General features: G+C 61.7%; 52 protein-coding genes and 1 pseudogene (2 of these 53 only partly in view). 31 read left to right on the top strand and 22 right to left on the bottom strand.

What is annotated here, in order from left to right; genetic code table 11:
- Both N2597_RS27670 and N2597_RS27665 read right to left on the bottom strand, forming a co-directional pair.
- Window positions 1–461, bottom strand: partial view of a dimethylsulfoniopropionate lyase gene (locus tag N2597_RS27670; protein WP_096770160.1) — the 5' portion only. 145 nt of this gene lie to the left of the window's left edge; the window shows 461 of its 606 coding nt (coding positions 1–461); the start codon lies at window positions 459–461; its stop codon lies off the left edge, out of view.
- Between the two features lie 57 nt (window positions 462–518).
- Window positions 519–2,555, bottom strand: a complete 2,037-nt coding sequence (locus N2597_RS27665) for an NADH:flavin oxidoreductase (RefSeq protein ID WP_183602378.1) — start codon at window positions 2,553–2,555, stop codon at window positions 519–521.
- Between the two features lie 146 nt (window positions 2,556–2,701).
- Here N2597_RS27665 and N2597_RS27660 point away from each other — a divergent pair, with 146 nt between their 5' ends.
- From N2597_RS27660 to N2597_RS27630, 7 genes and pseudogenes are all read left to right on the top strand, one after another.
- Window positions 2,702–3,331, top strand: coding sequence for a TetR/AcrR family transcriptional regulator (locus N2597_RS27660; protein ID WP_077989028.1), 630 nt, complete (start codon window positions 2,702–2,704; stop codon window positions 3,329–3,331).
- A 13-nt stretch (window positions 3,332–3,344) separates the two neighbouring features.
- Window positions 3,345–4,139 carry a pyrroline-5-carboxylate reductase family protein gene (locus N2597_RS27655; protein WP_040112303.1) on the top strand — a complete coding sequence of 265 codons (795 nt, stop codon included), beginning with the start codon at window positions 3,345–3,347 and terminating at the stop codon, window positions 4,137–4,139.
- Window positions 4,140–4,207: 68 nt separating this feature from the next.
- Window positions 4,208–5,209 carry an ABC transporter substrate-binding protein gene (locus N2597_RS27650; protein WP_040112304.1) on the top strand — a complete coding sequence of 334 codons (1,002 nt, stop codon included), beginning with the start codon at window positions 4,208–4,210 and terminating at the stop codon, window positions 5,207–5,209.
- Between the two features lie 93 nt (window positions 5,210–5,302).
- Window positions 5,303–6,190 (top strand): ABC transporter permease, encoded by an 888-nt coding sequence (locus N2597_RS27645; RefSeq protein ID WP_077989027.1) that lies wholly within the window; start codon window positions 5,303–5,305, stop codon window positions 6,188–6,190.
- Complete coding sequence (locus N2597_RS27640) at window positions 6,183–7,262, top strand: quaternary amine ABC transporter ATP-binding protein (protein ID WP_077989026.1); 1,080 nt, start codon at window positions 6,183–6,185, stop codon at window positions 7,260–7,262. Before N2597_RS27645 ends, N2597_RS27640 begins: the two co-directional genes overlap by 8 nt.
- A gap of 92 nt (window positions 7,263–7,354) precedes the next feature.
- Window positions 7,355–7,729, top strand: a pseudogene (locus N2597_RS27635) (oxidoreductase); the annotation flags it as partial.
- Window positions 7,730–8,563: 834 nt separating this feature from the next.
- Complete coding sequence (locus N2597_RS27630; RefSeq protein ID WP_077989025.1) at window positions 8,564–9,562, top strand: AraC family transcriptional regulator; 999 nt, start codon at window positions 8,564–8,566, stop codon at window positions 9,560–9,562.
- A 55-nt stretch (window positions 9,563–9,617) separates the two neighbouring features.
- Here the strand turns inward: N2597_RS27630 and N2597_RS27625 are convergent, their stop codons facing one another.
- The 3 genes from N2597_RS27625 to N2597_RS27615 all read right to left on the bottom strand — a co-directional run bounded on the left by N2597_RS27625 (window position 9,618) and on the right by N2597_RS27615 (window position 14,210).
- Window positions 9,618–9,893: a hypothetical protein gene (locus tag N2597_RS27625; protein WP_077989024.1), complete on the bottom strand. Its 276-nt coding sequence runs from the start codon at window positions 9,891–9,893 to the stop codon at window positions 9,618–9,620.
- Window positions 9,890–12,184 (bottom strand): FdhF/YdeP family oxidoreductase, encoded by a 2,295-nt coding sequence (locus N2597_RS27620; RefSeq protein ID WP_183602376.1) that lies wholly within the window; start codon window positions 12,182–12,184, stop codon window positions 9,890–9,892. The genes N2597_RS27625 and N2597_RS27620 overlap by 4 nt, the downstream gene beginning before the upstream one ends.
- 112 nt (window positions 12,185–12,296) lie before the next feature.
- Window positions 12,297–14,210: a diguanylate cyclase gene (locus N2597_RS27615; protein WP_183602374.1), complete on the bottom strand. Its 1,914-nt coding sequence runs from the start codon at window positions 14,208–14,210 to the stop codon at window positions 12,297–12,299.
- 424 nt (window positions 14,211–14,634) lie between these two features.
- Here N2597_RS27615 and N2597_RS27610 point away from each other — a divergent pair, with 424 nt between their 5' ends.
- Window positions 14,635–15,678 (top strand): aldo/keto reductase, encoded by a 1,044-nt coding sequence (locus N2597_RS27610; RefSeq protein WP_096764175.1) that lies wholly within the window; start codon window positions 14,635–14,637, stop codon window positions 15,676–15,678.
- 146 nt (window positions 15,679–15,824) lie between these two features.
- On the opposite strand, the gene N2597_RS27605 is transcribed toward N2597_RS27610, so the two are convergent.
- The 3 genes from N2597_RS27605 to N2597_RS27595 all read right to left on the bottom strand — a co-directional run bounded on the left by N2597_RS27605 (window position 15,825) and on the right by N2597_RS27595 (window position 18,231).
- Entirely contained in the window at window positions 15,825–16,505 is a 681-nt protein-coding gene (locus N2597_RS27605) for a chemotaxis protein (RefSeq protein ID WP_225881448.1), read from the bottom strand.
- Between the two features lie 213 nt (window positions 16,506–16,718).
- A complete protein-coding gene (locus N2597_RS27600) occupies window positions 16,719–17,630 on the bottom strand; it encodes a PA3715 family protein (RefSeq protein WP_341356268.1) in 912 nt (303 codons plus the stop codon).
- A 145-nt stretch (window positions 17,631–17,775) separates the two neighbouring features.
- The gene (locus N2597_RS27595) at window positions 17,776–18,231 is read right to left on the bottom strand and encodes an SMI1/KNR4 family protein (RefSeq protein ID WP_341356267.1); all 456 of its coding nucleotides are present in this window, start codon (window positions 18,229–18,231) and stop codon (window positions 17,776–17,778) included.
- A gap of 169 nt (window positions 18,232–18,400) precedes the next feature.
- Between N2597_RS27595 and N2597_RS27590 the strand changes: the two genes are divergently transcribed.
- A complete protein-coding gene (locus N2597_RS27590) occupies window positions 18,401–18,616 on the top strand; it encodes a hypothetical protein (protein ID WP_183602371.1) in 216 nt (71 codons plus the stop codon).
- Between the two features lie 83 nt (window positions 18,617–18,699).
- On the opposite strand, the gene N2597_RS27585 is transcribed toward N2597_RS27590, so the two are convergent.
- The 12 genes from N2597_RS27585 to tssH all read right to left on the bottom strand — a co-directional run bounded on the left by N2597_RS27585 (window position 18,700) and on the right by tssH (window position 30,005).
- On the bottom strand, window positions 18,700–18,921 hold the full coding sequence (locus N2597_RS27585) for a hypothetical protein (RefSeq protein WP_183602369.1): 222 nt from the start codon (window positions 18,919–18,921) through the stop codon (window positions 18,700–18,702).
- The gene (locus N2597_RS27580; protein WP_341356266.1) at window positions 18,902–19,633 is read right to left on the bottom strand and encodes a pentapeptide repeat-containing protein; all 732 of its coding nucleotides are present in this window, start codon (window positions 19,631–19,633) and stop codon (window positions 18,902–18,904) included. Before N2597_RS27580 ends, N2597_RS27585 begins: the two co-directional genes overlap by 20 nt.
- Window positions 19,626–19,928 (bottom strand): PAAR domain-containing contractile injection system baseplate protein, encoded by a 303-nt coding sequence (locus tag N2597_RS27575; protein WP_183602365.1) that lies wholly within the window; start codon window positions 19,926–19,928, stop codon window positions 19,626–19,628. Before N2597_RS27575 ends, N2597_RS27580 begins: the two co-directional genes overlap by 8 nt.
- Before the next feature lie 118 nt (window positions 19,929–20,046).
- A complete protein-coding gene (locus tag N2597_RS27570) occupies window positions 20,047–20,721 on the bottom strand; it encodes a GAD-like domain-containing protein (RefSeq protein ID WP_183602363.1) in 675 nt (224 codons plus the stop codon).
- 42 nt (window positions 20,722–20,763) lie between these two features.
- Window positions 20,764–21,462: a polymorphic toxin type 15 domain-containing protein gene (locus tag N2597_RS27565; protein ID WP_225881447.1), complete on the bottom strand. Its 699-nt coding sequence runs from the start codon at window positions 21,460–21,462 to the stop codon at window positions 20,764–20,766.
- A 137-nt stretch (window positions 21,463–21,599) separates the two neighbouring features.
- Window positions 21,600–22,559 (bottom strand): DUF4123 domain-containing protein, encoded by a 960-nt coding sequence (locus tag N2597_RS27560; RefSeq protein WP_225881446.1) that lies wholly within the window; start codon window positions 22,557–22,559, stop codon window positions 21,600–21,602.
- A gap of 2 nt (window positions 22,560–22,561) precedes the next feature.
- Entirely contained in the window at window positions 22,562–25,033 is a 2,472-nt protein-coding gene (tssI, locus tag N2597_RS27555) for a type VI secretion system tip protein TssI/VgrG (RefSeq protein WP_183602357.1), read from the bottom strand.
- Window positions 25,034–25,049: 16 nt separating this feature from the next.
- Window positions 25,050–25,553: a T6SS effector amidase Tae4 family protein gene (locus N2597_RS27550; RefSeq protein WP_210282099.1), complete on the bottom strand. Its 504-nt coding sequence runs from the start codon at window positions 25,551–25,553 to the stop codon at window positions 25,050–25,052.
- Between the two features lie 13 nt (window positions 25,554–25,566).
- Window positions 25,567–25,920 carry a Rap1a/Tai family immunity protein gene (locus tag N2597_RS27545; RefSeq protein ID WP_210282098.1) on the bottom strand — a complete coding sequence of 118 codons (354 nt, stop codon included), beginning with the start codon at window positions 25,918–25,920 and terminating at the stop codon, window positions 25,567–25,569.
- Window positions 25,921–26,058: 138 nt separating this feature from the next.
- A complete protein-coding gene (locus N2597_RS27540; RefSeq protein ID WP_077989012.1) occupies window positions 26,059–26,652 on the bottom strand; it encodes a hypothetical protein in 594 nt (197 codons plus the stop codon).
- Window positions 26,653–26,730: 78 nt separating this feature from the next.
- Window positions 26,731–27,207: an Hcp family type VI secretion system effector gene (locus tag N2597_RS27535; protein ID WP_009990920.1), complete on the bottom strand. Its 477-nt coding sequence runs from the start codon at window positions 27,205–27,207 to the stop codon at window positions 26,731–26,733.
- Between the two features lie 41 nt (window positions 27,208–27,248).
- Complete coding sequence (tssH, locus tag N2597_RS27530; RefSeq protein ID WP_183602355.1) at window positions 27,249–30,005, bottom strand: type VI secretion system ATPase TssH; 2,757 nt, start codon at window positions 30,003–30,005, stop codon at window positions 27,249–27,251.
- Between the two features lie 231 nt (window positions 30,006–30,236).
- Between tssH and tssA the strand changes: the two genes are divergently transcribed.
- The 14 genes from tssA (at window position 30,237) to N2597_RS27460 (ending at window position 48,905) form a co-directional block, all read left to right on the top strand.
- The gene (tssA, locus tag N2597_RS27525) at window positions 30,237–31,301 is read left to right on the top strand and encodes a type VI secretion system protein TssA (RefSeq protein ID WP_341356276.1); all 1,065 of its coding nucleotides are present in this window, start codon (window positions 30,237–30,239) and stop codon (window positions 31,299–31,301) included.
- A gap of 82 nt (window positions 31,302–31,383) precedes the next feature.
- On the top strand, window positions 31,384–31,908 hold the full coding sequence (gene tssB, locus N2597_RS27520) for a type VI secretion system contractile sheath small subunit (RefSeq protein WP_009991955.1): 525 nt from the start codon (window positions 31,384–31,386) through the stop codon (window positions 31,906–31,908).
- Window positions 31,909–32,036: 128 nt separating this feature from the next.
- On the top strand, window positions 32,037–33,518 hold the full coding sequence (tssC, locus tag N2597_RS27515) for a type VI secretion system contractile sheath large subunit (RefSeq protein WP_077989009.1): 1,482 nt from the start codon (window positions 32,037–32,039) through the stop codon (window positions 33,516–33,518).
- 70 nt (window positions 33,519–33,588) lie between these two features.
- Window positions 33,589–34,977, top strand: a complete 1,389-nt coding sequence (tssC, locus tag N2597_RS27510; protein ID WP_183602351.1) for a type VI secretion system contractile sheath large subunit — start codon at window positions 33,589–33,591, stop codon at window positions 34,975–34,977.
- Entirely contained in the window at window positions 34,974–35,804 is an 831-nt protein-coding gene (locus tag N2597_RS27505) for a type VI secretion system accessory protein TagJ (RefSeq protein ID WP_183602348.1), read from the top strand. The genes tssC (N2597_RS27510) and N2597_RS27505 overlap by 4 nt, the downstream gene beginning before the upstream one ends.
- Entirely contained in the window at window positions 35,797–36,306 is a 510-nt protein-coding gene (tssE, locus tag N2597_RS27500; RefSeq protein WP_077989006.1) for a type VI secretion system baseplate subunit TssE, read from the top strand. Before N2597_RS27505 ends, tssE begins: the two co-directional genes overlap by 8 nt.
- Window positions 36,299–38,080, top strand: a complete 1,782-nt coding sequence (tssF, locus tag N2597_RS27495; protein ID WP_183602346.1) for a type VI secretion system baseplate subunit TssF — start codon at window positions 36,299–36,301, stop codon at window positions 38,078–38,080. The genes tssE and tssF overlap by 8 nt, the downstream gene beginning before the upstream one ends.
- A 20-nt stretch (window positions 38,081–38,100) precedes the next feature.
- On the top strand, window positions 38,101–39,102 hold the full coding sequence (tssG, locus tag N2597_RS27490) for a type VI secretion system baseplate subunit TssG (RefSeq protein WP_183602344.1): 1,002 nt from the start codon (window positions 38,101–38,103) through the stop codon (window positions 39,100–39,102).
- 10 nt (window positions 39,103–39,112) lie between these two features.
- Window positions 39,113–40,282, top strand: coding sequence for a type VI secretion system-associated FHA domain protein (locus N2597_RS27485; RefSeq protein WP_096764158.1), 1,170 nt, complete (start codon window positions 39,113–39,115; stop codon window positions 40,280–40,282).
- Window positions 40,272–41,612, top strand: coding sequence for a type VI secretion system baseplate subunit TssK (tssK, locus tag N2597_RS27480; protein WP_077989002.1), 1,341 nt, complete (start codon window positions 40,272–40,274; stop codon window positions 41,610–41,612). Before N2597_RS27485 ends, tssK begins: the two co-directional genes overlap by 11 nt.
- Window positions 41,609–43,141, top strand: a complete 1,533-nt coding sequence (tssL, locus tag N2597_RS27475) for a type VI secretion system protein TssL, long form (protein WP_183602342.1) — start codon at window positions 41,609–41,611, stop codon at window positions 43,139–43,141. The genes tssK and tssL overlap by 4 nt, the downstream gene beginning before the upstream one ends.
- Window positions 43,141–46,617 (top strand): type VI secretion system membrane subunit TssM, encoded by a 3,477-nt coding sequence (gene tssM / locus N2597_RS27470; protein WP_183602386.1) that lies wholly within the window; start codon window positions 43,141–43,143, stop codon window positions 46,615–46,617. Before tssL ends, tssM begins: the two co-directional genes overlap by 1 nt.
- Before the next feature lie 10 nt (window positions 46,618–46,627).
- The gene (tagF, locus tag N2597_RS27465; protein ID WP_096770191.1) at window positions 46,628–47,995 is read left to right on the top strand and encodes a type VI secretion system-associated protein TagF; all 1,368 of its coding nucleotides are present in this window, start codon (window positions 46,628–46,630) and stop codon (window positions 47,993–47,995) included.
- Complete coding sequence (locus N2597_RS27460) at window positions 47,985–48,905, top strand: serine/threonine-protein kinase (protein ID WP_183602340.1); 921 nt, start codon at window positions 47,985–47,987, stop codon at window positions 48,903–48,905. Before tagF ends, N2597_RS27460 begins: the two co-directional genes overlap by 11 nt.
- Here N2597_RS27460 and N2597_RS27455 read toward each other — a convergent pair.
- Window positions 48,902–50,041: a polysaccharide biosynthesis/export family protein gene (locus tag N2597_RS27455; RefSeq protein ID WP_183602338.1), complete on the bottom strand. Its 1,140-nt coding sequence runs from the start codon at window positions 50,039–50,041 to the stop codon at window positions 48,902–48,904. The genes N2597_RS27460 and N2597_RS27455 overlap by 4 nt on opposite strands.
- Window positions 50,042–50,247: 206 nt before the next feature.
- Here N2597_RS27455 and N2597_RS27450 point away from each other — a divergent pair, with 206 nt between their 5' ends.
- From N2597_RS27450 to N2597_RS27435, 4 genes are all read left to right on the top strand, one after another.
- Window positions 50,248–50,595, top strand: coding sequence for a DUF488 domain-containing protein (locus tag N2597_RS27450; protein ID WP_183602336.1), 348 nt, complete (start codon window positions 50,248–50,250; stop codon window positions 50,593–50,595).
- A gap of 147 nt (window positions 50,596–50,742) precedes the next feature.
- The gene (locus N2597_RS27445; protein WP_183602334.1) at window positions 50,743–51,264 is read left to right on the top strand and encodes a DUF4142 domain-containing protein; all 522 of its coding nucleotides are present in this window, start codon (window positions 50,743–50,745) and stop codon (window positions 51,262–51,264) included.
- A gap of 7 nt (window positions 51,265–51,271) precedes the next feature.
- A complete protein-coding gene (locus N2597_RS27440) occupies window positions 51,272–51,592 on the top strand; it encodes a cupredoxin domain-containing protein (RefSeq protein WP_183602332.1) in 321 nt (106 codons plus the stop codon).
- 43 nt (window positions 51,593–51,635) lie between these two features.
- Entirely contained in the window at window positions 51,636–52,358 is a 723-nt protein-coding gene (locus N2597_RS27435; protein ID WP_183602330.1) for an RNA polymerase sigma factor, read from the top strand.
- A 43-nt stretch (window positions 52,359–52,401) separates the two neighbouring features.
- On the opposite strand, the gene N2597_RS27430 is transcribed toward N2597_RS27435, so the two are convergent.
- The gene (locus N2597_RS27430) at window positions 52,402–53,322 is read right to left on the bottom strand and encodes an ABC transporter substrate-binding protein (protein ID WP_341356265.1); all 921 of its coding nucleotides are present in this window, start codon (window positions 53,320–53,322) and stop codon (window positions 52,402–52,404) included.
- Window positions 53,323–53,416: 94 nt separating this feature from the next.
- Here N2597_RS27430 and N2597_RS27425 point away from each other — a divergent pair, with 94 nt between their 5' ends.
- The 4 genes from N2597_RS27425 to N2597_RS27410 form a co-directional block, all read left to right on the top strand.
- On the top strand, window positions 53,417–54,424 hold the full coding sequence (locus N2597_RS27425) for a FecCD family ABC transporter permease (protein WP_341356264.1): 1,008 nt from the start codon (window positions 53,417–53,419) through the stop codon (window positions 54,422–54,424).
- Complete coding sequence (locus tag N2597_RS27420) at window positions 54,421–55,452, top strand: FecCD family ABC transporter permease (RefSeq protein WP_183602324.1); 1,032 nt, start codon at window positions 54,421–54,423, stop codon at window positions 55,450–55,452. The genes N2597_RS27425 and N2597_RS27420 overlap by 4 nt, the downstream gene beginning before the upstream one ends.
- Window positions 55,445–56,248, top strand: coding sequence for an ABC transporter ATP-binding protein (locus tag N2597_RS27415; protein ID WP_183602322.1), 804 nt, complete (start codon window positions 55,445–55,447; stop codon window positions 56,246–56,248). Before N2597_RS27420 ends, N2597_RS27415 begins: the two co-directional genes overlap by 8 nt.
- 603 nt (window positions 56,249–56,851) lie before the next feature.
- Window positions 56,852–57,428, top strand: partial view of a TadE/TadG family type IV pilus assembly protein gene (locus tag N2597_RS27410; RefSeq protein WP_183602320.1) — the beginning only. 788 nt of this gene lie beyond the right edge of the window; 577 of the gene's 1,365 nt are visible here — the first part of the coding sequence; it begins with the start codon at window positions 56,852–56,854; its stop codon lies beyond the right edge, outside the window.

Raw genomic sequence — 57,428 nt, 5'->3', positions numbered from 1 at the left:
CCCTCGGAAAGCACGAGATAGACCTCCTCCGGCGCATGATCATGATCCGGATAGCGCACGTGCGGCGCCATCAACGTGACCCCGAGCCACAGATCGCTCCGCTCCTCCAATCCACCGGGGCCGATGATCATCGCATTGGCATGCCCATCGGCAAAATTGTCGCTGGCCGAGTGGTCATACTTGGTGCGCCGACGCCATTCAAGCATTGGCTCGATGCCTTTGAAAGCCTCGACCAAGCGCCCCAGCGAAGGATCATAAGAGGTATCGATCGCGAGCGCCACATCAAGGTGAGCGCAGACCGGCAACCGGCTCCCGTCCCCCGCCCGCGCGGCCCCCGGCTGCTCCAGCCTTGCGAGAAACTGCCGGATCGAGCGCCGGGCCTCCGGGGCTGTCGCAAACACCTGGAAAGCCTGAGACGCCGCGTCCAGGAAAAGCTGCAGGCTCTCCTCACGTATACTCATGCCATCCCCTCCCTGAACAGACGATTTTAGCCGGCCAGCCAGTGGCCTCTCCTGCAATCATATATCTTTCGCGATGCGCAGGCCGTCATAGACGGCGGCATGCGTGTTGCGCGCAGCGACAGCGTCGCCGATCCGGAACAGCTGGAATTTGCCCTCGGGATTGCGAACGACCGACTGCGGTTCGCCGGCCAGAAGCTGGTCGTGCGACATCTCGCCCAGGTTGCTCGAATTGGGCTTCAGCTCGAAATAGAGCTCATCGAGCGGAATGGTCCCATGATTGACGATGATCTGGTCGTAGCTGCTCTGCTTGGCAATCCCGCCATAATCGCTGCCGACATGGGCGACAAGCTGATTGCCGCTCTTCTCCACCGCCTCCAGGCGATAGGTGACGGTGAAGGTCACGTCATGCTTCTGAAGGGAGCGCATATAGGGCACGAGGTTCATCGCCATGACCTCGGGCGCGAAGGAGCGGTCGGGCGTCATGATCTCGACCTTGGCGCCTGCCCTGGCGAGAAATTCCGCCGCCTGGAGGGCAGCGTGATCGCCGGCATCGTCGAAAATCAGGACGTTGGTGCCAGGCTTCACGTCGCCGGAGATGATGTCCCATGAGGAGATCACCAGCTCGTTGCCCTTCGAAAGAACTTCGGTGTGCGGCAGGCCGCCGGTCGCGACAATGACAACATCGGGGTTTTCGGCTTCGATCGTGTCGGCTTCCGCCCAGGTGTTGAAGTGGAAGGTCACGTCGTATTTCTCGCACTGGCTCATGCGCCAGTCGATGATGCTGATCATCTCCCTGCGGCGTTCGCTCTGGGCGGTGAGGCGGATCTGACCGCCGGGATCGTTCGCCGCTTCGAAGACGACAACCTTGTGGCCGCGCTCCCCGGCCACCCGTGCCGCTTCGAGACCGGCCGGACCGGCGCCGACGATAACGACCTTCTTCTTCACATCGGCCTTATCAAGGATATGCGGCATGGTCAGTTCGCGGCCGGTGGCGGCATTGTGGATGCAGTAGGCGGCGCCGCCCTGGTAAATGCGGTCGAGACAGTAATTGGCGCCGACGCAGGGCCGGATTTCCTCTTCCCGCTTTTCGATGATCTTGCGAACGATGTGCGGGTCGGTCATGTGGGCGCGGGTCATGCCGACCATGTCGACCTTGCCGGACGCGATGGCATGGCGGGCGGTGGCCACATCCGGGATTTTCGCCGCATGAAAGGTTGGGAAATCGGTCGCGGCGCGAATTTCGCCGGCGAAATCGAGATGCGGGGAATTCGCCATGCCCTGGATCGGGATCACATCTGTCAGACCGGCATCGGTATCGATGTGTCCACGGATCACATTCAGGTAATCGATGAGGCCGCTCTCCTTCAATCGCTTGGAGATTTCGAGGCCTTCGGCTTTGCCCGTGCCGCCGGGAAGACATTCGTCGGCCGTATAGCGCAGGCCGAGAATGAAATCGTCGCCCACCCTTTTCCGGATTGCCTTGAACACGTCGAAACAGAAGCGCAGGCGATTGTCGAGCGAACCGCCATAGGGGCCGTCGAGCTCATTGGTGAGCGGAGACACGAACTGGTCTATCAGGTGGCCGTAGGCCTCAAGCTCGACACCGTCCATGCCGCCCGCCTTCATGCGCTCGGCCGCGTCGGCGAAATCCTTGATGATGCGCTCGATATCCCAGTCTTCCAGCTTCTTCGGGAAAGCGCGATGGGAAGCCTCGCGATGATGCGACGGCGCCACAACCGGCAGCCAGTCGCCCTTGTCCCAGCGCGTGCGCCGGCCGAGATGGGTGAGCTGGATCATGATTGCCGCTCCCTCTTCGTGCACGGCATCGGTCATTTCCCTGATCCAGGGAACGATCTCGTCCTTATATGCAAGCAGGTTGTTGAAGACCGGCGGGCTGTCCTTGGAGACGGCCGCCGAACCCGCCGTCATCGTCAGGGCGACGCCGCCCTTTGCCCGCTCCACCGTATAGGCGCGATACTTTTCCTTCGGCATACCATCTTCCGGATAGGCCGGCTCGTGCGAGGTCACGATGATACGGTTGCGCAGCTTCAGATGCTTGAGCTGGTAAGGCTGAAGGAGAGGATCATTCGACATGGGCCGTGGTTCCGGATTAAAAACGACATGGGAACGCTATGCGCAATGTACATATGTGTCAACGCAGAAAACATCGTGGTCGTTATTTTCGACACATATGTACATTTTTCTTGTGCGCCACCTCGTAATTTGATAGGAGATAATTCATGGATCAGGCTTTGAATGACACTGGCTGGCGCGGATCGCAGGAGGGATGGCTGGAAGCAGCCTATCATTCCCTGCTCGAGTCTGGCGTTGACTCGGTAAAAATTCTGCCCTTGGCGAAGAAGCTCAATCTATCGCGGACGAGCTTCTACTGGTTCTTCAAGGATCGGGAGGAACTGTTGAGCGCGTTGGTGGCGCGGTGGCGCGACAAAAACACCGGCAACATCATCAAGCAGTCGGAGGCTTACGCGGAATCGCTGGCCGAGGCGATGCTCAACGTCTTCGATTGCTGGCTCAACACCGATCTCTTCGACGCGAAATTCGAGTTTGCCATCCGCAGCTGGGCGCTGCAGTCGGACGAGCTTTTGGCCGAAGTCCAGCAGGCCGATCAGATCCGGCTGGAGGCGCTGAAGCGCATGTTTATGCGGTTCGGCGTACCAGAAACGACATCAGATGTCAGAGCGCGAACAACATACCTCGTGCAGATCGGGTACATCTCCATGCAGTCGATGGAGGATATCGCCGTCCGCATGAAACGGATTCCGGAGTATATTGCGATCTACACGGGTGAAGTGCCGCAGCAGAGGGAGCTTGATCGCTTCTTCTCTCGGCACGGCTATAGGCCCAGTTAGAGGAAGGCTGGAGATGAGCGTTTCCTTGAGGATCGGCATAATCGGTGGCGGCGGCTGGCTTGGCGGAGCAATCGCCGGCTCGATCATTGACGCCGGCCTGGTCGATTCTCGAAACCTTTGCCTCTCCTATCGCGGCGAGCAGCCGCGCCGTTTCCCGAACTCCTCCTGGACTTCTGACAATCAGGCGCTTGCCGACCGCTCCGACGTGATCATTCTCTCCGTTCGCCCCGATGACTGGCATCGCCTGGCGCTCGATGCCGGCGGCAAGCTCGTCATCTCGGTCATGGCGGGTATCCGACTGGATGCCCTTTCAGAACGCCATAACACCGGTCGCGTCGTCCGCGCGCTGCCGAACGCTGCCGCCGAAGTGGGCAGATCCTATACGCCCTGGATTGGCGCGAGCGGTGTCACGGCAGATGACCGGGCCATTGTCGGCGCGATTTTCGAGGCTTGCGGATCACAGGACGAAGTCGCAAGCGAAAGCGACATCGACTACCTCACGGGCCTTTCAGGATCCGGTCCGGCATTTCCGGCACTGCTCGCTGCCGCCATGATGAGCGACGCCGTTGCCCATGGCCTTTCGCCCGAGATTGCCCGGCGCGCCGTCAATACCGTGCTGGTCGGCGCCGGCCACCTCGCGGAACGTCGCGACGAATCTCCTGACGATATCGTTGCGGCCTTTCTCGACTATCGCGGCACAACGGCGGCAGCCATCGAAGCAATGCGCGCCGCCGGGTTCGACGCCGCGGTGGCAGACGGACTATCGGCAGCTTTCAAGAAATCGGTGAGTATGGGAGACGCTTCCTGACGACCGTTGAGGGCGGGTACTGCGGCACCCCGCCTTGCTAGATCCGCCGCTAAATAGAGGGAACGAGAATGAAGAAACTACTCGCATCGACATGTTTGACGTTCGGCCTGCTCGGCGGCGCGTCTTTTGCCAGCGCTGCCGAATGCGGCAGCGTCACCATCGCCAGCATGAACTGGCAGAGCGCCGAAGTTCTCTCCAACCTGGACAAGTTCATCCTGAACGAAGGTTATGGCTGCAGCGCCGACATCACCGTCGGCGACACCGTCCCGACAATCACCTCCATGGCCGAAAAGGGTCAGCCTGATATTGCTCCGGAAGCCTGGATCGACCTGCTGCCGGATGTCGTCAAGAAGGGTACGGAAGAAGGCCGCATCGTGCAGGTCGGCTCGCCGCTGCCGGACGGCGGCGTACAGGGCTGGTGGATTCCGAAATATCTCGCCGACGCCCATCCCGACATCAAGACGATCGGCGACGTGCTGAAGCATCCGGAACTCTTCCCTGATCCGGAGGATCCGAAGAAGGGCGCCATCGTCAACGGCCCGCAGGGCTGGGGCGGCACAGTCGTCACCTCGCAGCTCTATAAGGCGTTCGGCGCGGAGAAGGCGGGCTTCACCCTCGTCGACACCGGCTCTGCCGCCGGCCTCGACGGTTCGATCGCCAAGGCCTACGAACGCAAGGAAGGCTGGGTCGGTTACTACTGGGCGCCGACCGCGCTGCTCGGCAAGTATCAGATGGTCAAGCTCGAAGCCGGCGTTCCGGAGGATTCAGCCGAATGGAAGCGCTGCATCACCGTCGCCGACTGCCCCGATCCGAAGCCGGCGGCCTGGCCGGTCGATCATGTCGTCACGCTGGTTGCCAAGCCCTTCTCGGAAAAGGTCGGGCCTGAAGTCATGGATTACCTGGCGAAGCGCTCCTGGAGCAACGACACGGTCAACAAACTGATGTCGTGGATGACCGATAACCAGGCGACCGGCGAAGACGGCGCCAAGCACTTCCTGAAAGAAAACAAGGACATCTGGACCAAATGGGTCTCGCCGGAGGCAGCCGCGAAGATCGAAGCTGCTCTCTAAAACAAAATAGCGGTGCGCGAAAAGCGCACCGCTTCTCACGCGCCGACAAAATCAAAAAGACTGCCACGGCTGTTTGACGAAAGGGGAACCGAGATGGAATGGTTTTACAAATTCCCGCACATGAACGATGACGCGCTTCGCAATCTGAAGAAGGCGATCGATGACGGCTTTCGCGGATTTACCCGCAGCTATGGCGACGGCATCGAAAGCCTGTTCGTGCCGCTGCAGCATTTCCTGATCGCCGCCGAGCGTTTCATGACGCAGACGCCGTGGCCGATCATCACCGCGATCATCCTGGCCATCGCCTGGTTTGCCAGCCGCAGCCTGAAGGTCGTCGCCGGCTGTCTGGTGACGCTGCTGCTGATCGGCTATTTCGACATGTGGGACGACACGATGCGGACGGTCTCGATGATCTTCGTCTGCACCGTTCTTTCCATCGCCATCGGCATCCCGATGGGCATCCTGATGGCCCGCTCCGACCGGCTGCAGCGCATCGTCAACCCGATCCTCGACGTCATGCAGACCATGCCGAGCTTCGTCTACCTCATCCCCGTCGTCATGCTGCTCGGCATCGGCAAGGTTCCTGGGCTGATCGCCGTCGTCATCTACGCCATCCCGCCGATGATCCGCCTTACCGATCTCGGCATCCGGCTCGTCGACAAGGACGTGCTCGAGGCCGCCGACGCCTTCGGCACCTCGCGGTCGCAGAAGCTGTTCAAGGTGCAGCTGCCGCTGGCGCTGCCGACCATCATGGCCGGCATCAACCAGACGATCATGATGGCGCTCGCCATGGTGGTCATCGCCTCGATGATCGGCGTCCAGGGCCTCGGCCAGCCGGTGCTGAAAGCGATCGCCAACCAGTACTTCACGCTGGGCATTTTCAACGGCCTTGCCATCGTCGGCATCGCCATCATCTTCGACCGGGTCAGCCAGGCATATGGCAAAAGGCTCCAGAAGCATCGGGAGACCGTCCATGGCTGAGCATCATTTCGGCGGCATCAAGATCCGCCACCTCTACAAGATCTTCGGCCCCAACCCCGCCGCCCATGTCGAGGCGGTGCAGAAAGGCCTGACGAAGAGCGAGCTCAACCAGAAGCACGGACACGTGCTCGGCCTTCGGGATATCAATATCGAGATCCCCTCCGGCTGCATCCAGGTCGTCATGGGCCTTTCGGGATCCGGCAAATCGACGCTGATCCGCCACATCAACCGGCTGATCGACCCGACCTCCGGCGAAGTGCTGGTCGACGGCGTCGACGTCGTGAAGATGAACGAGATCGAATTGCGCACGTTCCGCCGGCAGCAGACGGCAATGGTGTTCCAGAAGTTTGCGCTGCTGCCGCACCGCAACGTCCTCGACAACACCATCTTCGGCCTCGAAGTGCAGGGCATGGAGCGGGCGAAGGCCATCGACATCGCCATGCGCTGGCTGGAGCGGGTCGGCCTCAAAGGCTTCGAGCAGCGCTATCCCAACCAGCTCTCCGGCGGCATGCAGCAGCGTGTCGGCTTGGCGCGGGCACTGGCCAACGATGCGCCGGTGCTTCTGATGGACGAGGCCTATTCGGCGCTCGACCCGTTGATCCGCACCGACATGCAGTCGGTGCTTCTCGACATCCAGAAGGAAATCAAGAAGACCATCGTCTTCATCACCCACGATCTTGACGAGGCGCTGCGCCTCGGCGACCAGATCGCCATCCTGCGCGACGGCGAAGTCATCCAGCAGGGCACCAGCCAGGACATCGTGCTGCGCCCGGCCGACGAATACATCGCCAACTTCGTCAAGGAAGTGAACCGGGGACGGGTCGTCCATGTCGAAGCCGTCATGACGCCGCTGCACGCCGGTGCGGCACCCGTCGGCTTGGCGATCGCGGCCGGAACGACGGTCGAAGAGGCCGTCCGGATGCTGGCCTCGACGTCGGCCGACGATGCAAGGGTGGTGTCGCCATCGGGAGAAACCCTGGGGCTCGTCACCTTCCGCCAGCTCGCCGGCGCGATGGTGAACTCGCAGGAGGTGGCCGCCCGGCGCGACAACACTCTTTCGGTTGCACTCTGAAGCTGCGCGCGGCGACTCTCGGCTCGGTCGGCGACACCGATATTCGGTGCGCCGCCATGCGATGCAACCGGAAAGCCGGCTGTCTCTGAGGGATCCCAACGTCGAAACTTTTTCCGCGTCTGTTTTCGCCGGTCAGCCTAGCTAGGCGGACACAGCTTGCGCAACCGGATCGTCTTCGGGGCGCATAAGGCAAACATGGCCAGGGACGGCGTGCCTGGTGACCAGCACGTCGCCTATTAAGCCGAACGCGCCATCGGCGGCGCCGGGATGATCGTGGTCGAGCCGATGCCGGTTCATCGCGCCGCCGCGCACATACGCGGAAACTTTCGTCCCGGCGACGACGGCGCCGTTCCTCATTTCAAATGGCAACGACCGCAAGCAAGCAAAATGGTGCTGCCGCGATCCAGCAGCTCTACCATGTCGGCGCGCATGGAGATTCCGACAATTCGTACCGCGCCAGGCACCCTCTGCCTTTCTTCGAGGGCCGGCGAGTCGTTTTGGAGCTTTGAGGCCTAGCGGCGAAGACGGGAGAGCGTGAAGCGCCAGCCTGTACATTTTGCGCAGGAGCAGTCCAGACTGCGTCGCGAAAAGCCGAACGATCGACAATATCGACGCGCGACAATTGCTCCATGGCTGCGGAACACTAAAGTAATCGAGACCGGGGCCATGATGGTCTACGGTCTGAAGCCAAACCCCTCTATCGATCACCCCAAATGATGGGAGGGGCTCATTCATACGCACTCCATCCCGTGCGTATGCCAACTGCCTGTCAGCCTGCCGAAGGCTATCTCGAGCGGTCCACTTTAGAACCTTCGGCAGGCGACGTTTGCATTGCGCGTCGAAGCTCGCGGTCTGTGCAAGCTGGCTAATCGTTTAATCATCGGAATGTCCCTAAAAGCAACAGCGCCAAGGCTTGCCAAGTGCTGCCGGTTCTGTCAGTTCCTGCCAACCGGCCAGGAAAGTCCGACGGATGGGCATTGTCGATAAAGCCTTCAAAAACTTGCCTTTTCCAGCACCTGCCAGGTTCGGCGTCGACTCGAATTCGCTTGGCCGAACACCTATTAACGTCCGCATCAGGTTGAAGCTTGGCTGCTTCGCCATCATCTGCTGTGCTGAGCCTTCATTTTCGCTAATATGCGCTCAGGTCTCGCACTTCCTTCCATCCATCAGGTCCTGACGAAAGTGCGAAGGAGAAAGGCGATGTTAGCAAACGCGGTGAGAAAGAGGGACGTACATCATCTCGATCTCCATGCGACCGACGCCTCGCGCCGTGTTCGGTCAGAAGAAATGACGGGAACAGCATGACGGAAGACAGCGCAAAGCCATTCTCCTTCCGATTCCATGGTTCGTCCTTCGACAACATGGTGGAAACCCTGGGGGGTGCATTTGGCGCGTTCGATGCCGAGCCCGTCGGCCGCGCCAAGGACTTCCATTGGGGATTGGATTTTTCGGTGGCGAACAGCGCGGTCCTGCTGACCGGCTATCATGAGGCGGAGTTCCAGTTCAACATCGAGCCGACCGTCAGCACGGCCGAATATCTGTCGCTGGTCGTCCCCCGTCGCGGCGGCATGGGGGTGACCTATGGAGCGCGCAAGGCCGAAGCCGGGCAAGGAAAATTGCTTCTCTACAACAATTTCGAACCCGATAGCGTTCTCATGCATGGGCAAGGGAACGTCATCGACGAACTGCTGATCAACTGGCCCGTTATCCTCCAGACAATCGGCCAGACTTTCGAAATGCCGTTCAGTGGATCGCTCGACCTGCTGCCGGAACTGGACCTGTCGACACCGGTCGGCCGGACGATCGGCAATCTCACCGAAACGATCATATCAGGGATGCGCGACGACGGCCCCTTGCTGCAGTCGCCGATCGCCATGGCGCACATGACTCAGGCGCTGTCCGATCTGGTCGTGCGCATGGTGCCGCACCGGCTGTCGCATTTTCTCGAAAAGGGGCCGGCGCTGATCGCTCCGAGGCATGTGCGCAGGGCGATCGAGTTCATGCAGGCCAATATCGATCAACCGATCACCATGCCGAAGGTGGCCGAAGCGGCCGGCGTCTCGAGCAGGGCGCTCGAAACCGGTTTTCGCGCCTTCAAGGGTACATCTCCCGCCGCCTATCTGCTGATGCTTCGTCTGCGCGCGGCGCGGCAGGACCTGCTCGATCCCGAAAGCAAGGAGACGATGAAGGCCATCTGCCTCAAATGGGGCTTCTTCCATTTCGGCCGCTTTTCCGCGGTCTACCGGACGACCTATGGGGAATACCCCTCAGACACGAGGAAGCGCGTCAGCCACCGATAAGCCGGCCTGCATCGCAGTCATCGCAAAATCACTGCACAAGTTTGGCCGACATGCGTCAGGGATTGGCCAATCTGTAGAACACTCTCATCGTTCTCGGATCCCGCTTGACGATCTCAAGCGTGTCATCTCGCTCGGCAAGCGCGTTGAGTTCCCGCAGCACAAGCGCATGCGCGATCCCCAGCTTGCGTGCAAAGGAGCGGCTGTCAGTTGCTATGTTGAGCTCCGCGGCGACGAGCAGACCGGCCTGGATCGAGGTCAGCCCCGCATTCCTGGCTTGCGCCGCAGCGACAAGGACAAGAAATCGGCCGGCGTCGGATGCCTCTTCGCTCACGCGGCATGTCGCCGGCGGAAGGAAACCATGATTGATTTCGAGGTCGGCGTGTCGCTTTCATCGCCGGCGCTGCCAAGCGGCACGAGCACGTTCAACTCGGGATAATAACCGGCGATGCTGCCTCGCGGAATGTCATAGGGGACAAGGCGGAAATTCCGCGCGACGCGCTCGATGCCGTCATCGTGCTCGCCGACTACATCGATGCGGTCGCCGGCCTCGGCATTCATCGCCCTCAGATCTTCAGGATTTATGAAGATGACCTGCCGCTCTCCGTAGACGCCACGGTATCGGTCGTCGAGGCCGTAGACGGTGGTATTGTACTGATCGTGCGAGCGGAACGTCTGGAGGGCGAAGCGTCCCTCGCCTTTTCGCGCGCGCTGATGCACCGTCTGCTCGGGAAGCGCCTGGCAGGAAAATGACGGTTTGCCAGTGGGCGTCTGCCACTGCCGATGGGCGGCGGCATTGCGCAGATGGAAGCCGCGCGGCTTGCGCAGGCGCCTATTGTAGTCCTCGAAGCCGGGAATGGTCGCCTCGATATGATCGCGGATGCGATCGTAATCCTCGGCAAGTTCCGCCCAGTCGACCACGGAAGGGCCGACCGTCGCTTGCGCAATGCCGGCAATGATGGCGACTTCCGAGAGAAGATGCGGTGAGGCCGGACGATTGATGCCGGCGGAACCATGCACCATGCTCATCGAATCCTCGACGCTCACGAGCTGGGAATTGCCGGCCGCGTTGAGGTCCATCTCGGTCCGTCCGAGGCACGGCAGGATAAAGGCCGTCTCGCCGGGCATCAGATGCGAATGGTTCGGCTTGGTCGCGATATGCACCGTCAGTTTCAGCCGCCGAAGCGCTTTCTCGACGAGGGTGCTGTCGGGTGTGGCGCGGGCGAAGTTGCCGCCAAGCCCGATGAAGGCCTCAGCCGAGCCGTCGAGCATCGCCCCGATCGCGGAAAGCACGTTGTGGCCGTGCAGGCGCGGGACCGTGAAACGGAAATGCTTCTCCAGCGCATCGAGGAAATCGTCCGAAGGCTGTTCGTTGATGCCGACAGTTCGGTCGCCCTGCACGTTGGAATGGCCGCGCACCGGGCAAAGGCCGGCGCCGGACCGGCCGATATTGCCGCGCAGAAACATGAAGTTGGCAATCTCTCGGATCGTCGCCACTGAATGCAGATGCTGCGTCACGCCCATCGCCCAGGTGCAGATGACCCGTTCGGCAGCAATATAGACATCGGCCGCCCGTTCGATCTCCTCTCGGCTCAACCCCGATTGATCTTCGATGTCGGCCCAGCTCGTCGCCTCCACTGCCCCCCGGTATTCGGCAAAACCCGCGCAATGTTCGACAAGAAAGGCATGATCGAGAACCGGCGGCAGACCGGCGGCGACGGCCGCGTCTTCCGCAGCCAGCACGGCCTTTGCCATTCCGCGCACCGCAGCCATATCACCGCCGAGTTGCGGCTGGAGATAATGGCTGGCGATATCGGTCGAACCGCCCCGCAGCATTTCGATCTTGTCCTGCGGATCGGAGAAGCGCTCCAGGCCGCGCTCGCGGATCGGATTGAAGACGACGATGCGCGCGCCGCGAAGCGCTGCCCGGCGCAGGTCGCCGAGCATTCTCGGATGGTTCGTGCCGGGGTTCTGTCCGATCACGAAAATCGCGTCGGCCTCCTCGAAATCCTCCAGCAGAACGGTGCCTTTGCCGACGCCGACCGCCTGGCGCATGGCGATGCCGCTGGCCTCGTGGCACATGTTGGAGCAATCGGGAAAATTATTGGTGCCGTAGATGCGCACGAACAGCTGATAGAGGAAGGCGGCCTCGTTGCTGGCCCGGCCGGACGTATAGAATTCCGCACGATCGGGATTATCGAGGCCCTTGAGGATGCTGCCGATCTCGGTAAAGGCATCCTCCCACGCCACCGGCAGGTAGCGGTCGCTTATTGCATCATAGCGCATGGGATGGGTAAGGCGGCCGTTGAGCTCAAGTTCGTAATCCGACAGCCGGCGAAGCTCGGATACCGTATTTTCCGCGAAGAAAGCCGGCGTTGCCCGCTTCTCCGTCGCTTCCCAGGCGACGGCCTTGACCCCGTTCTCGCAGAACTCGAACGAGGATCCGTGTTCCGGGTCGCCCCAGGCGCAGCCCGGGCAATCGAACCCATCCGGCTGGTTCGCTTTCAGCATCGTTCGCGCCCCAGCGATCGGCATCCCGCTTTGAAGCAACTGCTTCCCGCAGCTCTTCAAAGCGCCCCAGCCGCCGGCTGCCGCCGATTTCTTCCCAATGAATTTTGTGTCCATGCGCCCCTGTATTGCCGAAGCCGGACAAACATCAAGGCCTTACAAGCGATGGTTTGATAGAAAAATCCTATCGAGCGCGCGCAGCTCTCCGGGAGGTAAACAGGATTGCGGTCTAACCGGTTTCCTTGAGCGCATGCCCGTTCTCGCGCGAATGCGCCAGGATGCGGTTGCGGCCTTGCGTCTTGGCCTCGTAGAGTGCGGTATCGGCCTCGGCGAGTAGACGGTTGGGGCTGGCGCGCAACGTTGCTCCTGTCGCGCAGGATATGCCGATACTGGCGGTTACACATCCGAATTCGCTGCCGGAATGAAGGATATTCTCCTTGGCCAGTCGGCGGGCGAATTGCTCGGCGACGATCATTGCCCCCTTGGCGCTGGTGTCGGGAAGGAACACCACAAATTCCTCCCCACCATAGCGCGCGACGATGTCCGCCGGCCGGCTGACGGATTGGCGCAGGCACTTGCTGACGACGCGCAGGCATTGGTCGCCGGCCGGATGCCCATAGGTATCGTTATAGGCCTTGAAGCGGTCGATATCGACCATCAGCAGGCTGAAGGGCGTGTTCTTCCTGGCGCTGCCGGCGGTCTCACGCGCGAAGATTTCATCGAAGGCGCGGCGATTGACGATACCGGTCAGCCCGTCGGTCTCGGCCAGATTCCTCAATTGCTCCGCCGACAGCCTGAGCGCGATTTCCGCCTGCTTCGTCGCCGTGATGTCCGAGACGACAGCCATCGCCGTGCCATCTTCGGCAAGTCTCGTGCGAATGCTGCGCCAGTCGCCGTTGTGTAGCTGAACCTCTTCGTCCTTGTTGCTGTGCAACGTCGCGCTGGTCAGCTTGATCCACTCTTCCGGATCACCCTCGACCACGCCCGGCCGCTCGCCGGTTTCAACGACACGGCGCAGGATGTCGCTGATATGGGCGCCGACCACCCGGGCATCGCCGGACAGCGGAAAGGCGCTGCGGTACTGATCGTTGCAAAAGATAAGAAAACCCTTGCTGTCGTACATGGCGATACCATCGGACATGCCGGCCATTGCATGCGACAAGAGGTTCTTGCTTTCACGCAATTCACGCTCCAAGGCCGTGCGCTCGGTCACATCTCGTGTCACGCCGGCCAGGCCGATCACTCGGCCCTGCCTGTCCCGGAGCGGCACCTTGGAGGCAAGCAGGAATCTGCCTTCAATATATTCGGTGGAATCGATCAGCGGCACGCCGGTGTCTATGACCTGCTGCTCGAGATAATAGAGTTTCTCGGCGAGCGGCCGCGACATCAGATTGAAATCCGACAATCCGATCATCTCCGCCGTCGTCCTGAACCGGAAAAGCCGGGTCATGTTTTCATTGACGGTGATGAAGCGGCTGTTTCGATCCTTCACATAGAGATAGTCGGGCGACTGCGAAAATGCCGTCACCAATATGCTGCGTTCGAGCTCCCAGTGCTGTGTCTTCAGCAGAACGGAACCGCCCAGAACGGTTGCTAGGCAATTCAACGCGGTCAGGGGAAAACCGACGCCGGCGAGCACATGAGCGGTCACGAGAGTGGGAAGCAGAGCCATGGATAGAACCAGTGCAACGCCAAGGGCGAGGCTCAGCAGCGCAACGTCCATGAGCACCGGAGATCTCTTGCGGGTCCAGAAATGGCCGGCCACACCAATGCCGGCAGCCACGGCCATCGTGACGATCCCGTCGAGCATCGCCGTGCCGCCGACGGCAAATCGAAAGGCCATCGCCAGCGATGCGGCAAAAGCCGCCGCTATCGGCCCGCCGAACATGCCGGCCAATGCCAGCGGCGAAAATCGCAGATCGATATAGATGCCCGGATGAAACTCAACGGCCAGCAATATGGATCCGATGGAGGCGCCGCCGGCTATGATTCCGAAGGCGATCCTCTCCTGCATGAACGACCGGCGCTGAAACTGAATCGAAAAGAGCGCCCAGAGCGACATTGCCAGGGATACGAAGGAAAGGTTGCCACCGAATTGCGTCCAGATGCCATTCACTGCGTTGGTTCCACCTTCCCAAACCATGTAACGAACCTGTTATACGACGATACTGGTTTGAGCTTCGTTAAATCGGAGGGTGACCAATACTGCGTAGTGTTCCACTTGTGTGCGAACATCTTGTCGCCGCAAGGGTTCGCCGGCGCGCGCGGCCGCAATGCGCGGCATCGGCGGTCGCCAATCCCGTACCAGACGCATGCCGAGCTACACCGTATCGGTTTGCCCTTGGGCGTGCGATCCCAACGCGAGCGGTTGATACAGACCAGCCGGACTCCGCGCCATGAGCACCGGAAAGGCGATGATATCGACAGCCCGTGTAGGAGCGCCATATTATCTGTCACGTCGCGATAAGTGAGGGCCTGCGGGAGCGTTCGCGGTCGAAATCAAACCCTCAAGCGGGACGATAAAGCTCGTACCGGTGGCAGGCAATTTCAGGGTAATGGCAGTTGACATGAAGACGCGACACTGGGATCGCAGGGGAGACAGCGGGCTCACTTTTACGGAACTCGGGTTTGGCACGGCGCCGCTCGGCAATCTCTATCGAGCAATCACCGATGATGCGGCGGCAGCCGTATTGGATGCAGCCTGGCGATACGGCATCCGCTACTTCGACACCGCACCGCTCTACGGGCTTGGCCTCGCGGAAAGGCGGGTCGGCCATTTCCTTGCGACGAAAAAGCGCGAAGACTTCGTGGTGTCGACAAAAGTTGGACGGATCTTGAAGGTCTGCCGACCCGAACAGCGGACCGGCATCGGCAAATTCTTCGATACTCCCAGTCGTCGGGAAGTTTTCGACTACAGCTACGATGGCGTCATGCGATCGTTCGAAGCATCTTTCGAGCGCACCGGTCTCGACAGCTTCGATATTCTGTTCGTACACGACCTGGATGTCTTCAATCACGGCACGCAAGCAGCCTGCGACCACTATGTCGGGCAATTCATGGCCGGTGGATACCAGGCAATGATCTCGCTGCGCGACCAGGGAGTCGTGAAGGCGATCGGTGGCGGGATAAACGAGTGGGAGATGTGTCAGGCGCTGGCCGAACGGGGGGATTTCGATCTGTTTCTGCTTGCCGGACGCTATACTCTGCTTGAGCAGGAGGCATTGGAATCCTTTCTCCCCATGTGCGAAGCCCGCGATATCGGCATAGTGCTTGGCGGCCCGTATAATTCCGGCATCCTGGCGACGGGGCCGATTGCTGGCGCACAATATAATTACTCCGACGCCCCTTCCGAAATCGTCGACAAGGTCCGGCGAATAGAGCAAGTCTGCCGGAAGCACGACGTCGCCCTGGCAGATGCGGCGCTCAACTTTCCGCTCTTCCATCCGGCTGTCGTTTCCGTCATCCCAGGTGGCCAGTCGGTCGATCAAGTTGCGTCAAACGCCCGCGGGCGCAGCACACCTATCCCTTGCGCCCTGTGGGAAGACCTGAAGATGCTTGGCTTGATGCGCGCGGACGCGCCCGTCTGCGAGGGATCGAACGGAACGGGCTGACCTACCTGTTCCTGGCGCTGGTCGGACCGCAAATCTTTCAAGTGGAGGTCCGCCTGCTTCGCTGCGAGGCCGCTATGGCTGACGGCAAGCTCGTGTTTTGCGGCATGTCACCGACCATGTTCGCCCCGATGGCCGCGCAGGCCTTTTCAGCGGCGGAACCCGTTCAGCGCCTCGGCGAGCCTCAGCCAAAGATCGTGTGGCGGCGACGGAACCGGTCGCGAACCATCGTCCGAGCACCGGATTTCGCCACCAGTCTCATCCGGCCCCACCGTGGCCAGCATTCGCCGGAATTTTGAAGCCTTGTTCGTAAAACGCTCCGCCCCCTGTTCGCCGAGCACGGTGCGGACTGTCGCCATGGCAAGATTGAAGTTCTTCTGCAGCGGTCCAAATGCGCCGCGGTGCTTGTCCCGCATGCCGCGATGGAGATCGCCTTGGGCGAGAGCGGCCATCGCATCGTTGAAATCATCGAGGTTACTGCCGATCGACGACATCAGTTCATTGAGCATCGTCGCCGAACGCCTAAAATTCGGGTCCGTATAGTCGGCATTCATTCGCCGCGTCAGATCGCCATTCATGGCACCATCGGCGAATGCCGCGATGTCAGCGCAGAATCGGGCCTTCTGATCCTCGAGGTCCACCGCGTTTTCGGGATCGCGAGGATCCCGGCCTTGATGCGTCGTGTTCGGTCCGGAGCCGTTCATGTCTCGACCACGCACCAGCCTTAGCGCAACACGCCGCCGTCGTCGGACTCGTGACGGATCAAGAGAGCAGCACAGCCATGCACCATATTCTATTCCCCACTGACCAATTGCGCCGCTGCCGCTCATGAGTGCGCCGGCGCCAGCTTTGCCAAAAGCAGGACCATCCAAGGCAGCGACGCTTTAAAAAAGTCCTTCCTTGCCCCTACTGCCGGATAATTGCCGCGCAGAACGGACAGCATCAGCGCTTTTTGACCCTGATCCGGCAGCCTGCAGCCATGGCGTCGGATCATCGCCGCCGGTTCGATGCGCAGCCTGGCGCACCATCCCGGTCAGCTCCTCCTAATCGACCCGCTTCAGGTCTTTGGGAACGCCATATCCCGATCCGTCGTACCGCAGCCGGTACTTGCGGGTCGTCGTCTCATCTTCGCTCTTGCAACCATTATCCGTTCCGACCGTGTTGACGGATGTCCTCGTTTTCTCTGTGACAACGATGTCGGCAATCGTGTCTTTCGCTGATGGAACCATCGAAAGCGTGCGGGTGGTTTCGCTAAACTCACCGGCGCAGACGGTATCCCATTCTCCCTGACTTTCGCCGACGACAATATTGTCGAGAACCGGCTTTAGCCGATCACCTTCGATCGAAAAAAGCCATAAGGTCGTTTCACCAAATGGATTGGCGCGCGAGCTGCCATCCCGCGAAACACGCAGGCCGAAAGCCGTTCTCTTCGGCGCGAGCTGATAACGTGCGGTATCGAAGGCGACGCTTCGTACACGAAAGGCGTCGTCGGACATAAGGCCGTCAAGACGCAGCCGCTGCCTTACTTGCAGGTTGGTGCTGTCGACGACGAGCAGTTCGATATCGCCTTCGTTTTCCGAATCCGACTGCTCCGTCATCAACGGAACCGCAATCAGCGTCAGCTGGGGTTGAGCCGGCCAAACCCGGCAGATCACCGCATGCGGATCGCCATCAACACCGTCGCCCTTGGCTAACGTGAGGGTTGCCCCCTCGAACAGAAGAGTACCATCATCGGCATTTGTCGCGCTCGGATAGGCCCGCCGAATGATGTCTGCCGTACGGCCGGCGCATTCATTCTGCCCCGCCAATCCCGCCGGAGCGCCGAGCCCGATCAGGACGATCGGTGCAAAGAACAAGGTACGGACGTTCGAAAACCGCTTCATATTGATCCTCAGCAAAACCAGCCATGCAAAGCGTGACCTGCAGCATACGGATCGCACCAAAGCCAGGCGCACGTCAATTCTCACCGGCTCACCTCCCTTCGCAAAGACAGCAATGTCTAGGATTGCTCGTCAAGCAGCCGTGGCAGGTCTGCCGTAGAGGGCGTGTCTGGACACCCTGACGAAACTTTCTGTCCACTGCTTTGAAAGGGGCAGCGGCCTATTCGAAGTCCTTTGCCCGATCCTTCCAGTATTCGCTGATGAATTCACGTGACGGTGGCGAATCCTCCTCGTCGCCATCGAATTCCGGGCCACCTTGTTCGCGCGCTTCCAGAGTGCGCCGCACTTCGTTGCGCAGGAACTCGCCAAAGCTCTCCGCAAGCTTGTCCTTGCCGTTCGCGTATCCGCCAGCGGATACCTCGTAGACCGGCGCCTCGCCGTCCGCGGTCGTCTCGGCGCAATCCATCACAAAGAAGGGACCATAACCCGCCGTCAGAAACGGGATCATCGTCTCGCTGATCCGACCATCGGCGCGCGCTCGTTCCGTGGCATACACAACATTGGTAATGAACTTCGCGTCGATACCTTGGGAGAGCCAAGCGTAAATCTCAACCGTGTCGAACTCGAGCGCTCCATATTCGGAGAGCATCTTCTTATACGACACCGGAAGCGACACGCCGAGGCTCGATCTGCTTCAAATCCTCCCCGGTCGCGCTCCTCGTCCCGAGAATATCGATCCCGTTGTCTCGCAGGCTGCGGATTGCATCATCATACATCGCGGTGCTCATTATCTACTCCTTTGTCCGGTCCAAAGAGCTTGGCGCTGCCCCTATGGAGGCGGCCCATTGCCGAAATCCGACGCCCTGGAGCGCCAATATCTCGACCGGAAAGAGCCAACAATTCTGATCCTTCGCCACATCGTGGCTGTCGGTGCCCACCCCCTTGAGATGGAAATCGGCGGCTTTCACCAAGAGTCGCCAAAGACGCGCGCTTGGATCAAGCAGCTTCTCCAGGAACGGCGCGAAGCCGCCGACTGTCCGATCTCCGGCTGTTATTGCTAGTCTTCGTAGCTGTCCCACCAAGCCGATTGGGCAAGATTTCTCTTGGGTCGCTCTCAAAGGTGGACCACCAATCCATCGTCCCGCTAATTTTTCCAGCGCGGATCGGCCAGCATCTGTGCCAGACGCTCCATTCCCTTCGGCTTTAACAGTTCCCTGAAGTCGTCCTCATTGACAATGCCGAAATTGGAATCGGCGGTGTATTCACTGGTGAAAATGCCGCTGAGCGCCACGTTGCCTAAGCCCGGGTCGGCCTGGATCGCGCGGTCAAGATCGGCGATGAACTCCTTATAGCGGCTTGATCGCATGGATCTTCGGGTTTTCCGGCGCAGTGACATCCGAAACGTGGGTGTTCGGGAAGATGCTGAAGTTGATTGTCGCCTTGCTGAAATCCACCGCCTGCAGGCGGCTCGGCTTGTCGGTGTAATCCCGGCCGAATACGACGTCGTCGAGCTTCCCGACAAACTTGCTGTGGAGAATGGTAACCTGCCGGAATTCGGCGCGGTCCAGCTTGCAATTCAGGAACGATGCATTTTCAAAAACGGCGAAGTCCATACCGCTTGCCTGCATGCTGCACTTCTCGAAAACCACGTCTTGAAAAGCGTTCGCATTGGAGGCTTGGTCAGCACCGAACGAAAAACTTCTCATGTCACAGGAAATGAACTTGCAATTGCTGTAGCGGCTTTCCCAGTTCTGGATCGCGAGCTGGCAATTTTCGAAAGTGCAATCTTCCAGCACGGCGCCGGTGAAGGTGAGGCCAGTTACCGAGCAGTTCTTGAAGTGAATGCCGCGCCAAGTCTTGTTCTTGACGTTAAGGCTGAAGGGTACGATCTGCGTTGAATATTTTTTCTTGCTGCGAAGGCGCTCGTCGGGAGAAAGCTCGATGTCGGAAAAACTCGCACCCTGTCCCGAAGCCAGGCCCGCCTCGATTGCAGATACAAACTCTTGCTGCGTCATGAGATGGTTCCGCCAGTGCCAAGAAGTACTGTCCCAGATCGACTTTCTCGGTCGGCTAATCAAACGTCAGCCAAGGAACTCCTTGCACCAGCCGACCTCCGTGCTCGCAGGCATCGCCGAAGCGGGCGATCTTTTTTCCGCCAATATTGGCAATCGACGATCCGCTGGTAATGCCGGCGGTCGTCGGCACGCCCGTGCAGGTGCACCTGTCTCCCACCGTTGCGATTGGTACGCCTTCGACGCAGACGAACGACTGGGATGTCGAAGACACGGGTCCTCCAACATGCGGCCGCGGCCCGGGATCAAACATCGGGCAAACATGCATATGGCCCTTAAGCGTGACCGGACGACCGACCATTCTGAGAATTCCTCCATTCCAACGGTGCGGCTGCAAACCTGTTTAGGCACATCGAGTTGCACATGACCAATGAGCCGGCTTCAGCATCCTCAAGTATCTGAGATCTGCTTGCTCATCATTATGCACCAACTTCGCGGATTGCCGGGACATTGGGTATGGTGGTGTTATAAAGAGTGAATGGCGTGGCTTGAGCCGCAATCGTCATGGCCGGGAGCGCACTTGCCGGACGGAGATTGTCGACGATAATCGGTCCGCCGAGGGCCGGATGAAGTTTGGGCGCGTAGATCTGCCCCACTTCCAACTCCCCATGCGCAAGCAGCAGGCGTTTGAACATCGGCTTTCCGTTCTCGTCCGGATTGTCGTAGGATTCTGCGTTGACGCTGCCGATTACGATACCCAATGTGATATTCGAATCCATGTCAGGTTCGGGCGAAAACAGTTCCGGACAACTGACGCGCCCATACAGCATATTGATTTCGACCACTTTATAATCTTCGTTCCAGGCAACCAATTCCCCGAAAGCTGAAAAACCGAGGACATGTGTTCGTTCGGGCTTCAGGTCCTGGTCGCCCCCAAGAACCAATGACAAGACAGATTTATACTCTTCCGGATTGCAAAACTGAAAATATCCACGCAACCATTTCCCTGCGGAATATAGGCGCATAAAGTCTAGAAAACTATCCGGAATACGACCACGGTAAGCCTCCAGAGTGGCGGATGCTAACCGCGATCCGCCCAGCGGTTCTCCAAAATCCTTCAAAGCATTCTGATAGGTAATGAAAAGCTCGGTCATCGCTTCTGCCTTTATTTCGGTGCGCACATTTCATCCGATCGATCATGACATCGGGACATCGGACGGGTTACCATTTCCAGGCCCGGAATCCCCGGGAGAATTACTACCGCCGTCTTGCGATGAGGACTTTCCTCCGTTTTGCGCGCACTCTTCAAGTGTGACGTTCATTTTTTTCCCTTGTTTCGCGGCATTCTCCGCGTGCTGCCGCAACTGAGCGGCGCGTCGCCCCTTCCATTGAGCCCCGAGAGAACTGTTGATGGTCTTATTGCCCATGCCGGAAATAGAGCCGTCCCCCCCTGCGACTAGGTCAAGCGTATGCGTTGCTGCAAGATTGGCCATTTCTTTGGCGACGTCGCTTGCGGCTAGCTCTCGGAAGTTGTTCTTACCCTCCTTCAAGTATTGCCGCTCAAGCTCTCTCGTCCTCTGCGTCCGATATGTGTCCCGGGTCAACTTCCGACCGGCGGCATCGCCGTCTGGACGTCCGTATTTTGCGAAGCGATCTATATTCTGAACCAGTTGGCCCGGATCCATGCCGTTGATGGTATCCTGCTGTTCCTTGAGCTGCCGCCTGAACTCGTTAATTTGATCGGGCGTCGATCCTTCCGGTGGATTGAAGCAATCGATCTCTCCACAGTCCACGCAGGGCTTTGCAGCTTCCTGCTCCTTGGTCTCGGTCTCGGCTGCTTCGTTAGCATCTTCCATGTAGCTCGCGATGGCTCCTGCCGCCGCGCGGCCTGCCATGCCCCCGACCCTCGACCCGATTGCACGACCGATCCAGGCTCCAACCGGCCCACCAAGAATGCCTCCAATGACGCCGCCTAAAGCGCCGCCTGCGATTTGACCACCGTACTGTCCTACAGTTTCTGCTGCCACTGAGGTCATGACGCCGCCCCATTGAAGGCGTTGCCGGAGCGTAGCGCGTCGACCGTATGGCCGATCAGTTGCTTGACCCGGGTGTCAGGCGAGACTCCCTTTTCCTGGATATAGCTTCGTACTTCCGGAAGATCCGCCGCCTTGCCGTCCGACACAACCATTAGATATGCCCAACGCGCACGCCCGCGTTCGGTCCGAATCCCCAGCTCATCGGCAGTTCGCTCGCTGGCCAGCGTGGCCCCCCACACGAAATCGTCGTCCACGCCCAAAAAATGCGGCGGCGTGTTCTTTTTCAAGAAGCGCGCGATCCGCAGCCGCGAGGAATGAAGCATGGCTGCCTTCAACCTCTCCATCTGATCCGGTTCCAGCCGGAGCGGACCGATGGTCGCATCCGGCATGTTGTCAGCCTTACGCGCCCGCCGAACACCCCCATAATCCGGCCCATTGAAAACGACGCCATCTGCCGGCCCGAGAAAACGGGTGAACTGCGACCTTGTGAGGATCGGCAGCACCGCGCCGAGAACATTGGGATCCCAGTGGCGGAAGAGAACCCGCTCATAGCGCTGCTTTTCCGTCCCGCCCTGCTGTTCACCCCCCACGCCTTCGCGTGGAATCATGACCTCGTTCAGCGTCCGGAGATGTCGGTAGAGTGCGTCTGGCCCTGCAGGGCACGACCAATAGACCGCGCAGTTGTGATGCGTATCGAGCCATTCGACATGTGATCGCATCGATGCCGACAACGCCTCGGCCATCCATGGTCCTGCACGACGAAAATCGAGAGGTACCCCCTCCAGAAACAGCGAGCGGCAGGATATTGCTTCGGACGCAAGTGCATCCGGCAGATCGTCAAAGGCGCCGCCGTCCAGCACCACGACGACAGGCCCGTTCATCTCATCGACAGCCTTCCTTAGCACTCGAGCAGGCTCGGCGATGTCCGGCAGATCGATTACTGGGGTCGCTTCCATCATCACATCCTTACAAATGGCGTGGACGACTTCGACATCTGCCGCAGGCAAGACGGTTCCTGGCCGGGACCACCTTTCTTGAAGTTGATTTGATTGCCTTCGATATCGATCTTCAATGCATAGAGGCGGATGCCGGTCTTGTTGATTTCGATGTAGCCGCCGGGAGCGGACAAGAAGATCTTGTCTTCCGCGAAGACTTCCCACACCTTTGATTCACCGCGGTATTTTTCACCTGCCACGAGACCATATAGCTTGCCGACATTGACGGTGATCTTCTCGCCAACGACCGTGCCCTGGGCTTTTCCGATATTGGTATTCTGTTCCTCGCCGATCGTGACGTTCTGTACCTTTCCAATCGCCAGATTCTGCTGCTTGCCGACGTTGATCATCTCCGTCTGGCCAATATTGGTGACCTTGCTCACCCCGATCTGCTCAGCCTTCGCGACACCGACGCTGGTGGACTGAAACGATCCGACAATCGTGTTCATGATGCCTGGCAACGGAAACAGGTTCGAGGCGTCCTCCCCGACGCCGGTACCGGAGCCGGCAAGAGCGGTGCCCGCATCGGAGCGCGGGCTGGGACCTGAGACGACGCCCTGGCGGCTACCAAGCCCGCCAATACTCAGGAAGCCCAGCGCAGAGGAAGCAAGCGTACCGACAAAAGCACCAAGGCCAGGCCCGCCGCCACCGGCAATCTGACCAGCCTGTGAAAGCAGGCTCGCCGTCTGTCCCGCCATTCCCTGCACGGAACCCATCAGCGCCATCGCCATCGGCCCGGTGCCGCCGACGACGGTGTTCATCGAACCGCCGACTTCGTGTTTCTGGTTGCCGCCCACTTCGACCGTCCGGTTGGCGCCGATCGCCGAGACCTCGTGGCGGTCGATACGCTTGGTGCGGTCGTTCAGCACGCGCGTCGTCTGGTCCTTCTGGGCATGGAAGAACATGTTCTCCTGGCCGGCCTCGTCTTCGAAGGTCATTTCGTTGAAGCCGGTGCCCTTATGGGTGTTCGAGCGCATGACCATGCGCGTCTTGTTGGCCGGCAGGTCGTAGGGGACGGTGTTGCTCGGATTGGGGACCACGCCTGTCACCAGCGGCCGGTCGGGGTCGCCGTCGACGAAGGCGACCATCACTTCCATGCCGATGCGCGGGATAACCTGGGCGCCCCAGGTGCCGCCGCCCCAGACCTGGCTGACGCGCACCCAGCAGGTGTCGGAACCGTCCTTCTTGGCCTTGCGGTCCCAGGGGAACCACAGCTTGATGCGGCCGTATTGGTCGGGATGGATCTCCTCGCCGGCGGGGCCGGCGACGATCGCCACCTGCGTGCCCTCGATGCGCGGCCGCTTCGTTTCGCGATGCGGCGTCATCGGCACCCGCGACGGTACGGCCTCGAAGGTGTTGGTATATTCCGGCTCATTGCTGTTGGTCTCATAGGAGCGGTCGACGACGGTATGGGTCGCCTTCACCACCACATGCTCCTCATAGACATGGTCGGGGTGGGCGACCTCATAGGGGGTGAAGCGGCGTCCCGCCTCCAGGATGCGGGATGTCGAGCCGCCAAAGACCCGGTCGTGATCGGCTTCGGAGGCCTGCATCCTCAGTTTTTCCGCCCGCTCCGCCTCGGCGACGGAGGAAATGCGCGCCGGATATTCGTAAAGCTCGCGCCTGGTTGCTTCCGGCATCTGCACCAGCGATGGCGTCATCGTGCCCGGCACCATGCGCGGGGTTTCGAAGTTCCAGTCGGCGCCGGCGCGCTGGCCCGGCACGTAGGAATAACGCCGGCTCCATTCGGTGATATGGTTACGGTCGGCCGAGCCCTGCGCCAGGCGGACCTGGCCCTCGCCCTGCGCCGATGGCGACGGGCCGAGCCAGGATCGGGCGCTGTCGGCCACATGCAGCTTGTGTTTGCCGTCCTCGTGGGAGAACCAGTAGAACAGGCCGTCCTCTTCGAAACGGCGGGTGAGGAAGGCAAGATCGGTTTCGTTCCACTGCACCGAATAATGCTGCGGCGGTGGTGGCGTGATCACGCCCGACGTGTCCGGCGCCGGAATGCCGTGCTCGGAAAACAGCGTCTCGACGATGTCGATCGAGGTCTTGTCCATCCAGATGCGGCAGTCGGAGCGGCGCGACAGCAGCCACATCTGCGGCCGCAGCACCATGGAGTAGGAGCGCAGCCCGCGGGTGATCGGCGGCCCCTCGTTGAGTTCGGTCACCAGGCCGTTGAACGGCCGGCGCACGGCGCCTTCGCCATCGCCCTGTTGCACTTCCACGGAGACATCCATCAGCCGGCCGATCAGCTCCTCCGGCTTGACCGACGGCTTCTTGGCGCGCGCGGAAACCTTGATTTCGAAGAGCGACGAAATACCTTCATCGATCGTCACGCGCTCCGGCAGAAGTTGGTCCTCGCCGAGCGGCGAGACGATCTTCAGGATACGGTTCGCCTGGATGAAGTCGGCGGCAGAGGGCTGATCGTTCATGAGTTGACCTCAAACCTTAAGACGTGCGGCTCGACAGGAGCGGCCAGAACCAGATCGACTGGGATTGGTAGTAGCAGGAAGAGGCGCACTGAGCCGCGTCGGCGGCCCCGATGACCAGATCGATATGCCCGCCACCGCGATAACCCGGTATGCAGTTGAAGGCGACGACGCCCTTGCGGGCTCCAATGCCGGATTGCGCCGTCGCGGAGGTGTAGGATTCGTAAGTGCCGAGATAGCGTGAGGTCGCCAAAAGATCGGCGAGCCGGCGCATGGAGACCTCCAGGCCCTTGTTGGCGTGTGGGCCCTTGAGGATATTGTGAGATTTCGGGGAGATCTTGATGCCGGACCTCACGAAGGCGAGGCTGACGCGCACGGCGCAGGTATTCGCGTAGAGTGGATTGTTTAGAAGCGCGTCCCAACCAAGCTCGCGAAAAAGATCCTGCTGACTGACATAGTTAGGCCGATATGTGGTGCTGCTCGGATAATTGGCGTAAAGCTCATCGAAAGCTACGTTGATCATGTCGGCTCCAAAATCATTTTTCTTTGCAGGGAAAGGATTTGCTGAGCGCAGCGGAGACAGAGATCGCAGCATTCTGCTGCAGAGCCTCCGGTGCCAATGTTTGCAGATGGCTGAAGACGCGGTCCGTCAGCTCGTGAATGAGGACACTGCCTTCAATGCACCAGGTCTTTCCATCTGTCGCATCGGCAACGCCGGCCACGTAGGCCGCGCCACGCTCGTACGAGATTTGCCGGCGAAGTTCCGGATTCGTGATATCCGGCGCGGCATCGCCCTTGAGCGCTTCCAGGAGCTGCTGGTTGCTCATGCGCCAGATATCGGACTGCTGCGCTTGGACGGGCACGGCGCCGACAAGCAGCAGGATGGCCATGACAGGCCCCATCCAGCTATCGTGCTTCCCCGCATTGCGCAAATTAGGGCCATTGCCGAGCGAAGACTTCATCCACCAGCTCACAAAATCAAAGAGTTCAGATTGCCGACGACATATCGTTCATCGATAGAGACCTTCTCAGCCTACGGCCGCAGCAGATGCTTCCGAGAAGCGTTTCAGAAAGCCGTCGACAAGGGTGCGCCGGTCGAAATAGTGAAGAAGTTCCAACCGATTGTTGTTGCCGTTGAAATAGGCCGCGGCCATCGGCCGTTCCCCGGTCTTCTGGATGAAAGTCACCGCCGGATTGCCGTAGAGCAGACGCGTCGGCGCCGGATCCTCGCCGTAGATGCGAAGGAAATTCAACGTGACGGAGGTCTTGTAGTGCTCCAGCGCCTTGGCTGTGAAGATATTCTTCTTGCCGAGATAGCGGTGCATCACCGTCGTGCGGCCGTTTGGGCGGGCCGTCAGCTGCGTTCCGGATTCAAAGAACTCCGATAGCAGTTCCCTCACGCCCGGCGAACCCTGCAGCTTGCGGCCCTTGAAATAAACATCTTCGCCGATCGCAAGCGTGTAGACGCTGCGCATCACCTGAAGATGACTGGTACCTAGCCCCTTGACACCCTTAATTTTGAAGCTGGGCGCCACCATGCCGAAAACACTTTCGTCGAAGACTTCCTCGACGATAAGATGGTAGTTCGTCAGTTTCACATTATCGATGTCCAATCCGCTCATGGGAAAGACTTCCTTCAGCCCGCGACGACAATGAAGTGAGCGGACGCCATCGTGAAAGGCGCCCGCTCCAGTCGGATATTAAGCGGCCTTGGTGGTCGCCAGATCGTAGGAAGCGATCATCGGCGACTGCGGCGAGTGCTTGTCGTCGTAAGGCGTGTACTTCACTTCCATCTTGGTGAAGTTCAGCTTGATCGTCTCGACCGGGCGGTCACCGTTGGAATCGATCGAGTAGCTGGCGATCAGCGTGTTCTCGAGCGAATACTCGATATAGGTGTCGCCGGGATTGCCCGTGGTGACGAGATGGATGACCGAGCGCTTGCCGGTGCGGCCCGAGCAGGCCTCCTGGAAGAGCTTGGTCGACGAGGAGTCGCTGACCTTGGTGAGGATCACTTCCGAAACGGTCGGCTCGGAAGCTTCGCGGTTGGCCGCCGAACCAGCGGAGGTGTTCATGTTGCGGGAAACGTTCCAGTGGATGGCTTCGATATCCATCCACTTGCGATGCTGTTCGTGGGTCGCATCACCCTGGATACCGTCGATCTGAAGATAAATCGGCATTCTGTAAGCTCTCCTATTGGCGGTTGAGTGCCTAGTTGCGTCTAAGGCGTAGTCGCCTTTCTTCGTCCTGCTCCCCGAGCGCGTTTGCGGCTCGGGGCTACTTCATCCGACAACCGGCTTTCCCCCGGCGTGCCGAATTCCTGGGGGGCGGCCTCTTCGGCATCGAGGCCGAAGCGTTGCCCATCGTAACCGATGGTGATCCCCGTAATTTTCTTCCCGGCCGCGACGGCATCGAGGAAAAACGTCGAAAGAACAGGCAGGAGGTCGCGGGCGATCATGACCTCGATCGCGCGGGCGCCCATCTCGCTGGTGCGGGCGCGCGAAATCAGCGCGTCGCGGGCTGCCGGCGACAATGAAAGCGTCGTCCCGTAAGTGGCGGCAACTCGCTCGCGGATTCGGCCGATCTGGATGTCGACGATGCCCGACAGCGTCTCCGGCCCAAGCGGCATGAAGGGCAGCACGGTCGTGCGGCCGAGGAAGGCCGGCTTGAAATGCTTCTGCAATTCCGGCAGCAGCATCGCTTCCAGCGCTTCCGCCTCCGGCATCGTCTCGGGATCGGCGGCAAGGGCTGCGATCATTTCCGAACCGGTGTTCGCCGTCATGACGATGGTGGTGTTCTTGAAATCGATGTCGCGACCTTCGCCATCACGCAGCGTTCCCTTGTCGAACACCTGGTAGAAGATTTCCTGAACGCCGGGATGGGCCTTGTCGATCTCGTCGAGCAGCAGCACTCCATAGGGCCTGCGCCTCACCGCCTCGGTCAGCACGCCGCCTTCGCCGTAACCGACATAACCGGGCGGCGAGCCGAGAAGCATGGAAATCTTATGCTCCTCCTTGAACTCGGACATGTTGATGGTCGTTAAATAGCGGCTGCCGCCATAGAGCATGTCGGCAAGCGACAGCGCCGTCTCGGTCTTGCCGGTGCCGGACATGCCGACCAACAGAAAAACGGCCGGCGGCCGGCGCGGATCGGAAAGTCCGGCGCGCGAGGCCCGCATGGCCGAAGCGATGCGTTCGATCGCCGCGTCCTGGCCGAGCACCCTCTCCTTCAGGCGGGCATCGAGCGTCTTGACGGTTTCGATCTGGTCCGCCAGCAGCTTGCCGACAGGAATTCCGGTCCAGCGGGCAACGATTGATGCAACGACGTCCTTGTCGACCACACGCGGCAACAGGGCCGTTTGATCCGCCACCGCCGCGAGTGTCCGTTCGGTCACGGCAAAGGCGGCGCGGGCGGCTTCCGCGGTCATGGCCTGCGGCGGGAAAGGCGCAACATTCGTGCCGTCGCCACTGTCCGCCGGCGCCAACGGGACGATGGCATCGTCCGGCGAAAAGAATTCCTCCAGCCGGTCGGCCTCGCGGACGAGCCGGTTTTCTTCCTCGAACTGCGACCGGAGCGCTTCGATCTGCGCAACGATCTGCTGCTGCTTGACGGCGATTTCGCCAAGCCGGGCGGCCTTTTCCGGTGTCTCGGGTTCTCGCGCAAGCCAGTTTGCCTCGGTTTCCAGGAGATCGCGTTCGTCGGTAAGCTGTTTCAAAGCCTCCGGCCTCGTCTGGCGGGCCAGCGCCACGGCGGCGGCAGCCGTGTCGATCAGGCTGATCGCCTTATCGGGAAGCTGCCGGTCCGGCAGGTATCGCGCCGAAAGGCGGACGGCGGCGACGATCGCCTCGTCGCGGATACGCACCTTGTGATGGATTTTAAGGCTTTGTGCCACGCCGCGCAGCATCCGGATTGCGGCCTCTTCGTCCGGCTCGCGGACATGCACGGTCTGGAAGCGGCGGGTCAGGGCCGCATCCTTCTCGATGAAGCGCTTGTATTCGCTCCAGGTCGTTGCCGCGATCGTCCTGAGTTCTCCGCGCGCCAAAGCCGGTTTTAGGATATTTGCGGCATCGCCTTGCCCTGCCTGTCCGCCGGCGCCGATCAACCCGTGCGCCTCGTCAATGAACAAAATGATCGGTTCCGACGACGTCTTTACCGCGTCGACCACGCCATGCAGGCGCCGTTCGAACTCGCCTTTGACGCCGGCGCCGGCCTGCAGCAGGCTAAGATCCAGCAGCAGCAGCTTCACATCCTTCAGCCGGGCCGGAACATTGCCGGCGGCGATCTCCAATGCGAGCGCTTCGGCAACCGCGGTCTTGCCGACACCCGCCTCGCCGACCAGGATCGGATTGTTCTGCCGACGGCGCGTCAGGATATCGATCAGCTGCCGCAACTCAGCGTCGCGGCCAATGACCGGATCGATGCGGCCCGCGCGGGCGTCGGCCGTCATGTCGTGCGTGTAGAGCCGCAGAAATTCATTGCCTGCCGATGTCGCGGTGGGCACGGAAAGCTGGTCCGACGGGCCGGAGGCCTTTTCCAGCAATTTGTCGAGCATTGCCCGGTCGAGATTGCGTATCGAGGGAGCAATGCCGCGCACAACCACCCGCAATGCCGAATCGCCGGTCAGGGCGGCGAGCAGATCGGCCAGCATCACGACATTGCGGCCGCACTGCAGCGATGCAACCAGGAAGGATTCCCGGCCAAGGGCCAGCAGATTGGGGGAGAGCGCCAGCGCGGCGCCGTCCTCCCGCGGAATATCGGCGATCGCCGCGTCCAGCTCCGATCTCAGCATTTCCGAGGAAAGCTTGAGCTCCTCGAAAACGGCCGAAAACGCCGCAATATCAAGAAGGGAGCGAAGCCAGTGCACGACATCCACGACAGCATGCTGATGGCGCACGGCGAGCGAAGCCGCTGTCTCAAGACCGACACGTAAATTGGGCTCAAGCGTTCTTATCAGACGATTGAGATCGACATTCGACATCCGCAAGTCCCGTTTATTCGACGAAATTCAGTGCGTCCTCTTGATGCGAAGCAACAACTAGGGCGCTCATAAACCCTTGTCCAGAAGAAAAACGACTCTATTTTTCGAAATGAGAATATCTGGAAGTCGTCATAAATTCGTCATCATCGAGAGATGGTTGACAAGCCAATACAAGCCGCACAAAATGTTGGACCGCCGCGGTATGTTTTGATTTTCGAGGTATTTAACAGCGTGAATGTCAGAGAAATCATAAATCCACTTGAACAAAATTATCCGTGCGGAAAAAACGTTCGGACCAATACTGCATCACGTGAAATATACTATAGAATTAAAGACGCCAGAAACGCCGCACGTACAGCCGAACGTAGTATTTCACCAGGTGACGTTATTACGCTTGCACCCGCTTGGCACGATGTTAGCAATCTTGGATTGCAAATTCTTTCTTCCAGGAGCAAGGACATAGAAGTATTGGCCTGGCTCGCCGAAGCGCAGCTGCGGCTGCGCGGCTTCTCAGGATTGCGCGACGTCTATGTTGCAACCGCGTCGCTTTTAGACAAGCATTTCGACACTTTGCACTCGATCGGAGACAACGATTTCGAGGAGCGGTTCGCTCCCTTTGCGGGTCTTAACGGCGTGGGCGGCGAAGGAACGCTTATCCAGGCTATTCGTTTGACTTCGTTGATCCCGGACGGAAAATTCGCTCAGTTTTCGCTCTGGGATTTCCAGCTTTCGCAGCGGTCGAACGAAGCCGAGCGGCGCAAGGAATTGCAGCAGGCGGCGGCAGAAGCCGGTGTCGCACAGATGTCGGCCCATCTCAGGGTGGTGACAGAGTGCATCGCCGCTTTCGACCGCATGATCGAAATACTTGATCATCACTGCGGGGATCAGGCGCCGCCGAGCTCCAATACACGCAATGCTTTGCAGGAAGCAGCCTCTGCAATCCGGATGCTCGCCGGCATCGAGGCTCCCTCGGCCATATCCGAAACCCCTGCCTCGCAAGGCTCGGAGCCGCTGCCGGCAACCGATATCGGTGAGTCCGAGGCCGTCCGCATGCGGCCCGTCGGCGCCGAGATGATTCGTTCACGCGAAGAGGCCTTCGAACTGCTCGCTGCCGTTGCGCGCTATTTCCGTCGCACCGAACCCCATTCACCGATCTCCATGTCGATCGAGACCTTGGTGCGCCGCGGCCGCATGGATTTTTCCGAGCTACTTGCCGAGCTCCTGCCTGAGCAGCACACGCGCAATGCAGTGCTGACGGCGGCCGGCATACAGCCCGCAACCGACAAGGGAGGCTAGCGGCCTGAGGTCGGGCCCTGCCCGGCCGCAATCTGGAGCATCCGCAATTCGTAATCCGCCGATGAGACGAAGGAGAGCCTCGATGGCAAGTGTACATGAGAAACTGGAACGGGTTCGCAAGCCGCGGGTCCATATCAAATATGAAGTCGAAACCGAAGGCGCGATGGTGGTGAAGGAGCTGCCTTTCGTCGTCGGCGTGCTCGGCGACTTCTCCGGCAATCCGACGCAGCCGCTCAAGGCTTTCGGCGAGCGCAAGTTCGTGCAGATCGACCGCGACAATTTCGACGACGTCATGCGCCGGATGACACCGGGCCTGACGCTTTCGGTCGAGAACACTCTCGAGAAAGACGGAACGGAGCTTCCGGTTTCGCTGAAATTCGAAAGCATGGCCGATTTCGAACCCGGCGCGGTCGTCGATCAGGTGCCGGCGCTGAAGGCGCTGCTCAACGCCCGCAACCAGCTGCGCGACCTGATGAGCAAGGCGGACCGCTCCGAGGAGCTCGAGCGCCTGCTCGAGGACATCCTGCAGAACAAGGCCGATCTCTCGCAGCTGGTGGCCCAGCTTGGCGGCGGCAAGGCCGAAGAGGCGAAGGACGTGCTGAATTGAGTGCCTGGGATCGCAGGCCGATCGCGGCCGCGCGAATTCCTGAAGAGTCGTTGTCCGGCAGCGGCCCCTTGTTAAGGGAAACCCTCACAGCCCCGAGGGTCGCCGCTTTCGCAAAAAAGGATCGTTAGATGACCGCCGAAACGCAATTGCAGACAAAGGAAGAAGTAGGCTTCGCACCCGATGAGAGCCTGCTCTCGAAGGTCGTTGCGGCAACCCGCCAGACCGAGCCCGACCGTGCGCAGGATCTTCTGCGCACCCTCACCGATCAAGCCCTGAAGGGCACCGTCACCTATGATCGTAACCTCACGATCACCTTGAACAACGCCATTGCCGAGATCGACAAGGCGATCTCGAGCCAGCTCGCGGCAATCATGCAGTCGCCGGAGTTCACCAAGCTCGAAGGCGCCTGGCGCGGCCTGCACTATCTGGTCAAGAACAGCGAGACCAGCGCCAACCTGAAGATCCGCGTGCTCAACGCATCCAAGCGAGACATCGCCAAGGATCTCGCCAAGGCCGTCGAGTTCGACCAGTCCAGGCTCTTCAAGTCGGTCTATGAAGACGAGTTCGGCACTCCAGGCGGCGAACCGATGGGCGCGCTGATCGGCGACTATGAATTCGACAATTCCTTCGACGACGTCCAGCTTCTGCAAGGCGTCTCGATGATCGCAGCCGCCGCCTTCGCCCCGTTCATCTCGGCGGCGAGCCCGCGCATGTTCGGCTTCGAGGATTTCCGGGAGCTGGCAAAACCCCGCGATCTGGAAAAGATCTTCGAGACGGTCGAATACGCCAAGTGGCGCAGCCTGCGCGACAGCGATGATTCCCGCTTCGTGACGCTCGCCATGCCGCGCGTGCTCGCCCGCATGCCCTACGGCCCGAAGACCAGCCCGATCGAGGAGTTCAACTTCGACGAAACCGGCGGCTCCAAGACCGGCGAACTGCCGCACGGCTCCTATTGCTGGATGAACGCGGCCTATGTGATGGGCACGCGGCTGACCGAAGCTTTCGCCAAGAACGGCTGGTGCACCGCCATCCGCGGCGCTGAAAACGGCGGCAAGGTCGAAGGCCTGCCGATGCATATCTTCTCCAGCGACGACGGCGATCTCGATCTGAAATGCCCGACTGAAGTCGGCATTACCGATCGCCGCGACGCCGAACTCGGCAAGCTCGGCTTCCTGCCGCTCTGCCACTACAAGAATACCGACTATGCGGTGTTCTTCGGGGCGCAGACAGCCCACAAGCCGAAGCTCTACGACCGGCCGGAGGCAACCGCCAATGCCGCCGTTTCCGCCCGCCTGCCCTACATGATGGCGACGTCGCGCTTTGCCCATTACCTCAAGGTCATGGGCCGCGATAAGATCGGCTCCTTCATGGAAGCGGAAGATTGCGAGGCCTGGCTCAATCGCTGGATCTCCAACTATGTCAACGCCAATGACGACGCAGGCGAGGAGTCGCGGGCGAAATATCCGCTGCGCGAGGCAAAAGTCACCGTCCAGGAAATCCCCGGCAGGCCGGGCGCTTACAACGCCGTCGCCTGGATGCGTCCGTGGCTGCAGATGGAGGAGTTGACGACCTCGCTGCGCATGGTCGCCCGGATTCCTTCGAAGAACTGATGAAATCAGAGCTTGGCGCGGCGGTTTTCCGCCGCGCCAAGCTCTTGCGAAACATTTGGTCAGGTCGACGATGGGTTCCAGCACTGAATGGCGGCGCCGGGCGGATCAGCTGATTACGCTGATTGACGAGGCGCTGAACAGGCAAGTCAATGCCATCCTCCACCATCCCGATTTTCAGGCGATGGAGGCGAGATGGCGTGGCCTTGCCATGCTCGTGCGCGAGGCAAGCCGCAGCGGCGAGGTGAAGGTCAAGCTTCTCAGCGTCAGCTGGCGTGAGCTGGCGCGCAGCATGGAGCGTGCCAGCGATTTCGACCAGAGCCACCTCTTCGAATTGATCTACAGCCGCGAGTTCGGCATGCCGGGCGGCGAGCCATTCGGAATGCTGGTCGGCGACTATCATCTGTCTCCGCACGATCCCGCCGACGGCGATCCGGTCAGCACGCTGTCGCAAATCGGCATGGTGGCGGCTGCCGCCTTCTGCCCCTTCGTCGCCGGTGCGGCGCCGCTTTCTATCGGGCTTGAAGACTTTCACGAGCTGAACCGGGTCAGCGACTTCTCCTGGCTTGCCACGGAAACGGACCGCATCCGCTGGAACGGTCTGCGCGCCCGAGAAGATTCGCGGTTCCTCGGGCTCGTCGCGCCACGCATCCTGATGCGCTCGCCGCTTGCGCCGCATGCGCGCGATCGCAATGACGGCTTTCCCTTCCGCGAAAGCATTCCTGCCGACGGCAGTTCGCTGCTCTGGGGCAATGCCGCTTTCGCCTTTGCGACCGTCGTCATTCGCAATTTCGTCGCATCCGGCTGGTTTGCGGAGATCCGCGGCGTCACGCAGGATGCCGTCGACGGCGGCCTGCTGAGCGCAAGCGAATTGCCGCCTTACGATCTCGGCACGGAGAGCAACGGGCTTTCCGCCCAGGCGCCGGTCGAAGTCCAGCTGACCAGCAGCCAGGAGCAACAGCTGTGTGAGCTCGGCATCATTCCCGTCGCGACCACCTATCTCTCCTCTGCGGCGATCTTCAATTCCAATCAGTCGCTGCATGCACCGCCGCATTATTCCAACGAGCATGCACGCCAGAACGCCCGCCTCGCCGCCATGCTGCAATATGTGCTCTGCGCCTCGCGTTTCGCGCATTATCTCAAGGTCATCATGCGCGATGAGATCGGCCAGCTCTCCGATGCGCTCTCGATCGAGCGCAAGCTCATGGACTGGCTGACCGCCTATACGCTCGGCAATGACGACGCCGATATCGCGCTGCGCACCCGTTTCCCGCTGCGCTCGGCCGGCATCGGCGTCGCCGAAATTCCGGGCAAGCCCGGCAGCTTCTCCTGTACCGTCCGGCTGCAGCCGCATTTTCAGCTCGATGACGTTGCCACGAGCTTCCACCTTATCGCCGAGTCCGCAACCACCGGCCAGATTCTGAGCCGCCCGGTCGCCATACCCGAGAGGATGTCCGCATGACGCTTTCCGCCAGCATCGCCCGATCGCTCAGCGACAACGCCCTCGAGGACGCGCTCGAGGAGGTCAAGGCGCATCTGAAGGCCAAGCCCTCGGATCAGGAGGCGCGGCATCTCTATATCGATCTTCTCGTCCTTGCCGGAGAATATGAGCGGGCGGACAATCAGTGCAGCCTTGCCGCCACCCTCTCTCCCGACGCGACGATGGGCTTTGCCCTGTTGCGCAACGAACTTCGGGCGATGGCGGCACGCGACGCCTGGTTCGAAAGCGCCGCTCTGCCGGAATTTCCGCAAGGGCCGAGCGAACTCGACAGGCTCGCCGTCCGCCTCGGTATCGCCCATCGCGAGGGCAATGCGGACGATGCGAAGACCGCGCTCGATGCGCTGGAAAGCTTAAGGGGCGAGCGCCCGCTGCTCTGGAACGGCAAGGCGATTTCCGATTTCCGCGATCTCGACGACCGCATCCCGCACGCTCTCGAAGTCATCATGACCGGCGGCGGCTATCTCTGGATCGACTTCGCCAAGATATCAGCGCTGTCGATCGAGCCGATTGCCCGGCCGCGAGATCTCGCCTTCCGTCGCGCCGAATTGACGCTGATCGACGGCGCAGCCGCGTCGGTGCTTCTGCCGGCGGTTTATCATGGCACCGGCAAGGGTGCGGCGCTCAGGCTCGGACGTAAAACCGAATGGGTCGAGGAAGCGAGCGGCATCACCACCGGCCGCGGCCAGCGCTGCTTCCTCGCCGGCGACGAACTCGTCTCCTTCCATGACACCCAAAGTCTGGAGATCGTCCCGGCAAGCTCTGCCGGCAGGCAGGTCGCGCATGGTTGATCCGCTCGAACGCTACCGGCAGCGCGACCGAGTCCTGTCCCGCTCGATCCTCGACAGGCTGATCGACGAGGCCCCGGATCGCGCCGCCGATCCGTCGGTCAGTTTCGTCGACCAGGTCCGCGAGGTCAGGGAGGCGATCCGCCGCGATCTCGAAGCGCTGCTCAACACGCGGCGGTGCCCGACGACGCCGCCGACGGACCTTTCAGAATTGCGGGACGCCCTGGTCAGCTATGGCGTCGACGGTATCGTCTCGGCAAATCTGATGACCGACCAAGCCAAGCTCAAGCTGGCGGAAGCGATCGAGCGGCGGGTTGCGCTGTTCGAGACGCGGCTTGCCGATATCAGGGTGACGATCCTGAAAAGCCGGACGATGACCGAACGGGCGCTGCGCATGCGCATCCAGGCGACCTTCCGCCTGCATGAGGGCATGCCGCCGATCAGCTTCGAATCGACCATCGATCCGTCGACCCAGCGTGTCCTCGTGGAGGCGGCGCATGGCTGAAGGTTTCCTGCACCGCTACAATGAGGAATTGCTGGCACTGCGCCGCCGGGCCGCGCGCTTTGCCGACGCTTTCCCTAAGATCGCCGGACGTCTGCGAATGACCGGCGACGTCGCCGACGACCCGCATGTGGAACGCCTGATCCAGAGTTTCGCCTATTCGGCCGCGCGCGTGCGTCAGAAGCTCGACGATGAATTTCCCGAACTGACCGATGGCCTGCTCGAAACCCTCTATCCGCACTATTTGGCCCCGCTACCCTCGATGAGCATCGTCAAGTTCCGGCCGAGCGATACGCTCGCCTCGGTCCAGACCGTGCCCCGCCACACGGAAGTCTTGGCCGAACCGGTGAGAGGCGAAGCCTGCCGCTTCCGCACCACGCAGGATGTCGAGATGGCACCGATCGAGATCGCCGGCGCTACCCTTTCAGGCCAGCCGATCAATGCACCGCTTTCGTCCTATGCCGGCGTTGCCGGCTGCCTCAGACTGTCCATCCGCTCTCTCGATGCCCGCAAGCCCCTGGGCAGCCTCGGCCTGAGCCGGCTGCGCCTGCATATTCCCTCTGCCTGGCAGCAGGCGGTGGCGATCTACGAACTGCTTGCCAACCACACGCTCGGCATTGCGCTTGCCAAACATGCAGACGACCGTTCGGCGATCTTCCTGCCTGCAAGAAACCTGAAACCCGTCGGCTTCGGGCCGGAAGAGGCCATGCTGCCCTATCCGGCGCCGAGCTTCATCGGCTACCGCCTGCTCACCGAATTTTTCGCGCTGCCGCGGAAATTTCTGTTTCTCGATATCGAAGGGCTCGAGTCCTGGCGAGGGGAAACGCTGGAACTCTTCGTTTACCTCGGGGAAAGCGACGCCAAGCTGGAGCGGGCAGTTTCGGCCCGCGACTTCGCGCTCAACGCCACGCCCGTCGTCAACCTGTTTCGCCAGGTCTGCGAACCGATCGCCGTCGATGGCACCCGCACGGAATACCGGCTGCTGCCGGATGCACGGCGCCAGAAGACCCGTGAGATCTATTCGATCGACCGCGTGCTGCTGACCGGATCGCGCGGCCAGGAGGAATTCTGCCAGCCCTTCTTCGGACGATCGCAACGCGCAGGCGCGAGCGCGACCTACTGGCAGGCCTCTCGCCGTTTCGACGAAGACGACAGGACCAGCGATATGGATATCGCCTTCGTCGACCGGCAGTGCCGGCCGGCCGCTTCGGTCGATGCGGTGGCGAGCGTCGATACGCTCTGCCTCAACCGCGACCTGCCGGAACACCTTCCCTTCGGCGGTGGCCACCCGTTGCTGCAGCTCGCCTCCGGCCATGAGGCGGTCGCAGGCGTCGAGGCGCTGATCCCGCCGACACCGTCGGTCAGAATGAACGATCAGGATGGCCGGAACTGGCGGCTGATGTCGCACCTCCTCCTCAACCATCTGTCGCTGTTCGACAATGATGGGGCCGCATTGAAGGACATCCTGTCGCTCTATGCCTTTCGCGACAGTCCCGAGACCAAGCAGTTCGCCGATGCGCTGGTCGGGATCAAGGCCGCCAACTCGACCGCCCGTCTCGGCAGCGGCGGCATGGTGCCCGGCACCGAGATCGCGCTGGAATTCGATCCGGCCGCCATCGACCGGCCTTCGGCCTTCCTGTTCGGCAGCGTGCTCGACCGCTTCTTCAGCCTCTACACCTCGGTCAATAGCTTCACCCGGCTCACTGTCGGCATGAAGGGGCAGTCGAGGCCGATCGCCCGCTGGCCGGCGCGCGCCGCCGAACGCCCGCTTCTCTGAGAAAGGACCGCCAGTCGATCATGGACATGCAAGCCGCCAGCAAGCCAGACGCGCTTACCGACCTGCTCGAACGCGACCCCGGCCGTTTCGAGCCGGTGACGGCATTTCGCGTCGCGCAGGCGTCGGTTGGCGAAGGACGGCTTGACGTCGCCTCCCATGTCGGCGTCTCGCCGGCGCCGCTTGCGGTGAGCGGCTACCGGCGCAAGGCCGGCCGCGCCACCGTGCGCAGTGCACTTGCCGGCCTTGTCGGCGCGCTCGGCTCCATGCCATCGGCCTATAACGAACTCGTCATGCGCCAGGAGCGCAACCGATCGCGGGGGCTGGCGAGCTTTTTCGATCTGTTCGGCGCGCGCATGGCGGAACTCTTCGCCGACGCGTGCGAAAAATACCGGATTGCGAGGCGGCTGCGCTGGGGCGGCGTTTGGGCAAGCAATGCTTTCGTCACCACGCTGCTGTCGCTGACCGGCTTCGGCACCAAGCGGCTCGTCGATAAGAGCGGCGTCGACGAGGAGTTGATCCTGCGCTTTTCCGGGTTCTTCGCGGCGCGCAACCGCAATACCGTCAACCTGCGCGCCATGCTGACCGAATTCAGCGGCCTGCCGGTGGAGATCGAACTGTTCCGCGGCCGCTGGCTGAGCATTCCGCCGGAAGAGCGCAGTCGGATGAGCCAGCTGCAGGGCGTGCAGCTCGGGGTCAATGCCACGGCCGGTGCCGCCGTTCACGATTTCAGCGGCGGCTTCCGCGTCGTCATCGGCCCGCTCGGTTATGCCGATTATCTCACGCTTGCGCCGGGCGGAAAGGCCATCACCGAACTCTTCGCCCTGACCCGGCTCTATGTCGGCTCGGCGCTCGATTTCGACATACAGGTCGTGCTGAAAAAGGAGGATGTTCCCTTCTGCCGGCTCGGCCAGGCAGGCGATCCGCCTCGTCTCGGCTGGAACAGCTGGGCGAGGGTCGCACCGGCGGCAAAGGACAGCGGCGATGCGATCATCGTCGAACGCCTGTCGACCGAGATGCGGTGAGGAGGTGAGGATGCGGCTCGAACTGAGAGAGATCACCGGCGACGCGGTGACAATGGCCGGCCGGCCGAAATGGTTTTTCGAACGCGGCCGGCGCACGCTCGGCCGGGCGCCCGATTGCGACTGGCAGCTGCCGGCGGACAGGCTGTCGATTTCGAAACTTCATTGCATCATCGAGCGCGACCGCGACGGCTTCCTTTTGCGCGACCAGAGCGCCAACGGCTCCCGCGTCGACGGCGTTGCCGTGCATGAAGGCCAAATCGCCAGGCTTTCCGACAGGTCGCGGCTGGAGATGGGCGGACTTGCATTCTCCGTCCACATCTCCGGCGACAGGGATCGCGACATCGAGGACCCCGATGCCGGGCTCGTCTTGAGCGACGAACCGCTGACCATTTCCGCGATCCTTGCCGACATCGCGCCGGGCGGCCATACCGCAAACGGCATTCTCGGTGAGCGCACGGCCGACGATTGGAGCCCTTCCGAACAGGCCGGCAAGAAAGGCGCGGCGTCATCCCGCAATGTCGAGATCGGATGGAGCGGGCCCCCGGAGATTCGCACGCTGACCCAGCTTCTGCCGGAAGACTGGAATTCGGAGGACACCGAATACGCCAGCCATTTGGAACACGGCTCGGCCACCCATATCGCAGTCCCCATCGCCCAACGCCGGACCGCGCCGCTGATCGACATCTTCAACGACAATGCGCAACCCGAATCCGAAGATTTTCCGGCGCTGAGCATCGGCCGGCCCGCAGCCCTCGCCGACAGGCTGGAGCCGTTGCTCGGCCGGCTCGAGGAGGCTGTCGAGAGTGCCTATGCCGTTTTCGAAATGAATGCACCGCCTTCCGGCAGCCAGCCGGACTTCCCTGACAGGGAGGAGGCGCTGCTTGCCCGCATCGAGACCCTGCTCGGCCGGCAGCTCAAGCTCAATTCCGCGCTCGAAGCCCTCGCCCAGGCGGCGGGCCAGCTGGAGCCGCGCAGCCTGGAAGCGCGTGTCGAGACGGGCGCCTGGCGTCGGGACCGGAACTACTGGCGGGCCTACCGGGCGCAATTCGAAAAAGACGGCAAAAGCCGATCGATCCAGGACTTTTTTCGCGACGCCATGCTGGCAGCGATGAACGGCAGGGACACAGGGCCTCGTCCACAAGACAGCCAGGAAGGACAAGACGCGCATCATGAGGAATGAGAACCGGGTGGCCTGGAGCGAGGGCATGTTCCTTCGCGTGCAGCATTTTCAGCAGGCGGACCGCTGGACCGAACGGCTCGTGCGCACCGCAACGCACGGCCTGTCGCCCTATCCCTGGGGGATCGCGGAGATCGGCATCGACCGCGGGGCGCTGGCGATCGGCCAGTTCGCGCTGTCGAACCTGCGCGGCGTGTTGCCCGACGGCACGCCGTTCGAAGCGCCCGTTGATGCCGATCTGCCGCCGCCGCTCGATCTCGACGAGAACACCAAGAATGCGATTGTCTATCTCGCACTTCCCGCCCGCCAGCCCGGCAAGGCGGATGTGGCGCTAAACGGCGGCGCTCAGCGCAACAGCGTTCGCCTCGTGGCCTCGCCCTATGAGGCGCCCGACGCCAATGTCGAGACCGACTTCATGGCGCCGATCGACGTCGGTCGCCTCAGCCTGCGTTATCTCAAAACCGGCGACGAGCTTGCCGGCTACGAGCTGATCGGACTTGCCCGCATCATCGAGGTGCGCTCCGACAGGGCTGTCATTCTCGACCCCGATTACATCCTGCCGAGCCTCAACTGCACGGCCGCCGGCCGGCTGAACGAATTGATCACCGAGCTTCTCGGCATCGTGCGCCACCGCGCCGAAGCCATTGCCGAACGCATCGGCGATCCCACCATCCGCGGCACGGCGGAGGTCGGCGACTACCTGCTCCTGCAGATCCTCAATCGCGCCGATCCGATGCTGAAGCATATCTCGGCCAATGCGACGCGCATCCATCCGATCGTCTTTTACGAGCACTGCATCCAGCTTGCCGGCGAGCTTGCCACCTTCACCACCGAGCGCAAGCGGGCGAGCGACTTCCCGCCCTACCGCCACGACGACCTGAAGGCGACCTTTGCCGCCGTCTTCGATGATCTCAGAGCCTCGCTTTCCTCGGTGCTCGAACAGGCGGCGGTGGCGATCGAGCTCGCCGAACGCCGGCATGGTGTCAGGATCGGCACGATCAACGACCGTTCCCTGCTTCGGGATGCCGGCTTCGTGCTGGCGGTCCGGGCAGAGATGCCGGCCGAGGACGTGCGCCGCAAGCTGCCGGCGCAGATCAAGGTCGGCCCGGTCGAACGCATCGCCGACCTCGTCAACGTGGCGCTGCCGGGCATTCCCGTACGGCCGCTGCCGGTGCTGCCGCGCCAGCTCCCCTATCGCTCCGGCACCATCTACTTCGAACTCGACACCAAGAATCCGCTCTGGAAACAACTCGATACCTCCGGCGCCATCGCCGTGCATCTCGCCGGCGATTTCCCCGGGCTCGAAATAGAATTGTGGGCCCTTAGAGAATGAAGAACGAACCCGCTTCCTCCTGGCAAAGTCTGCCGACCATCGTCGAACTCACCGAGGATGGCGTGAAGAAAAAGCAATCCGCCCGCAAGATGGCGGAGATGCTGGACGACGTTCTCGATTTCCCCGAAGGCGAGAAGGGAACGAGACCGGCGGCAGCGTCTGCGACCGGCGGCGTTTCGGTCGAAACACTCGTCCGGGATTTCCGCTTCGGCGCCGAAGACGTGCCGACCCTGGTGCGCTCGGCCGCGCCGCTGCTCAACCTCGCCCATAGTCTGCGCTACACGGAAGAGCAGCCCGATGTCGATGAACTCAGAGCGGTGGCGATCGCAGCCGTCGGCCGCTACGAGCGGGATCTCGCCAGCGCGCGCATCAGCCCCGAACGGGCGCGTGCAGCCCATTATGTCGTCTGCGCGACGGTCGACGACGTCGTGCTCAGCAAGGCCTGGGGCGTGCGCGCCGGATGGGCGCGCTCCGGCCTCGTCTCCACCTTCCATATGGACGTGACCGGCGGCGAACGTGTGTTCGACCTGCTCGACCATTTCCACCAGAGCCCCGGCGCCAACAAGGACCTGCTGCTCCTCATCTATCTCTGCCTGTCGCTCGCCTTCGAAGGCCGCACCCGCGTTTCCGCGCGCGGCGGGCTGGAGCTCGCCCGCATCCGCGACAGTCTCTATAAGACGCTGCTCGGCCAATACGGCGTCTTCGAGCGTGAGCTTTCCCCGCATTGGAAAGGCGTTTCCGCGCGGCACCAGCCGCTGCGCACCGCCGCCGCCCTTTGGACGCTGCTTTCCGTCCTGACGCTGATCCTGGCTTTCGGCTACCTGTTCTTCACGCTTTCGCTGAACCGCGCCTCCGACGGCACGTTCGAGCGCCTTGCCAACCTGCCGCCACGCGAGACGCCAAGCGTGCTGGTCAAGGTGCCGGAGCCGCCGCGCGCCCCTCCGCCTGTTGTCGTCGCGCAAACGCCGCCGCCACCGCCACCGCCGCAGGTAAAGCCACCGAGCCGTCTCGACAATCTGCTCGCCTTCCTCCAGCCGGAGGTCGAGAAGAAGCTTGTCACGCTGTCGGATTCGAATGGCAGGCTGCTCGTGCGTATCAGCAATTCCGGCCTGTTTGCCACCGGCAGCGCCGAAGTCAGCGAGAAATTCCACGATCTCCTGCAGCGCATCGGCGGCGCGCTCGCCGCGGAGAAATTCCGCGCCGTCGTCGTGGGTTATACTGACAATGTGCCGATCCGCACCATCCAGTTCCCATCCAACTGGCACCTGTCGGAAGCCCGCGCCAAGGCGGTCGGCGAAATCCTCGCATCATTCACCGGGCCGGGGGCGATCCTGACCGAGGGACGCGCCGACAGCGATCCGATCGCCGGCAACGACACGCAGGAGGGCCGGGAGATGAACCGCCGCACCGAGATCCTGGTGCTGACCGATCCGAGCGAACGGCTGAACGACGCCGGTTTCAAGACAGCGCCGATCGAGGCCGAAAGACCGAATGCACCGGCTGCCGCCGCAGGAGGCGCTTCGCGATGATGAATCCCTTAAGTTATTTCTATACGCTGCGATCCTATGTGGAAGCCTATGCCGGCCTTCTCGGCCGCCGCTTCATCTCGATCATATGGGTGGCGGCGATCTGCGTCGTCATCTGGTTCTACGGCTATCTCGCCGCCTATGGCGACTTCAAGCCGCTGGCGAGCGCCTCGGCGCGGCTGACGCTGATTGGCGTCATCATTGCCGCCTGGCTCGCCTACCTCCTGTTCACCGTGATCCGCGACCGCCGTCGCGACAAGCAGCTCGTCGAAGGGATCGAGCGTGACGCCGAGGCCGAAGCGGCGGCCAGCCAGCAGGCTGAGGTCGGCGAGATCCACAGCCGGCTGAAGGAGGCGTTGCAGCTCCTGCGCCGCATCACCAAGCGACGCTTCGGCTATATTTACGAGCTGCCCTGGTACGTGATCTTCGGCGCGCCGGGCTCCGGCAAGACGACGGCGCTCACCAATTCCGGCCTCAAATTCCCGCTCGGCGATGCGCTCGGCAGCAACTCGGTTCAGGGCATCGGCGGCACACGCAACTGCAATTGGTGGTTCACCGACGAGGCAATCCTCATCGATACCGCCGGCCGCTACACCACGCAGGACGATCTGAACGGCACCGCCAAGGCCGGCTGGGAAGGCTTTCTCGGCCTCCTCAGAAAATACCGCCGGTCGCAGCCGATCAACGGCGCGCTGGTGACGCTGTCGATCGGCGACCTGCTGACACGCGATCCCGAAGCCCAGCGCGAGGAAATCCGGGCGATCCGCCAGCGGCTGTCCGAGCTCGACGAACTCCTGCATGCGCGCGTGCCGGTCTATCTGCTCCTGACCAAGGCCGATCTTCTAACCGGCTTCGTCGAATTCTTCGACGGCTTTAACAAAAGCGACCGCGAACAGGTCTGGGGGACGACCTTCGGGCTCGACGAAAGCTATAAGGCGGCAAACCTGCCGGAACGCTTCACGGAGGAATTCACCCTGCTGCAGCAGCGCGTCGACGCCATGCTGATCGAGCGCCTGCAGCAGGAGCCCAATCCGGAGCTGCGCGGCCGCATCTTCCGCTTCCCCGCCGAACTCGCCTCGCTGAAGGAGCGCCTGCATGAAGTGACGACGGAGCTTTGCTCGGGCTCGAAACTGGTCGAGGCGCCGCTCCTGCGCGGCATCTATTTCGCCTCCGGCACCCAGAGGGAGGAAGCAGCCGCCACGCCGCGCATGCGGCGCAGCTATTTCCTCTCGCGCCTCTTCAAGGAGGTGATCTTCGGCGAGGCTTCGCTGGTCGCCCGCGACAAGCGGCTTTCCGGCCGGCAGCTCCTCTTCCGCCGCGCCGCTTACGCGAGCGCGGTCCTGCTGCTGGCCGTGGTGCTGACCAGCTGGACGGCCACCTACTTCCAGAACACCACAGCGCTCGCCGGTGCGGAAAGACGCATCGATGCCTATGAGCAGCTGGTGCGCGGCGTGCCGGTGCGCGACGTCTCGGATGCGGATTTCCTACGCATCTTGCCGGCGCTCGATAATCTCGCTGCCGTCACTACCGATTTTTCCAAGACGCGCGTCTGGCCGGTGAGCCTCGGCCTCGATCAGGAAGGCAAGGTCGCGAGCCGCCAGCGCGAAGCGTATCAGCGGGCGCTGAACACGCTGCTCCTACCCCGCATGCTGGTGCAGCTCCAGAAGGAGATGACCGAGACCACCGACGTGAACAGAACCTTCGACGCTCTGAAACTCTACGGCATGCTTGGCGGGCTCGGCCCGATGAATGCGGATTTTGCCTCCGTGGAAGCGGAAGACATGTTCACCAGGCTCTATCCCGACGAAGGCCGTACCGCGGCGCGCAACGCGCTGATCACCCATGCGGAAGCCATGGCGCGCGGCGCGCTGCCGCCGATCGATCTCGACAAGACGCTGATCGCCGAGGCACGCGACATCATCCGCTCGCAGAACATCGCTAGCCGTGCCTATGATATCCTGGCGGAATACCGCGCCTCTCGGGCCCTTCCCGGCTGGAGTCCGGCCGGTGCGCTCGGCCCGCTCGGCGAACAGGCATTCGAGCGGACCTCCAAGGCGCCGCTTGGCGAGAGCATCCCCGGCCTTTTTTCTGCGACCGGCTACCGCACGGTCGTTCTGCCCGAGATCAGCGAGGCCGCACGCGAGGCACTCGACGAGCAGTGGGTTCGCGGCGTCCCCAATCCCGCCGGTGTCACGGTCGAGACCGTCGCCCAGGCCACACTTCAGCTTTACTTCGACAAGTTCGCTCAACGCTGGTCGACCCTGTTGACCGATATCAGGGTCAAACCTTCGCAGACGATCAGCGACGCGGCTGAGACCACTCGCATCCTGGCCGGCAAGCCCGGCCCCGTTGAGACGCTCGCGAATTCGATCGCCGCGGCCACCGATCTGCGCGGCCCCGGCGCCGAGATCGCCTCAGCTGCCGGTGACAGTTTGAGCGTCTCAACAACGGCGCTGAGCAGTGCCGCCAATGCGCCCGATCCCTTCGGCCGTCTTCGAGACGCGCTGAAGGCGCCGACCGGCCAGTCGCCGCTTCCCGACCAATCGAAGGAAGCGCCGCGCTCGGAAATCGGGCAGCTGGAACCAATCGTGCAGAAAGTGCAGGAGCAGCTTTCGCGTGCGACGACCTCTACGGCCGAAGTGGCGAAAGTCTTCGACGTCGATAGCCAACTGACCGACGCCAATCAGGACTTGCTGCAGCAGGCCCGGAAGTTGCCGGCGCCGATCGATACATGGATGGCGGGGCTCGCCGCCGATGTCGGATCGCTGGCGGTCAAATCCGCTCGTTCGCGCATCAGCGACGCCTGGGCCGCGGAGGGTGCCGGTTTCTGCTCGAATGTCGTGGCCGGCCGTTATCCCTTCGATCGAAAATCCGCGCGCGACGTCGCGATGAGCGACTTCGTAAGGCTGTTCGGTCCCGAGGGACTGTTCAAGACCTTTTTCAAGGAGAAACTTGAGGCCTTTGTCGATACCAGCGCTTCGCCATGGGGCTGGAAGGGCACCTTCGGGGCGTCGAGCATTCCGAGCGCGGCGATCGCCCAGTTCGAGAATGCCGACAAGATCAACCGCGCCTTCTTCCCGGCCGGCAGCAAGGACCCGTCGATCACGATCAACGTGAAGCCGGTGTCGCTGACCGATGCCGCCAGCGCGGTGATGCTGGAGATCGAGGGCGAACGCGTTGTCTATTTCCATGGACCGGTCCAGGCGAAATCGATCACATGGCCGTCGACGGAAGCGAACAACACCTCGCGCATCGCCTTCCAGCCGGGCGGCTGGCAGCAGGCCTTGACCGAGAACGGCGACTGGTCGCCCTTCCGCCTCTTCGACGATGCCAATGTCACGGTGCAGGGCGACGATCTGTTCAGGGCACAATTTGAGCAGGACGGCCGGGCGGCGGAGTTCGATGTGCAGTTCGGTTCGGTGCTCAATCCATTCCGGCTGGAGGCGCTCGGCGCCTTCTCATGCCCGGCGCAATTCTGAGCGGACTGATATGAACGAGCGCGCCACCCTCGAGCGAAATCCGGCCGAAAGCGACAGGATCGGCTTCTACGGCAAGCTGCCGAGCCACGGCGATTTCGTTTCGATGGGCCTCGGCCACAGCCTGCAATCCGCACTCGACGCCTGGATGCAGGCCGGGCTGCAGGCGGCGCAGCAGGAACTCGGCGAGGATTGGAAACGCCGCTTCCGCTCGATGCCGGCATGGCGTTTCATCATCGAGCGCGGTCTCTGGGGGCCGGCAACCGTTGCCGGCGTGCTGCTTCCAAGCCTCGACCGCGTCGGGCGCAGTTTTCCGCTCGTCATCGCCGCGCAGCTTCACGGCTTTACCGAGCATCCACGCCAGCTCTATCTCGACGACACGTGGTTCACGGCGGCCGAAGCGATCGCCGAAAGCTCGGCCAGGCGGGATTTCGACATCAACCATTTCACCGCAAGCCTGAAGCGGCTGAGAACCCTGCGTCCGGCCGACCTCGCAGAGAACGAGACACTGCAGGACAGAGCTTCCCGCCGCGGCACGATCTGGTGGCGGATCGACCCGGAAGAGCAGCGGGCCAAGGGGTTTGGCGTCAGCGGCGCCCCGGAGCCCGAGCATTTTTCGAAGCTGCTGCAGGACTATTCTCCCGCAATTTCTCCGCCGTCCGAAACGGCCGCTACCCCGCGCCCCGTCATCGCCGAGCAACAGCATTCTCTGCTGCTCCGGCATAGCCACGCCACACATCCCGGCACCCGACTCAGCGTCAATGCCGATGCGCTGCTGATCTCGGAGACGCCCTCGTTGTTTGCCGTCGCCGATGGCGTTGGCGACAGCAACAACGCGGCCGAGGCCGGCAAGATCGCCGTTCATGTGCTGGCTGAAGCCGCGGAACAGGGAACGGTCGAAGCTCTGGTGCAGGAGGTCAAAGGCAAGCTCGGCCGCACCCACGGCCTGCTTCAGTCCGCCTATCTCTCGCAGGACCGCGAGCCGTCGGCCGCCAGCATCGTCGTATTCGCCACGTTCGGCGAAAGCTGGGCCGTAGTCTGGGTCGGCGATGCCCGCTGCTATCTGCTGCGGGACGGCATGATGCGCTGTCTCACCCGCGATCATGTGGAGGTCGGCCTGCGACGGAGGCTCTCACGCGCCATCGGCATGCGCGGGCATCTTACGCCGGAAGTCCTGACCGGCGGATTACAGGCCGGTGACCGGCTCTTGCTCTGCAGTGCAGCCCTTCCGCACGCTGTGCCCGAGCGCAGCATCGCCGAAATCCTGCTCTCGACAGACATCGAAAAGGCCGCCGACGTTCTCGTGCAGGAAGGGCTGATCGCCAATTGCCGCGAAAACCTGAGCGCCATCGTAATCGATGTGAAGACCGATGGCGGATGATCATCCCGCAAACTTCGAAGAAATCGCGCGGCGCTTTTCGCATCTGTGGCAAGCGCTGAATGGCCATGCCGGCAAGGCGCATTCGCCGGATATCAGGAAGATACTGATAGACAAGGTCCGCGACGCGCTCGATCGCGGCGAGGCGCGCCTGAGTGATGCCGAACCCGCGATAATTGCCAACAGTTTCGTGCTGGAGGTGCTGGTTTATGACGGCGCGGCCACCCAGGTCTATCGCGCCCGCCACCGCGATCTCGGAACGCTTCACGCCATCAAGCTGCCACGACCAGACCATGCAGACGACCCCGTGCTCAGGAAACTCATACTGCGCGAGGCTGATATCGGCATGGCGCTCCGCCATCCCCACATTGCCGCGACGCAGACCGTTCTGCGGCTTGACGATGGGCGCCCCGCCCTGGTGATGGAATGGATCGAGAGCCGCCTTGCGGATCTTTTGCAGGAAAGACCGTTATCGCCGCGCGAAATCATCGATGTGATGACTTCGGTGCTTTCCGGCCTGGACGCCATCCATGCCGCCGGCCTCGTGCATTGCGACCTGTCGCCGCTCAACCTTCTGTTCGATAGTGACCTCGCGCATCTCAAGATCGCCGATTTCGGGATCGCGCTGAAGGCCGGATGCCGGCACGAAGAGTTCGGTCTTGCCTTTGCCGGCCAGCCGGATTTCGTATCCCCGGAACAGGCGACCGGCGAGCCGGTCGACGGGCGGTGCGACCTCTACGCGGCCGGGCGTCTGCTGTCCCTGCTGCTCAGCCATTGCAGCACGGAATGCGACGAAAAGCTGAAGGCATTGGCGATCCGCCTGTCCCAGCGGGATCGGCAAGACAGGCCGGAAAATGCAAAGGCCGCCTTGCATCTGCTCGGCGGCCCCGCGGAACGTCCAGTCGATTTTTAGTTGCCGCTCGATCCGGGGATCGGCGCCGCGGCCGTCGGCACGCTCTTCTGGTAGACGTTGAAGAGCTTGGCGAAGTCCACCAGGCCGGCATTGCTGGCGTAGATGATATCGCCGTCCATCATCTGGAAACGCTGCATCAGCGCCAGATTGGAAACATCCTTCATATTGACGCGGTAGATCACCGGCTTGCTGCTGACGACGACCGGCGCGGCAGTCTTGGCATTCGCCGCCGCCACCTGCGTATAGACCGGCTGGTTGCGCAGGACATAGAAATTGCTGGCATCGGCCCGGTCGTCGAGCAGGCCGCCGGCCCGGCCGAGCGCCTGGGCCAGTGTCAGTCTGCCCGGCTCGAATTCGAACTCGCCGACACTCTTGAAGGCACCGAAGGCGGTGAAGGTCGGGGCGTCCTTGTCGACATAGATCTGGTCGTCCGGCAGCAGATAGACATTCTGCTTGCTGTCGTCGATGACGCGCTGCAGCGGCACGGTGGCGCGCTGTTTGCCACGCATCAGCGTGACGGTGGCCGATCCCGGATCGGAGGATGCGCCGCCGGCAAGCGCAACTGCATCGAGAACGCGCTCCTTGCGTGCAGTGAGCGGGAAGCGGCCGGCGGAGCGCACGTCGCCATTGACGGTGACGCCGCTGGAGGGTCTGTCGACCACGGTGACGACAGCCTGCGGATTGACGGCCGAGCCCTTCAGGCCGGTGACGATGCGCGTCTGCAGCGCCTCGGTGGAGGAATCCACCACTCGCTGTTTGCCGATGAAGGGAAGGGTCACGTTGCCGGTCGAATCGACGGTGAAGCGGCCGAGATTGAGGGTCTTGCTCTCGGTCGAGGAGAAAAGTCCATCCTCGCCGGGATCGAGAATCGTCACGTCGATGACGTCGCCGCGCCTGAGCTTCGTATCGGCAAATCCGCCCGAGCGCATGACACTGAGGCCGGGATCGGAAGCGGCATAGGCAAGCGGGACGGCCGAAACAGGCCCCATCGGCGCTTCCGATAATCTGACGACCGGGATGCGCTCGTTGGTTTGCGGTGAGGTGGCATTGTAAAAACCACCGGCGGTTGGGCCATCGGATGGCCGGGCGCATGCGCTAAGAACTGCGACAAGGACCAATGGCGCCAGCTTTCGCATCAGGTATCCTTTTGGCAACGTTGAGAGAATCGGAAAATATCAGCGGCAGGTGACCGAGCAATACCAGTTGCGCGCGAAAAATCAATTGTGACAGCTAAGAGGCAGTCTGCTGTGACTAATTAGCAACCATATGTCGTAAGGCGGAACCAGGTCCTTTCACTCGTCTCTTCGGTTGAAACTGGTTCTGAACCTGTAGGGGTGAGCAAATGGTCGTGTACATCAAACGAATCTACGAACCGAAAGAAGACAAAGACGGCATCCGCATTCTCGTCGACAGGCTCTGGCCGCGCTGGTTGAGCAAGCTGGATGCGTCAGTCGATCTCTGGCTGAAGGAGATCGCGCCGAGCCCGGCGCTGCGCCGCTGGTTCGGCCACGACCCCGCCAAATGGACCGAATTCCAGCGCCGTTACCGGCGCGAACTCGAAAAGAACGCGTCGGCCGTCGAGGAGCTCGAACGCCAGATCGGGACATCGGACGCGACGCTTCTCTACGCGGCGAAAGACCTGCAGCACAATCACGCTATCGTGCTGCAGCGCTTCCTCGGCAAAGACTGAAGCGTCGGCGCCCGCAGCCGATAAGATGCCGCCCACATGAAATTTCCGGGAACCTTTTCGACCGATCTGCATCCAATGTCTGCTTCCAAAGGCGCGCCACTGCCGCGGAGGCCATTCCGTCACACGACGACACAAGGAAGACAGATCATGTTGAAACATGTTTTCGGCGCAGCCCTGATAGCGGCCTCGCTCGGCACCGCCTCGATTGCCGCCGATGCCAAGCCGACCGACCCGCAGATCGCCCATATCGCCTATACGGCAGGCCAGATCGACGTCACCGCCGCGGAACAGGCGTTGAAGAAAAGCAAGAACGCCGAAGTCATCGAATTCGCCAAGACGATGGAGCGCGACCACAAGGCCGTCAACGATCAGGCGCTCGCCCTCGTCAAGAAGCTGAAGGTGACGCCTGAAGACAATGCCGTCAGCCAGTCGCTGTCGACACAGGCGAACAAGGAACTGACGACGCTCGCCGCTCTCGACGGTGCGGCTTTCGACAAGGCCTATGTCGCAAACGAAGTCGCCTATCACAAGTCGGTCAACGATGCGCTTGCCAACGTGCTGATCCCTTCCGCTCAGAACAAGGAGTTGAAGTCGCTCCTGGAAACGGGCCTGACCCTGTTTAAACAACACCAGATGCACGCCGAACATCTTGCTTCGATGATGAAGTAGGCTGGCGATGGACTTGCAGATGAAATCGCTGCCGCTGCTGTTTGCGCTGTTTTGGGCAGGCAGCGGCGTTGCCGCTGCCGCGGAATATCAGCTCACTATTGCAGGCATGAAATTCAGTGCGTCGCCCGTCGAACTGCATGTCGGCGATGTGATCGTCTGGCGAAACGATGATATATTCCGGCATACGGCGACGGCTCGCGACAAAAGCTTCGACATCGATCTGCCGCCGAAATCGGAAGGCCGCATGACGATCAGCCGCGCGGGAGTGGTCGACTTCTACTGCCGCTTTCATCCCGCCATGACGGGCACTCTGGACGTCCGGCCATAGGCCGGACTCCGAAGGAAAGACAAAGCAGCCAGGCGGAGTTTCCATGATAGCCATTCCGGTTCCGGCCGCCCAACACCGGCCCGACATATCGACGCTTTCCGACGCCGATCTCGTGCCGCTGGCAAAAATGGGCGACGAGCCCGCCATCCGCGCCATCGTTCAACGCCACAACCGGCGCCTGTTCCGCACCGCGCGTGCCGTCATTCGCAACGATGCGGAGGCGGAAGACGTCGTTCAGGCCGCCTATATCAAGGCTTTCACCAGCCTGGCGGCGTTCCGAGGCGATGCGCAACTGTCGACATGGCTGACCCGAATTGTTCTGAACGAGGCGATGGGGCGCGTGCGGGCTGTCCGGAACACTACCGGGCTTGAGGATATCGACATGCAGAGGGCGTCAAGAGGTGGCGAAGTACTACAGTTTCCTTCCTCTTTGTCGGTTACCGATCCAGAAACCGAGCTGTCCAGGAGCCAGGCGAGGCATCTCCTTGAACATGCTATCGACCAGCTCCCGGACGACTTTCGCGCCGTCTTCGTGCTGCGTGAAGTCGAGGGTATGAGCACCGAGGAGGCTGCATCTTGCCTCGGCATAAGAGCTGAAACCATCAAGACCCGACTGCACCGGGCGCGGAAGATGATGCGGCAATCGATCGAAAAACAGCTCTCCGGCGCATTCGCCGCCCTGTTCCCGTTCGATGGCGCGCGCTGCGCCTTCATGGCCGATCGTATCGTCGCGGCCCTTTGCCACGGGACGTCGGGGACAGATTGACAGTGCCGCTGCGTGGGGGTTGCGGAAAGCGGCCTGCGACGCCTCAGCGCGAGGCAGGCAGCCCGTATAGCTTTTCGATATCGTCGAGCATCAGGTTGGCGGCGACAATCCCGCCGGCCGTATTCCAGACGGCATCGCTGACCGCGCCGACCTTGCCGGCCTTGACGACAGCAAGATTGTTCCAGAGCGGGTCGGACGTCCAGTCGGCCGCGGCGGCGGCCGTCTTGCCGTCACCGGTGTCGTAAACCAAGTAGAAAAGCCGGTCGCCCTCGAATTCGGGCGTGCGCTCCTTCGTTACCTCGTCGGCGAATTCCATCCGATCCTGGTTTGCCGGCCGCGCAAAGCCGATCTGGCTCAAAACATTGCCGGCAAAAGTATCCTTCAACAGGATCCGAGTTCGCCCCGGCATGAAGCGAACGAGCGAGATCTTTTCGGCCTTTTTATCCCCCAGCGCCTTGCTGATCGCGGCGACACGGTCGTCATAGGCCTTGAAGGCTACTTCCGCCTCCGGCAATTTTCCGACGGCAGCCGCATAAAGCTGCATGTTGCCTTTCCAGTCGCTCCTGATTCGTTCGGAAAGTACCGTGGGCGCGATGGCCGAAAGCTGCGAATAGATCTTCTCCTGCCGGAATTTTGTGCCCAGGATGAGATCGGGTTCGAGCGTGGCGATCAGTTCGAGGTTGACGGCCGACTCGTCGCCGACGACAGTTACGCCCTCCATCTGCCGGGCAATGTGGTCGTACCAGGGTTTGCCGAGCCAGGACCGCACGGCGCCGACCGGCTTGATGCCCATCGCCAACAGCGCTTCCGTTCCCTCGTTCGTCAGCACGACGATCCTCTTCGGCGCATCCGGCACATCGGTCACGCCCATGGCATGGGTTACTTCGCGCGCGCCGGCCGTAGCTACGGCGATGAGGGACAGAATGGCAGCGAACGCCGCCAGCAGAATGGATTTCGTACGCACGCAGGCCTCGAACTTGACAATTGAATGATTTTTCGACCAATCGGTTGGGCCATAAGATGAGATACATTGTCCACTTAAAGTCAAGCTGAAACTCGTGCGCTCTATCCCCCTCTCCACGTCTTCGCGGCCGATGACATTGCTGGCGATCGCCTTGCCGGCGATCCTCATCCTTTTCGTCGCAGCCAGCGTGGCAGCGGGATATCGGCAATATTGGCCGGCTGCGATCTGGAACGCCATCTTCGCTTTCGACGGATCGGAAAGCGCCGTCGTCATCACCACGCTGCGCATCCCCCGGGCTCTTCTTGCGCCGCTCGTCGGCGCCGCTCTCGGTGTCGCCGGCGTCTTGACTCAGACGCTGGCGCGCAATCGCATCGCCTCCCCCGATACGCTCGGCATCAATGCCGGCGCAGCTCTCGCGGTCGTCGCCTCCAGCGTCTGGCTCGGGATCGGCTCGATTGCCGGGATGTCGGTGGCGGCCATTTCGGGCGCACTGGCGACCAGCCTGCTCGTCTTCGGCGTCGCCGCCACTTCGGGAGGCTTCTCGCCGATCCGCATCGTGCTCGTCGGCGTGACCGTCGGCGGTCTGGCATATTCGATCGTCCAGATCATCCTGACCACCAACGAAGCCCAGCTCAAGGAGCTGCTCTTCTGGCTGACCGGCTCGTTTGCCGACCGGCCGATCGCCTTTGCGATCGGCGGCGCACCCGTGGTCATGGCCGGGCTGGCGGCCGCATGGATGCTCGCGCAGCCGCTCGACGCCCTGCAGGCCGACGATACAACAGCAGCAAATCTCGGCGTGCCGCTCGCCGTCGTGCGCTGGGCCGGCTTCCTGACTGTCTCGCTACTGACGGGAGCCGGCGTCTGCATGGCCGGTCCGGTCGGCTTCGTCGGTTTCGTCGTGCCGCACCTCGCCCGATGGCTCGTCGGCCTCAGCCATCGCCGCCTCATCCTCACCTCGGCACTGATCGGCGCCATCTACACGACTGCGGCCGATATTCTCGCGCGTTTCATCATTTATCCCACTGAGGCTCCGGTCGGCGCGATCACCTCCACCATCGGCGGCATCACGCTGCTCATCCTGCTTAAGCGGAGAGCGGCATGACCTCGCCTGTCCGGCCGCTCGCAGCCTCCAGAACTACCCTGACGCTCGCGGCGATCGTCCTCCTCTTCCTCGCTCTCGCTTCGACCGGCGTGGCATTCGGCTCCACCTGGATCCCGCTTGCCCAGGTTTGGGACGTCCTTCTCGGCGCCGAGATTCGCGGCAAAACCGTCATCATCCTGCAGTTCCGCCTGCCGCGTGTCGTGATCGCTGCTCTGGCGGGCGGGGGCTTTGCGGTCGCCGGATATCTTCTCCAGCGCGTCACCCGCAACGAACTCGCATCGCCCGGCATATTGGGCGTCGTCGACGGCGCCGCGCTGGCGGTCGTCTGCTTCCTTGCGGCGCTCTCCAATGAGTCGAACGCGCTCGTCACCTCGGTCGCCTATCAGCCCGTCGCAGCGGTTGCCGGATCGATTGCGGCGATCTTCGTCGTCTTCGCCTTTGCCGGCCGCCAGGCGGCGTCGGCGATCCGTCTGCTTCTCTTCGGCACCGCCGTTGCCGCGGTGCTCAAATCATTGACGGTCATCGCCATGCTTGTCGGCCCGGTCTACCAGGCAGGACAGGCCGCCCGCTGGATCGCCGGCGCAGTCAACGAGATCAATTGGAACGAGATCCGGATCACGGCGATCGGCATGCTGCCGCTGACCATCATCGTGATGATCGTCGCGCGCCGGCTGCCGCCGGCCGATCTCGACGAGATGTCGGCCAGAAGCGTCGGCCTCAACTTGCCGAGCTTCCGCATTCAGATCTTCGTCCTTGCCGCGGCCATCACCGCACTTTCGGCCGCCTTCGTCGGCGGCGTCGGCTTCATCGGCCTGATGGCGCCGCATCTGGCGCGCCGGCTGATCGGACGAGGCGTCCATTTCGGCCTGATCGGCAGCTTCTTCATCGGAGCGTCGATGCTGGTGGGCGCGGATATTATCGTCCGGTTGCTCTTTTCGGCGACGGAGGTGCCTGCCGGAACGGTTCCGGCCGTCATCGGCGCTCCGTATTTCCTCTATCTCCTGATGAGAAACCAGCGCCATGGCTAGTGCGACCCCCACCGGAAACGTCATATCGATCGAAGGGCTGAGCCTGGATTATGGCAAGGTCAACGTCCTGCATTCCCTGTCGCTCGCCATCCCCAGGGGCAAGATCACCGTGCTGGCGGGCGCGAACGGCTGCGGCAAATCCACCCTGCTGAGAGCGATCCGCAGGCTGCACAAGCCCAGCAAGGGCGAGATCCTCCTTGAGGAACTGAGCCTTCACAGCCTCGGGGAAATGGCGCTCGCCAGGAAGATCGGGCTCTTGACCCAGAGTCCTTCAGCCCCCGAGGACATGACGGTGCAGGAGCTTGTCCGGCTAGGCCGCTATCCGCACCAGACGCTGCTGCAGCCCTGGAACGCCGGCGACGCGGAGGCGATCGAGCAGGCGATGGCAGGCACCGGCGTCGGGCATCTGCGTGACCGCAGGCTGGGCTCGCTCTCGGGCGGCCAGTTGCAGCGCGCCTGGATCGCCATGGTTCTGGCGCAGGAGACCGACATCATCTGCCTCGATGAGCCGGTCAACCATCTCGACCTCGCCCACCAGCTCGAATGCCTCGAACTGGTCGACCGTCTCAAGCAGCAATTCGGCAGAACGGTCGTCCTCGTCCTGCATGACCTCAATCTCGCGGCGCGCTACGGCGACACGCTGGTTTTTCTGAGAGGCGGCGAGATCGTCGCCACCGGGGCGCCCGCCGATCTGGTCACCGAGGCGATGGTCTCCGACGTCTTCGGCGTGCAGGCAAGGGTCATAACCGATCCCGTTCACGGCCGGCCGCTCTGCATCCCGCTGCGTCTTGCCTAGACGTCATCCGAGTAAGCGGCCTCGCCGCCCAAACCATTCCGCTGTCACCCCTCGATGGACAACTGGCTGAGCTCACCGGTCAATCTGTCGAGTTTGTGTAGAACCTTTTGGATTGGAGGCGCGTGCCTGGAGGATGTGATCAAATGGAGCCGCCGGACGGTCCGGCTACGGTTTGCAGGTCATGAGCATTCGTCGTGATATCGGAGACCGGATTTGGAAACTGGATGATTTCAGCCATTCTCATTCATTATTTCCATTCTGCCTGTGAGGACAGAAACTCTCATGGTCTCCAGGATTCGGCGTGGTTTCATTGCTGATCGACCGCAGCGTCTTCGCTTTTGATTTGCGCTGCACCAGCAGATCGTGCAAGCGCTTGTGAACCTCTTGCGGGCGACATGTTTCTGTTGTTGAAGCAGTCGGCCGCGGATCGCCGGCACCGCATCACGGCACGACTATCCATAATTCGCAGAGATGTACGATAAGCGCAGCAAACGGCGGGCCGCCAGTCCGCTGGCGGCTGGAACTCACAAGATTTCACAAAGGCTTAAGCTTCGTTGAAACATCTTGCCATCACGATTTTCATTCCGGCGTGTTGGTGGTTTTTTGAAGTTAATTTTTTCATCTTCATTGGGTCGATGCTTGCACACGCTTTGCGGTCTCGGAAGGGACAGAACCGGCAATGTCGCGATCGTCGTTGCCCTCAGCCTGGTGCCGATGCTCGTCGCGGTAGGCGCGAGCTTCGACTACATCCGCAGCTACAATGTCCGGCAGAGAATGCAGAGCGACCTTGACGCGGCCCTGATCGCCGCCGTCAAACAGATCGACAATGTCGAGGACGCGGACGCTCTCAAGACGAAGGTTTCCGACTGGTTCCACGCACAGGTGGACAACAGCTATACGTTGGGTGAGATCGAGATCGATACGGCCAACCACAACATCACGGCGACGGCGAGCGGCACCGTTCCGACCACCTTCATGAAGATCGCCAACATTGAGACCGTCGACGTCAGCGTGGCGAGCGCCGTCAAGGGACCGGCCACCTCCTATCTCAACGTCTATATCGTCATCGACACCTCGCCCTCGATGCTCCTGGCGGCGACGACATCGGGCCAGGCGACGATGTATGCCGGCATCGGATGCCAGTTCGCCTGCCACACTGGCGACGCGCACACGATCGGCA

The sequence above is a fragment of the Rhizobium sophoriradicis genome (genome assembly GCF_025200795.1).
In the GTDB taxonomy this organism is placed as follows: Bacteria; Pseudomonadota; Alphaproteobacteria; order Rhizobiales; family Rhizobiaceae; genus Rhizobium; species Rhizobium sophoriradicis.
Note: the sequence above shows the minus strand (reverse complement) of the source record. Positions and strands in the feature narration are given on the sequence as shown.

Excerpts from the sequence above, each read along its gene's own strand:
- N2597_RS27610 (WP_096764175.1), top strand. The coding sequence starts at position 14,635 with ATGAAGACGCGACACTGGGATCGCAGGGGAGACAGCGGGCTCACTTTT.
- tssE (WP_077989006.1), top strand. The coding sequence starts at position 35,797 with ATGGTTGATCCGCTCGAACGCTACCGGCAGCGCGACCGAGTCCTGTCC.
- tssC (WP_077989009.1), top strand. The coding sequence starts at position 32,037 with ATGACCGCCGAAACGCAATTGCAGACAAAGGAAGAAGTAGGCTTCGCA.
- N2597_RS27415 (WP_183602322.1), top strand. The coding sequence starts at position 55,445 with ATGGCTAGTGCGACCCCCACCGGAAACGTCATATCGATCGAAGGGCTG.
- N2597_RS27440 (WP_183602332.1), top strand. The coding sequence starts at position 51,272 with ATGGACTTGCAGATGAAATCGCTGCCGCTGCTGTTTGCGCTGTTTTGG.
- N2597_RS27540 (WP_077989012.1), bottom strand. The coding sequence starts at position 26,652 with ATGAGCGGATTGGACATCGATAATGTGAAACTGACGAACTACCATCTT.
- N2597_RS27630 (WP_077989025.1), top strand. The coding sequence starts at position 8,564 with ATGACGGAAGACAGCGCAAAGCCATTCTCCTTCCGATTCCATGGTTCG.
- N2597_RS27505 (WP_183602348.1), top strand. The coding sequence starts at position 34,974 with ATGACGCTTTCCGCCAGCATCGCCCGATCGCTCAGCGACAACGCCCTC.
- tssC (WP_183602351.1), top strand. The coding sequence starts at position 33,589 with ATGGGTTCCAGCACTGAATGGCGGCGCCGGGCGGATCAGCTGATTACG.
- N2597_RS27575 (WP_183602365.1), bottom strand. The coding sequence starts at position 19,928 with ATGGTCGGTCGTCCGGTCACGCTTAAGGGCCATATGCATGTTTGCCCG.
- N2597_RS27550 (WP_210282099.1), bottom strand. The coding sequence starts at position 25,553 with ATGATCAACGTAGCTTTCGATGAGCTTTACGCCAATTATCCGAGCAGC.
- N2597_RS27665 (WP_183602378.1), bottom strand. The coding sequence starts at position 2,555 with ATGTCGAATGATCCTCTCCTTCAGCCTTACCAGCTCAAGCATCTGAAG.
- N2597_RS27460 (WP_183602340.1), top strand. The coding sequence starts at position 47,985 with ATGGCGGATGATCATCCCGCAAACTTCGAAGAAATCGCGCGGCGCTTT.
- tssI (WP_183602357.1), bottom strand. The coding sequence starts at position 25,033 with ATGAACGATCAGCCCTCTGCCGCCGACTTCATCCAGGCGAACCGTATC.
- tssM (WP_183602386.1), top strand. The coding sequence starts at position 43,141 with ATGAATCCCTTAAGTTATTTCTATACGCTGCGATCCTATGTGGAAGCC.
- tssF (WP_183602346.1), top strand. The coding sequence starts at position 36,299 with ATGGCTGAAGGTTTCCTGCACCGCTACAATGAGGAATTGCTGGCACTG.
- N2597_RS27570 (WP_183602363.1), bottom strand. The coding sequence starts at position 20,721 with ATGACCGAGCTTTTCATTACCTATCAGAATGCTTTGAAGGATTTTGGA.
- N2597_RS27620 (WP_183602376.1), bottom strand. The coding sequence starts at position 12,184 with ATGGACACAAAATTCATTGGGAAGAAATCGGCGGCAGCCGGCGGCTGG.
- N2597_RS27450 (WP_183602336.1), top strand. The coding sequence starts at position 50,248 with ATGGTCGTGTACATCAAACGAATCTACGAACCGAAAGAAGACAAAGAC.
- N2597_RS27535 (WP_009990920.1), bottom strand. The coding sequence starts at position 27,207 with ATGCCGATTTATCTTCAGATCGACGGTATCCAGGGTGATGCGACCCAC.
- N2597_RS27585 (WP_183602369.1), bottom strand. The coding sequence starts at position 18,921 with ATGCGATCAAGCCGCTATAAGGAGTTCATCGCCGATCTTGACCGCGCG.
- N2597_RS27650 (WP_040112304.1), top strand. The coding sequence starts at position 4,208 with ATGAAGAAACTACTCGCATCGACATGTTTGACGTTCGGCCTGCTCGGC.
- N2597_RS27445 (WP_183602334.1), top strand. The coding sequence starts at position 50,743 with ATGTTGAAACATGTTTTCGGCGCAGCCCTGATAGCGGCCTCGCTCGGC.
- N2597_RS27485 (WP_096764158.1), top strand. The coding sequence starts at position 39,113 with ATGCGGCTCGAACTGAGAGAGATCACCGGCGACGCGGTGACAATGGCC.
- N2597_RS27655 (WP_040112303.1), top strand. The coding sequence starts at position 3,345 with ATGAGCGTTTCCTTGAGGATCGGCATAATCGGTGGCGGCGGCTGGCTT.
- tssB (WP_009991955.1), top strand. The coding sequence starts at position 31,384 with ATGGCAAGTGTACATGAGAAACTGGAACGGGTTCGCAAGCCGCGGGTC.
- N2597_RS27435 (WP_183602330.1), top strand. The coding sequence starts at position 51,636 with ATGATAGCCATTCCGGTTCCGGCCGCCCAACACCGGCCCGACATATCG.
- N2597_RS27645 (WP_077989027.1), top strand. The coding sequence starts at position 5,303 with ATGGAATGGTTTTACAAATTCCCGCACATGAACGATGACGCGCTTCGC.
- N2597_RS27420 (WP_183602324.1), top strand. The coding sequence starts at position 54,421 with ATGACCTCGCCTGTCCGGCCGCTCGCAGCCTCCAGAACTACCCTGACG.
- tssH (WP_183602355.1), bottom strand. The coding sequence starts at position 30,005 with ATGTCGAATGTCGATCTCAATCGTCTGATAAGAACGCTTGAGCCCAAT.
- N2597_RS27560 (WP_225881446.1), bottom strand. The coding sequence starts at position 22,559 with ATGGAAGCGACCCCAGTAATCGATCTGCCGGACATCGCCGAGCCTGCT.
- N2597_RS27660 (WP_077989028.1), top strand. The coding sequence starts at position 2,702 with ATGGATCAGGCTTTGAATGACACTGGCTGGCGCGGATCGCAGGAGGGA.
- tssL (WP_183602342.1), top strand. The coding sequence starts at position 41,609 with ATGAAGAACGAACCCGCTTCCTCCTGGCAAAGTCTGCCGACCATCGTC.
- N2597_RS27605 (WP_225881448.1), bottom strand. The coding sequence starts at position 16,505 with ATGAGCGGCAGCGGCGCAATTGGTCAGTGGGGAATAGAATATGGTGCA.
- N2597_RS27615 (WP_183602374.1), bottom strand. The coding sequence starts at position 14,210 with ATGGTTTGGGAAGGTGGAACCAACGCAGTGAATGGCATCTGGACGCAA.
- tssK (WP_077989002.1), top strand. The coding sequence starts at position 40,272 with ATGAGGAATGAGAACCGGGTGGCCTGGAGCGAGGGCATGTTCCTTCGC.
- N2597_RS27455 (WP_183602338.1), bottom strand. The coding sequence starts at position 50,041 with ATGCGAAAGCTGGCGCCATTGGTCCTTGTCGCAGTTCTTAGCGCATGC.
- N2597_RS27640 (WP_077989026.1), top strand. The coding sequence starts at position 6,183 with ATGGCTGAGCATCATTTCGGCGGCATCAAGATCCGCCACCTCTACAAG.
- tagF (WP_096770191.1), top strand. The coding sequence starts at position 46,628 with ATGAACGAGCGCGCCACCCTCGAGCGAAATCCGGCCGAAAGCGACAGG.
- N2597_RS27545 (WP_210282098.1), bottom strand. The coding sequence starts at position 25,920 with ATGGCCATCCTGCTGCTTGTCGGCGCCGTGCCCGTCCAAGCGCAGCAG.
- N2597_RS27565 (WP_225881447.1), bottom strand. The coding sequence starts at position 21,462 with ATGGCAGGCCGCGCGGCGGCAGGAGCCATCGCGAGCTACATGGAAGAT.
- tssG (WP_183602344.1), top strand. The coding sequence starts at position 38,101 with ATGGACATGCAAGCCGCCAGCAAGCCAGACGCGCTTACCGACCTGCTC.